We start from the raw sequence: 53,058 nt of genomic DNA, 5'->3' as shown, positions 1-53,058 counted from the left end.
GTTTCTTCAGCATAGCTCATTCCTCTTGCGACGATGATTGATCAACAATGGGGTTGGCGCATTACTTTTGGCTTAGTCGCTGTATTGGTATTCGTTTCTCTTATCGCTTTAGTACGTCTTTTACCTGAAGTGTCAGGTGGTGGACAGCTGAGAATGGAAGAAGAGATCAAGGCCTTTAAAAATAAAGCTTACTGGAAAGCCTGCGTAACAAGTTGTTTGATTTTAGGCGCAAGCTTTGCTGCATTTAGTTATTTCGTCCCTGTTTTGGTCGATATAACTGGATTTAGCATGCATGTCGTACCTTTCATTTTAATGGCATTTGGGTTTTCAAATATTGTAGGTAATACGATTACTGGTCGTTTAGCACATAATCATAGCCTTAAAATTATGCTCGTTGGTCTAACCGTATTAAGCATATCTTTATTTGCTTTTGCAATCTTCGCTGAATACAAAACTGTAGCGATCCTTGCAATCATTTTGATTGGATTATCTGGCGTGCCAATGAACCCAGCAATGATGGCAAGGATTGTCAGTGTTGCGCATCCGGGTCCTATGGTCAATGCAGTGCACACCTCAGTAATTAATATTGGTTTAGGTGGTGGTTCATATATAGGTGGTGTAGCAATTACAAATGGTTATGGTTTACGTTCAGGCTTATGGATTGGTGTAATATTAGCAGCATTGGCATTGGCTTCACTTCTACCTTACGTACGTAATCGTCAACAAGGTTGGGGTTAGAGAAATAAACTGCCTTAGGATTGTTGGAGATCTAACATTCTGAGAGGATAGGACAATAAAAAAGCAAAACTACGTCTTTTGATCTTTATCTAAAAGTATCACAGTCTCATATAAAAATCGACTTAATGCAGTAAGGCTCAATAATAACCATTATGTTGCATTCATAATCACTTTTCTGCAAAATAATATGAGTATATGAGTGAAGCTCAGTTCTTTCGATAATATAGTGCGGCAAACGTGCCAAGCAATTTAAACCAAGATCAATATTGCAGCTTTCATATGTACGTTTTAAAAGCTCCACATAGACACCTATCAAAACCTTCTTTTGCTGGTGATGTGCCAAAAAGCATACTGATTAAAATTTGAACAATTTTTGAAGCCTTGAAAGCTTTATAAAATCAGAGAACTTAGCTTAGATTTCCTATTGCCTTTTACCGCCAGCATACTTTTTAGAACACCGCCTTATTTTTTAATAAAATACCTGCTTTAAAATTGCTCTGGTTAAAGCTGCCCTATTTTATGCAAAAACCCTGTTAATGTTCGTAGGAATTTTTTTGAAAGCCGGCTTACCTTATATGCCTTACCTTGTATATAGCAAATCTCAAATAAAAAGAGTGCAGGCTTTAGGACGTGCTTATTTTGGTTTCAGCCAGGCAGCTTATGTGGATGGGTTGGGGCATTTATCAAAAGGTAGCGCTGAATTTGGGAGTCGGTGTTACTCGTCCAAATACGAACCACAACACGAATTTACATTTTTTATTGTATGATACCGCTCAGCGTAACAAATAAAACTTACCTTAAGTTTCGAGGCATATTATGAAAAAATTATTAGCTGTCGCCCCTTTTGCCGCCCTACTAGCCGCTTGTGCCACTAGCGCACCAACCACTACGACCCCGCCTACTAATACCCAGCAAGTGGTTCAATCCTTTACTTGTCAAGACAATGGTCAAATCACTGCTGCATATACGGCAGATGGCCAAATTGCTAACCTAAACGTTACCCTGCCAAAAGTTGGCCTAAATAACGCTAAAGTCAGCATGAAGCAAGCGGTATCAGGTTCTGGCGCGCGTTACGTCAACGATGTTAATCCGCAGACGACTTATGATTGGCACACCAAAGCCGATTTCGGTATTATGTCCATTAAATCTGACAACGGCCAGGAATACCAAGTGAATTGCCAACTATAATCACCTGAAATAATACTTGGTAGTTAATGAACAGTGACTTAAATAAGGTCTATATTTTTACTAAAATCTGTTTAAAAAAATAGCCAGTAGACAAACTACTGGCTATTTTTGTGCTTAAGCTGAATAAATTGTCTTAACAACTGAATCATAAAATCTATGTAAACCTACCAAAGGGTTTAAAAGAAAGATTTATCAAAGGTCTGTTTTAAGCTTTTAGGTTCACAGTGTTTGACGGCGTTTAATTTATGACGCGTCTCCGCTGCTATTTGATAGGCTTTTAAACGCGACTGTTGCAGATTGCCGATTGGACGGTTTTCTTCTAAACAACGAAACGGCGTAAACGATAAATTTTCCATAATCTCAAAATGACCATCATCAGGCACATCTTGGCAAGGAATCGTAAGCCTTGCTACCGTCACAAATGGCGCATCGGACGCTTTCCATTCTTTGGTTATCTCTTCAATTGGCTGCTTTTTTAGATTGCGGCACAGCTGAATCTGGACATCAAATTGATAATCGTGCTCACGTATCTCATCAATAATTAGCGGACGAAACGCCTCCTCGCGCGCCGTCAGATCTACTTCGCGGCGAGTGACTTTTTTCGCCGATGCTTTGGTTGGCGTTGCCCGTATTTTTGCCATGTAATCGCCATGACGCACCACGCCTTGCGAATGAAAATCATAAAGCAAGGTGTTTTTTGGCTCAATTTTCACAAATCCGCTAACCGCTTTAAACGTTTTTAAGGATTCTTTGGTCGGGAATTTTGAACCGTAATTGGTCAACCAGTTAAAGGCCAATTTTACTTTTCCAATCGCGCCTTTTTCAATGTATTTTGGCAATTCTAAAAACAGCTTAGAGATATAAGCATAATCTTCGATTCTATTACAGAAGAACACAGGGTAATTAACCAAGTTAAAATCAAAAGTAGTACTGTCTTCTTCACCCGGCGCCAATTTTTTGCCCGGTACATCAAAGACCTTTATCGCCAAACCTTGCGCTAAGCCCAGTTTGCGATCAGCAGCAACAAAAGGTGCACCGTTAGAAAAACGAATCACCGCATCATGTATACCAGCCTCAGCATACAGACCTTGGGCATACTCGGCAGGCAAATCATCTAAAATCTCAAATTTGGCTTTAAGTGCGCAGTAGCCTTTGGCATGGGCATCGCGCGTATGATAATTGACGTTACTGACTTTATCACTGTTAGCGATATAGTTTTTGATATCGTCAGTAATTGTACGGATATTACGCTCGTCTGCTGCGCTTAGCTGAATGTATTTTGCCTCATAAGGCACGTATTTAGGTTTGAATAATTTTTTTAACATCGTCTTCCTCGCTGGAAAAATTGTATCACGCAATAAATATCTTTTTGAACACTCTATGCACCCAAGCCATTGAAAGCCATGTTATTTTTATATTTTTTTATAGTGGTTAGGTATCCGCTGTTAAACATCAAGCGTTAAACATCAGTTTTGCTTTGAATTTATGGCTTTATGACTTTCTCGCTTTACTCAACCAAAAACCTGAGCAAAAACCTGGCCGTTTATCATTTATCATTTATCATTTATCATTTATCATATAAAGTTTTTTGTTTCATTATGCGTCATGCAATAAATATTCATTATTAATCACTTCATAAAAAGCTTATGCTGTAAGGTTAAAAATTGATTTACTAATGTGATGCTACTGCTGTCATTTTAATAAATGACGGTCTCGCCGCGTCTTAATCAGGGCTTTTTATTGAAAGGATTTATTAAATGACTACTGCTACTCGCCAAGAACATGACCTGCTCGGCTATCGTGACGTGCCCGCTGATGCTTACTACGGCATCCAAACCTTACGCGCTTTTGAAAACTTTACCGTCAGTGGCGTGCGCTTAAATCAATTTTCGACCTTTATTCGCGCTTTTGCGACCGTTAAAAAAGCGGCGGCGATTGCCAATAATAAAGTCGGCGTCCTAAATGAGACGGTTAAAGACGCTATTGCGGCGGCGTGCGATGACTTAATCGCGGATAAATATCACGACCAGTTTATCGTTGATATGTTCCAAGGCGGCGCAGGTACGTCAACCAATATGAACGCCAATGAGGTGATTGCTAACCGAGCGCTCGAAATCTTAGGTTATGAAAAAGGCGACTATCAGCACGTGCATCCAAACAACGATGTCAACCTGTCGCAATCAACCAATGATGCCTACCCTACGGCGATGAATGTGGCGTTAGATGATTACTGCGTTCATCTATTAGGTAAAATGGATATTTTGTATAACAGCCTTAAAAATAAAAGCGCCGAGCTTGCCGATCAATTAAAAATGGGTCGTACGCATTTGCAAGACGCCGTGCCTATGACCGCGGGTCAAGAGTTCAATGCCTTTGCAACCATGATCAAAAAAGAGATGGATCGTATCGAAACTACTCGTGCGCTGTTTCATGAAATCAATATGGGCGGCACAGCAATTGGTACGGGTTTGAATGCGCCAGCGGGTTATTCTGAAGAAGTTGCCAAAACCTTATCTGAGCTGACTGGCAGACCTTACTATATCGCTGAAGACTTGATTGAAGCCACACAAGACACCAGCGCTTATGTTGCACTATCTGGCAACTTGCGTCTTTTTGCTGCGCGTTTATCTAAGATTGCCCATGACTTACGTTTGCAATCTTCGGGCCCGCGCGCTGGTCTAGCGCAATATCGCTTGCCTGAAATGCAACCTGGCAGCTCAATCATGCCGGGTAAAGTAAACCCTGTGATCCCAGAAGTGGTGAACCAAGCCTGTTTCCATGTCATGGGTATCGATCATACGATCGCTATGGCGTCAGAAAACGGTCAGCTACAGCTCAACGTCTTTGAGCCGGTGATTGCTTTTAACTTATTTACCGGTATGAGCATGCTGGCTAACATCTGCGAGATGTTTGCTACCCGCTGTATCGATGGTCTGATGATGAATAACGAGGCGTGTAGCGTCGAGGTATTTAATAATATTGGACTGGTGACTGCGCTGAACCCACATCTTGGTTACGAAGCGTCTTCTTTTGTCGCAAGAAGAGCACAAGAGACTGGTGGTAGTGTTTATGACATCGTATTAGAAGAAAAACTGATGGATAAAGAGACGCTAGACGATATCTTGTCTCCTGCCAATATGGTGTATCCAAAGGTTAGAGCATTGCTATAGTTTATCTATAGTTAAACAAAAAGGCTGGATTAGCGATTGCTAATCCAGCCTTTTTTATTGTCTTTCATTGGATATGGAAATTATTGTAGGGTGCGCCTAGCGCACCGATAAAAGGACATTACATGGAAATGGTGCGCTGGACGCACCCTACTCACTTGCGATGCTAAAATTGCAATGCAATTTTTTAACGCATCTTATCCCATATCTTATTCAAACGCTTCGGTGATACCGCCATGCGGGTTTTCATCGGCTGCGCGAAGAGCTGAATGCGATACTCCTCAACCATCCAGCGGTATTCACTGATGGCTTTATCGTTGGCGCGATTTGCCAGCCGCTCCATATGCTCATCAAGAGCGTAGACACCATCGAGGTCGGCTTCAAGATTGTGCTCAAGGCGCTCAAGACGAATCTCTAGCGCTTCCAAATAGCGCGGATACTGCTGCCAGTGGCTATAATCCATGCGATACACAAAGTCGGCTAAATGCAAATCTTCTAACTGGTCTTCGATATCTTCGATAGATTCGCCAAATATCTCCCGATCAAGCATGAGTAAACTCTGACGAATACGCTGCCAACGCGTATAGACATTTTTAAGCGTTTTTATGACGTCTTGACCGGTTAATAGGAAGTTACCAGCGACGACTTCTAAGGTTTTCTCGAACTCCTCAGCAGTAAAGGGCAATTCTTCAGCCAGTGCCACAGCGCTATCATCAGCGCTTTCAGGCAAATCGGCACTATGATCAAATAACACATAGTGCTCTTCGAGCGCTGCATCCAATGCCGCATCGATAACGATGGTTTTTAGCTTCTCCATATCGCCAAGTGGCGCAAAGGCCAATTTAAATATCTTATCGATTTGACTGGTGAGCTGCTTTTTCTTGGCGCCAAGCTTAGCTTTTATCAAGGTCAAAACGCCGATACGGTGCGCCTGCAACGCCGCATTGACATCGGTATATTGATGAATCGATACCGCTTCGCCCGCTTCGTCAGCAACCAAGGCGGCAAACTGCTTCATCACCACGCCTGCGCTATGATGGTTTTTGCTAAAGGCAAAGTGCTCAGGGAATTCGGTATGCGTGCCTTGCTGCTCATTCACCGCTTGGCGGGTCTCACTAGCATGACGAATTTGCAGCGTTTGTAAGTCGCGACCTTTTTCGATAATGCGGTTTTTGTCATCGACGACACAGATTTGCGGCTGCAAATAACGATCAATGCTAGCAGGATTAAAGCTCTCAGGCGTCACCGACATAATGCCGCGGCGATTTAATGCTTGGCAAAGCTGCTTAAGTAGCCCTTGGCCTCCAGCGGGCTGCAATTCATCAAAAAGGCTATCGGCCGTATCAGGAATAGGGACGATTTGACGACGAATATCTTTCGGCAATGACTTGAGCAATTGTAATACCAGCTCATAACGCCAGCCGGGCACGCCCCACAATAGCTCAATTGCATCAAGCTGCGGTAGCGCCGCAAGTGGCACACGAATGGTCACGCCATCATCATCGCTTGACGGATCAAAGACATAACGTAGCGGCAACTTTAAATCACCCAGTTTCCACACTTCTGGGAAATCGCCTGTGGTTGGGGCTTGGCTGTTAAGAACATCTTCATCGGTAAAGAATAAATATTTAGCATCGGTTTTTTCCACCTCAGCGCGCCAATCCTCAAAGGCTTTGCGACTGGCAACATGCTCGGGAATTTTTTTATCATAAAACTGATACAGCGCTTCTTCATCAACCAATAAATCACGGCGGCGTAATTTGTCTTCAAGGCGTTCGATGTCAGCGATTTTGTCCATATTATGCTGTAAAAATGGCGCTTGCCGACCCAAGTTACCAGTCACCAAACCATCACGGATAAAGATTTCCCGCGATTCACTGAGATTAACCTGCTCATAATTGGTCAGCTGTTTACTAATAATAATCAGACCAAATAAACTAATCTGCGCGTAAGCTTTGACGCGTCCGGTTTTTTTCGACCAATGCGGCTCAAAGTAGTGATATTTTAATAAGTTACCCGCCGCTGAGATAATCCACTCTGGTTCGATTTTGGCAACGGTACGCATAAAGACTTGTGAGGTTTCGACCACTTCAAAAGCCATGACCCAAGGCGGTACTTGTTTAAACACCGTACTGGCTGGGAAAATTTTGGCTTTTTGCTGGCGCGCAGCTAAGTATTCACCGCGATTTTCGGTTTTATGCGCAATCGTCGATAACAGCCCTGTTAATAATGCGCGATGTAAATTGGCATATTTAACGGCTTTAAGTTCCTCATCTTCAATCGCAGTAGGGTCACTCGTCACATTCTCTAACGAAGCATTTTTACTAGTAGTTTTTGCATCTTTCACATCAGTCAGCTTTAGCTCAGTGACCATTTGTACCAACTGACGATGGGTTTGACTCCACTCGCGCACACGCGGAAAGCTCAGATAGTTTTTCTTGGTAAACTGCTTACGCTGATTGCCAGACAGTTTGTTGCCGTCTTCATCCTTTTCAAACAAGGCTTTCCACAGACTCAGATAAAATAAAAAGTCTGAGTCATCTTGGCGAAATTCTGCATGCTTTTGATCCGCTTGTTGGCGCTTATTGGCCGGACGCTCGCGTGGATCTTGCACGGCAAGCGCCGCGACGACGATAAGCATCTCACGAATACAATCAAAATCGCTACCAGCAACCAACATACGCGCAAGCCTCGGGTCGATTGGCATACGCGCCATTTTTTGCCCAATCGCTGTCAGACGCAGGTGATCAGACCCTTTTTGCCTTTTAGCATGACTCGCGGCGCCGCCTTTAGACGTAATCGCGCCTAGCTCATCGAGCAGTTTATGCCCATCAGTAACCAAGCGGCTATCAGGCGGCTCAATGAAGGCAAAATCCTCGACGCTGCCTAAGCGCAGGTTGGCCATTTGCAAAATCACCGACGCCAAATTAGTGCGTAAAATCTCAGGTTCGGTAAATTCTGGACGCCCGCCAAAGTCCTCCTCAGAATAAAGACGAATACAAACGCCAGGTGCGACACGGCCGCAGCGACCTTTACGCTGATTGGCCGCCGCTTGCGAGATGGCTTCAATCGGTAAACGCTGCACGCGAGAGCGATACGAATAGCGTGATATCCGCGCAAATCCTAAGTCAATCACATAGCGGATGCCAGGTACGGTCAGCGCCGTCTCAGCAACGTTGGTGGCGATAACGATACGCCGACCGCGACCTGAAGGCTGAAAGATGCGCTGCTGCTCTTCATAAGTCTGCCGTGCAAATAGTGGCAATACTTCGGTGTGCTTGGGCCCATGACGCTCAAGCACCTCTTGGAGCTCACGAATCTCGGCTTCTGTGGCAGCAAATATCAAGATATCTGCTTGATCGGCATGCCCTTTATTTTGTGCATCGCTAAAACATTCTTCGACGGCAGCAACCACCGCGCGAGGCAGATTCTCTTCAAAGTCATCATAGCTATCATCATCCGAGCTACTCACTGGCTCATCGGTCAACGGACGATAACGAACTTCCACAGGATAGCTACGTCCTTCGACATTAAAAATCGGCGCAGGGACGTTACGTTTTAGCTTCTTATCATAATGGCTAAAGTATTCGCTAAAACGCTGAGTATCCAGAGTGGCAGAGGTAATAATGACCTTTAAATCTGGACGTTTCGGCAGCAGCTTTTTTAGATAACCCATAATAAAGTCAATATTTAAGCTACGCTCATGGGCTTCATCAATGATGATGGTGTCATATTTACTCAAGAAACGATCGTGACCCAATTCAGCAAGCAAAATACCATCGGTCATCAATTTCACAATAGACTGCGCCGAGCCTTGCTCATTAAAGCGGATTTTAAAACTGACGCTATTACCGAGCGGCTCGCCCAACTCTTCCGCGATTCGGTTTGCCACACTACGAGCAGCCAGTCGCCTTGGCTGGGTATGTCCTATTTGTCCCGTAATACCGCGCCCTGCCAGCATGGCAAGCTTCGGTAATTGCGTCGTTTTACCAGAACCCGTCTCACCTGCCACGATAATCACTTGGTTATCAATAATCGCTTGTACCAAATCATCGGCGCGTTGACTTACTGGCAGATCAAGATTTAACTTGGCTGCTAAATCTTGAGGAATACTATCGATACGCGCTTGCACCGCTTGCTGTGAGCGGGTTTTTATTTTGTCGTACTGGGCGCGTTTTTTGGTTAGCCCATCTTCTGCTTTATTATCAGAACTTTTCTGATCGCTCTTCTTGTTAGCCACAGCAGCACGCGCCAGCTCACGCTCTAAACGGCTGAGATAATAGCTATCTTTTGCTAAAACTGGCAAATCGGCAGCAACCTTAGCGTGCGAAGATGCGTTATCAGTGTTTACTGTGACAGTAGAATCATCGTTCGGATTTATCACTTTGTTTGCTTTGTTGCTTTTGTTTTTGATTGACGTTTGTGAAGTAGGTATTTCTGAGTTGTTTTTAGGAGTATTGGGCATATTTACTTAGGCTATTTATTATTTAGAAGTGTTTAGATTATGGGGGTAATTTGGGCATGATTCAAGATAGTTATAGAAACGGGCTAAAGCGAAAAATTCATTAATTACTGGTATAAATGGGCTGCCTGCTAGTCGCAGCTCCCGTAAAAAAGGTATGGAGCTTTTGCAGTGGCAGCATAGGAAAAGGCAGGTGCAACGAAAGTAACAATCTTTCAAACGCGACCACCTCATCAGCTAACGCCTGCGCGACATCAGGCTGAATCTGTGGATTTTCATAAAGGTTATCAATTAACCACGTCAATTGCGGAAAATTGGTATTATTGTGAACCTGATAAAGCGTGGTCAATAGCTCATCAGATATCTGGCTGCGCGTTTTGCGAATGATGCCGTTTTTATAGTACATATTTAAAGCCATATTATGCTAATTTCCTTAAATTCTTGATACTCAGATAACCAACGTACTCTTTATCATCAGCCTGTACAAGCTCATGACGATCATTACTAATCGGCTCAATGAGTAGCCGAACATTTGAGATAAGGTCATTGACGTTGTATATATCATCGATATCTACTTCAAACTTATCATCAATATGCGAGGCGGCATTAAAAGGCGACTCTTTATCCTTATAAGTAAAGGCTTTATAAAATTCGCTCTGCTTTGCTTGCTTAATAGCGTCCGCTTGAGTAGCAGCAACGATAAGCAGTTTGTAATGAAACTCCTCAAAACTGCCACGTTGATAACCACCTAAATTGATAAAGAACAGTTTTAAATCGTTGGCACTCTCTGTTTGGTTACTTAATTCGACCAATTTAATCGCATAATTATCAACTTTGCTAATCGCTCGATACGAGTCAATGTGCCATTTATTTTTGACCTCAGGCCAGTGCTGATTGATATCGTCTATCAGCTCGCTGACTTGGTTGGCCACGCCAAAAAACATATCGTGCTGCTCAATTAAACGACCTTTTGGGCGACCACCAAGTTGCACCATAAACAGTGTTAGCATTTTACCCAGTCCTTATCTGATCCATTCTATAAAGCTCATCCTTAAGCTTTAGTTATACAGTCATTGCAAATAAAAAGGAAATAAAAAACCCGATATTTAATAAACATCGGGTTTTTCTGGACTAACAAGTTATGGCTTAGGCTATATTAAGAAAAAATACGCCCACAGCCCGACCACAAGGGTGGCGATAATATTAAGAATGACACCCGTACGAACCATCTCGTTCTGCTTAATCAGCCCCGTACCAAAGACAATCGCATTTGGCGGCGTCGCAACTGGTAGCATAAAGGCACAGGATGCACCAATACCGATAATCAACACCAGCACTTCATGCGGCAATCCCATTTGCTCAGCAATAGCAGCAAACACGGGAACCAATAGAGCAGCAGAAGCCGTATTAGAAGCAAACTCTGTCAAGAAAATAATAAATGCCGATACCGCAATCATCACCACGATAAGCGGTGCAGCAGACAGCGCATTGGCCACCGTCTCACCCAGTACCAAAGACGCGCCCGAAACTTTCAAAATCGTTGATAAGGCAATACCGCCACCAAACAGCATGAGCACGCCCCAGTCGGTGTTATCAGATACCTGCTTCCATGAAACCAAGCCCAAACTGACCACAGCAGCAGCGGCGGATAAGGCAATAACGGCATCGGTATCTGTGATATCCAATACTGCACCGATTTTCTTAGAGAATATCCAGCTAAGTGCGGTGATGATGAAGACAATAATCGTCACTATGCGCGGTTTATTCCACGCGATAGGATCGTCATCAATGAGCGTAATTTTACGATTTAGATTTGGCTTTAGGTACACATACATGGCACCCAATAATAAAGGCAGTAGCACCAGCATCATCGGTATGCCAAACTTCATCCAATCTACAAAAGCAATATCAAGCGCCTTTGCCGCGATGGCGTTTGGCGGTGAACCAACGATGGTGCCAAGGCCACCAAGACTTGCCGAATAAGCAATACCCAGTAGTACAAACACAAAAGTGCCACGGTCTTTTTCACGGTTAACTTGGGTTAAAATACCGAGCGCCAATGGCAACATCATCGCCGCGGTCGCCGTATTCGATATCCACATCGACAAAAATGCCGTTACGCCAAATATCAAAAACACTGCCGTACTTAGCTTGCCGCCTGACATCGATAAAATCTTTAGGGCAATTTTTTTGTCCAATTGCTGCACATGCAATGCCGCCGCCAACGCAAAACCACCAAAGAATAAATAAATGGTCGGATTGGCAAAGCTTTGTAAGCCAATCTCTGCATCAAATTCTGGAATGCCAATTAGCGCCCCAACGACGACGACCAAAAGCGCGGTAATCGTCACGTGTAACGCCTCTGTTAGCCACAGCGCACCGATAAAAAACAGCATCGCAAGGCCTTTGTTGGCATTGATATCGAATGGCAAGACGTTATAGATAATCATACTGATAATCGCTGCAATAGCGACAACGACCAACCCTTTGCCCGTACCCTTTGGAAAGGTATCGGTAAATAAATACTCATTGCCATCGTCAGGAAGATGGCTGTCTAGTTTTTTCTCTGACATAAAATGTCCCTATTTCCTCAAAGACAGTGTAAAAGATACTAAAGCAAAGACGTATGTTTATGTTAGCGATTGGCAACTATTTAACCGACAACCGCAAAAATACGTCTTCATCATAGCGGATATATAAAAAAACGAATGCAAAAAAAACTGTTCTTAAAATTGGTGTGAAATAACGTCATTAGAATTTAATAAATGTTCTTTAGGCCATGCATTTTAGATATAGCCCATACCAATTAAAACGCAAACAATGGACGGAAACGATAGACAAAAACAACGCTGGTCGAAGATTAACGCATCAATATTATTAAGCCGTAACCCTCGTGATATGCGGTTACACATCGTCACCAAATAAGTCCATATTATACCTGTACAACCCTATGACGCTATCCCATACTAAATAAGTTAATATAAAACCAAATATCAATAAACTTGCTCTATTTTTAACAATTGTACTTTTAAGAATTTCTATCGAAAATTGCTAAAAACAAACAGGAGTATCTTATGCCAAATACCAATAAAACCGACTCAACCACCAAAATGGCGCCAAAAGACATCAATCAAGATGGCTTGGACAAGGAAGATCAGCAGCGTACTGATGATTCGGCGTTGGACATGATGCAAGGCCTGCACGAACATGAAGATCATGAAGAAGACGATAGATAATCTGGCTTTATCATTGTCACTAAAATCATTAAGCTTGTTTAAACAATATCATTAAGCTTACTTAAACGATAAAATTAAAACAAAAAGCGCGCATCAAAGAGATGGGCGCTTTTTTTGTCTAGGCTGTCTTTTCTCTGGTAGGCGATCTGACATATAGTTATAAAAAAAGGCTGCACTTAAAACAATGCTAATGGGCACAAATAACGCGCCATAACCAACTTTGGCATATAAAAACGCGCCGACTGTACTACCCCCGCAAAAGCAATACCAAATAATCGCTTGAAAACCCAATGTCGGCTTACTGATACGACGACCAGCCAGCCAATTACCGATGGCAGCGCCCATGTCAGAGGTCAGGCCAGTCAGATGCGTGGTGCGAATAACCGCGCCGCTATAGGTAGCAACCATCGCATTTTGCAAACCGCACGCCATTGCCGCCGCCAATTGTCCTAAATAATCATGCTGCTGATATAACCAGTAGCTAATCAATAACAACGCCGCTTCAATATAAAGCGCACTGCCATAACGCCGGCCCAGTTTTAATGAGCGTTGCCCAATGACAAAACCGCTTAATATTGCCCCTGCCAAAAACGATAGCAACAACGCGCCAATATATAAAATACTGCGGCCGTCCAAGTGAGCAATCGCGGCTGAAAACAAGCTGACGTTGCCCGTCACGTGCGAGACAGACAAATTGGTAAAGCCCATCAATGCCGCCGTATTGACGCAGCCAGCACTAAATGCCAGCACAGCGCCGCCCCACAATATCCATTTTGGTAATCTGGTTATCATATTCGCCGCCCAATGGCCTAGCACCAAAAAAGCCCCTATTATAACTAAAAAAGACAGCCAATTGGCTGCCTTCCGACCTGCTTAAAGCACATTATCTAGCATTGGCAGTATAATGAGTAGCTGTTATTTTGTCTCATCAAGCATCATTAACTGCTCGCTGATGGCGACGGTATTAAAACCTGCATCCACAAACATAATCTCGCCAGTAATACCAGATGCCCACGGTGACAGCAAGAAAAGCGCGGCATTACCGACTTCGGTTTGGGTAATATTACGCTGTAGCGGGGCGATTTTTTCACTGATGTCGAGCATTTTACGGAACGATTTAATGCCACTTGCCGCAAGGGTACGAATAGGACCAGCAGAAATGGCATTGACACGAATACCTTCGCCGCCCATCGAGGTAGCAAGGTAGCGCACACTGGCCTCAAGGCTGGCTTTTGCCATACCCATGACATTGTAATTTGGCAATACCGAGATGCTCCCTTCATAAGTCAAGGTCAGCATAGAACCGTGACGCATGGCTAACAGCTCGCGCGCTGCTTTTGCCAATGCGACAAAGCTGTAGCTTGAGATATCATGGGCAATCTGGCTGCCTTCACGGGTCGTGGCCTTAACAAAATCGCCGTCTAGCTGATCCATCGGCGCAAAACCAATCGCATGGACAACGCCATCAATGCCATCGCCCCAGTGCGCGGTCACTTGCTCAAAGCACGCAGCAATTGACTCATCGGACGCCACGTCACACTCAAGCACTAGGTCAGCTTCAAAAGCTTCTGCGGCCATATCGACACGTTTTTTAATTTTATCATTGGGATACGTCAAAATTAACGACGCGCCTTCGCGGTGCAGCGCTTCAGCGATTGCCCAAGCGATAGAGAGTTTGCTGGCGATGCCGGTGACGACAAAGCGTTGTCCTTGTAGTAGCATAATATTTCCTTGTTGAACGATTAAACTATTGAAACTCATTAAAATGAGCCAATATAAGAGAGCGCAAGTAAAGATATAAAGTGGCTTTATTATACACGAATCAATTTAAGTAAACAGTCGTAAACTATAACTCTCTTTGCCAATCGCTCACCTTTACTGTTTATATTTGTGCGCGTAACCCTTCAGATAACCAGCATTTGAGTGACGGTTTTTGCAGATAGCTGATAGGGATTGTCCATAACGGTATGAAGTTGAGTGCTTTTCAAGTATAATCACAACCCTTCCCAGCTTGCACAATCTTTATAAAGTCCTTTACAACGCTTATTTGTAAACGAGGATTTAGCGTTAAGCTACACCCACATTTTGGATGGCTGCCAAACTTATGAGCAATACCCCAACAATTACATCAGATTATCAAGAAAGTATCGAATCTTATCGTCAGCTAATCATCTCAACTGGCGAAGATTTACAGCGTCCCGGCTTAGAAGAAACCCCGATGCGCGCAGCAAAAGCGTTTGCGCACTTGACTGAAGGTTATCATCAAAGCTTGGAGGAAGTCGTCAACGACGCGGTATTCCCATCGACCAATCGTGAATTGGTGTTGGTGCAAAACATTGAATTTTATTCATTATGTGAGCATCATATGTTGCCGTTTCATGGCATCGCGCACATTGGTTATTTGCCAAATGGACAAGTATTAGGGCTGTCAAAATTCGCCCGTATCGTCGATATGTTTGCCCGTCGTTTGCAAATTCAAGAGAATTTAAGCGAACAAGTGGCACAAGCCATTATGGATGTGACAGGTTGCCGCGGTGTGGCGGTAGTCATGGATGCAGCGCATATGTGTATGATGATGCGCGGTGTCAGCAAGCAGCATTCGACCACGCGCAGCACAGCGATGCTCGGCGAATATGTACACGACAATCAAGCGCGTAATGAATTTTTAGATGCCGTGCCAAAACGCCGCCCTGCATTTTAAGTGGGTTGTTTAAAATCATAAAAAAAGCATATTACTGATAAGGTAATATGCTTTTTTGTTTTTAGAGGTTATTCACTGGCTTTTAAGGTTAAGCAACTTTATCATTTTCAGCATCACGACTGGCATGCTCATCACTGGCTTGCTTAATCTTTGTTAAGATAGCCTTAATCTCAGAGGCTGACAAATAGGTCGGCACCGCATAGGTATCACTGACTTCTTTTGCTGCTGCTTTGGCAATATCATCAAAATCACTGCTTTGCATGTCTTTAATCGTCGGATCGATATTTAAAGTGGCAATCAGGTCGCATACTTGCGCGATGAGATGGTCTGCAATGTCGCTATCGCTATTGCCAGCTTGGCCATCCTTTACCATACCCGTTCTACGAGCCAGCGCCGCTAAGCGTTTTTTGCTGCCTTTACGGTTGACGTCAAGAACATAAGGCAGCACGATGGCATTGGCGCGGCCATGAGGAATACTGTAGTGCGCGCCCAATTGGTGAGCGATGGCATGAACGTAGCCCAAACCCGCCTTATTAAAGGCGATACCGCCGTAATGAGCGGCAATGCCCATCTCTTCACGGGCTTTAAGATTGCCGCCATCTTTATAAACCAGCGGTAGGTTTTGCATGACAGATTTAACCGCAGAGGCAGCATAATAATCTGTCTCAACGCTAGCATTGGCGCTCATCCACGCTTCTAGAGCATGGGTTAACACATCGATACCCGTGTCCGCTGTGATATGCGCTGGCATACCTTTCATAATGACAGGGTCGATAGCAGCGGCTAATGGCACCATTCTTGGGTCGATAGATAGGGCTTTTTGATGGGTCTTGTCATCTGACACCACCGCGCCCAAGGTCGCTTCTGAGCCCGTGCCAGCCGTGGTAGGAATACAATAAAGTGGCACCGAAGGCTTTCTGGCTTTTAAGATACCCATAAGCTGTTTTGGCTTGCAGTTATTGCCTTGTGACATCGCAATCATCTTAGCAGCATCAATGACCGAGCCGCCGCCTATCGCAATAATCGAATCGCATTTAGCGTCAACAGATTTACGCAGCCCTTCTTCGACGACTTTAAACGTAGGATCTGGGGTAATGCCATCATAGACTTTGTAGCTAATATTCTTTTTATCGAGATAATCAGTGACTTTGGCAGGGACACCAAGCTTGTTTAACACCGCATCGGTAACAATAAACACGTTGGTATTGCCTTCATTGATGAGCATGTCGCACAAATCTTCACACGAGCTCTCGCCGACAAATAACATCGGCCGTCTGATAGGCACAACGTAAGCGAAGGCTTTTAACACTTTGGCGCGTGTCTTGGCAACGGCCAAATAACCGGCCTGCTGTAATGGGTTATTGCTTACTAATTTAGAAATAATATTTTTTTTCATGGGCATAAAAATCCTTTTTAATGGTGCTAATACTAGCAGTAACGACAACTTTAAACAGCGAAGCATAGCCGCTGTTAAAGTAAAAACTGACCTACAACGTCAGTATCTGCCTAGAGCAAACTACTGTCTAAAGTTATTGTACCACCGCCATTTTTAAGATGTCGCGATTATTATGAACTGCTATGTACTGCCTATCAGCGCGCTTCTTTGACCAGCCACTGCTTATTATCTTGCCCAAAATACCAAATCATCACCACAGGCGCCAAGATACTTAGCCAGATACCATAGGTAATTGGCAGTCCTTGTACGACCGCCATATAGCTTAGCCCGACGATGGTCAAGGCGACGAGTACGGCGATAATATTATGTCTTGATTTATGGCACGTTAACTCGCGCAGTATCGTAAGCGTCAGTAAAAAAACGCTTAACATACCCATCAACATGCCCATTGCATAAGGTTGGGAGATAATTTGATAGCCAGGAGCGCTGGTGTCGGCGGCGACAGCTTCTGTGACCAAATTTAGCATACTGCCTAGCCCGGCGATTGAGGCAAAGATAAAAAAGTGACCATAGCCAAATAAAAATAAACCATGGCGGCGGCGCTCTTTATTTAAAATGGTAGCGAAAGGGACGATAAAATACAGCCACCATAAAGAAAAAACCAAAGCAACCAAGCTTGAACCCAAAAACATAATAGAGCTGGCGGCTGAGGCAGAATTGACCAAAAAGTACTGAATGCTATTACTGACGCCAACCACGCCCTCACCCAAGACAATGATGGTCAAAAGCCCGTAACGCTCGGCAATGTGTCCGGGGTGCCAATTATTAAACTGCTCTGAGCGCGCCCACATCGGCATAATAAGCTCAGCTAGGATAAATAAAAACAAAGCTGGCCTTTGTAGAGAGGCAGGTAAAAACAGCCAACTTATCCAAAAGACCTGCAAGCTTAACAAACCAAATATACTGCGACCAGCAACCTTTTGGTGACCCGGTACTTGGCGATAGACGCGCCACCACTGACTACAACTCGCCAGCCGCATAATGGCATAGCCAGTAACGCCAATCCATGTCAGGCCTTGCTCATAAAACTGATGAATGTTGGCTGCTATCATGAGCGAACCAAACATCTGAAACATCACCGATAAGCGATAAAACCAGTCATCAGGATCGTAGCCTGACGCAAACCAAGTAAAGCTGGTCCATGCATTCCAAAGAATAAAAAATGCAATGATAAAGGTCAAAAAACCTGAAAGGTCATGCTCACTCAAACGATTATAAAAACCATTGGCAGCGGCGGCGACAGCAATGACATACACCAAGTCAAATAGTAGCTCGAGCGTGGTTGAGGGACGATTTGGCTCGCTGGTATCTCGGGCTTGGATAGGTTTTATGCTGAGCCTGCCAATCATGTAAGGTGTTCCAATTTTCTAAAATTAAGCTGGTTAAGGTGGGTAGTTAAGATAGTTGTGTAGCTTTTAATACTTAGGCTAAATTACACTTGCTTGTAATAACTGCCTGGCATATGGATGCTGTGGATTATTAAACACAGCTTCGCTACGCCCAGACTCAATACACATGCCATCTTTTATCACCATCATATGCTGACATAAGGCGCGGACTACTTTTAAGTCATGGCTGATAAACACATAGCTGATTTGCAGTTTTTGCTGAATTTCCCGTAGCAAATTAACCACGGTAACCTGCGTGGTGCTATCTAGCGCAGACGTTGGCTCATCTAATATCAACAGACTTGGCTGCATAATCAGGGCGCGCGCAAGCGCGACCCGCTGACGTTGACCACCTGATAATTCATGCGGATAACGCTGCGCAAACTCTAATGGCAAATGCACGGTCGCCAAACTCTCCATCACCGCTTGCTGGCGTGCTGGTTTATTGACGCCTTGTACCAACAAGCCTTCTTCCACAATTTGCATGACTGTCATGCGCGGATTGATACTGGCAAAGGGATCTTGAAACACCATCTGAATTTGCGCGCGCAAGGTACGTAGCTCCCGTTTGGACAATGCCGTAATGTCTTGCCCATTGACTATTATCTGACCATTGACACGTGCTTGATTGCTAAGTAATTGACTTAAGGCAAGGGCAATCGTCGTTTTTCCAGAGCCTGATTCACCAACGATACCTAATGCCTGCCCTTTTTGCAGGCTCATATCCAAGTCTTTTACCGCATTAAACCAACATTTGGTGGCACCAAACAGGCTTTTTTCTATCGGGAACTGCACTTGTAGGTTATTTACTTGCAATACAACTGGTTGCTGATTGTGCTCGTCATTGAAGCTTAGCGCTTGGCCGAAATCTTGCCGGATAAGCGTACGCGTATAGTCTGCTTTAGGCTGATTAAATACAGCTGCGGTTTGCCCTTGCTCAATCGTTTGCCCTTGGCGCATGACGATGACGTCGTCACTGTAGCGTCTGACTAAATTTAAATCATGACTGATTAATATCATCGCCATATGGTGCTGACGCTTGAGAGTATCTAATAGATCTAAAATTTCGTGCTGGAGGGTGACATCAAGCGCGGTGGTTGGTTCATCAGCAATTAAGATATCAGGCTGCTGCGCGAGTGCCATGGCAATCATTACCCGCTGGCGTTGACCGCCTGATAACTCATGTGGATAGCGATTTAATTTATCAGCAGGGTCAGTAATATTGACATCGTCTAACAAGGCGATACTCTTTTCGCGCCATTGCTTTTTAGGTACAGCGCTTAAATGCAGGGATTCAGCAATTTGTTTGCCAACCGTATGCAGAGGATTAAGCGCGGTCATCGGCTCTTGAAACACCATGCCGATGCGCTGACCGCGAATGAGGCGCAATGCAGCATTACGCTTTTTATTATTGATTATCGGTAGGTTATCCATACCCGCCGAGCTTGCTAGTTTTACTTCACCTGCAACGGTCAAACTGTCTGGTAACAAACCCAATAGCGCAAGACTGGCAATCGACTTGCCAGAGCCTGACTCACCAACAATAGCCAGTGTTTGGCCTTGCCGCAGCTCATAAGATAGCTCATCGACTAAAGTGACGCCCGCGTTAGTAACGATGCTCAGCTTATCCACTATTAGCATAGGCTCATTTTGGCTATTGCTATCATTATGATTTAAATAGGTGTTTTGCTCAGGAGCAGTTGTCATATTATCAGTTGTCATCTTAGAAGCGCCTCGGATCAAAGGCATCACGTAGCGCTTCGCCAACAAAGATAAGCAATGACAAAATAAAAGTTAAGCTAAAAAATCCCGATAGCGCAAGCCATGGGGCATCAAGGTTATTTTTTCCTTGTACCATCAGCTCACCCAGCGACGGCGACCCAGGCGGCAGGCCATAACCCAAGAAATCTAGGGCCGTCAAAGCAATAATATTAGCCGTTAAAATAAATGGTAGCTGCGATAAGCTTGATGCCAATGCATTGGGCAAAATATGCCTGAGCATGATTTGACTGTCTGACACGCCAAGATTACGCGCCGCACGGACATAATCAAAGTTACGCGCGCGCAAAAACTCTGCCCGCACCAAACCGACCAAACCCATCCAGCCAAATAACAGCATCATGGCAAACAGCATAAAGATACTAGGGCTAAACAAACTGACCAAAATAATAATCATAAACAGCTGCGGCATCCCGCCCCACACTTCCATAAAGCGCTGCCCCGCCAAATCTACCCAGCCACCATAATAACCTTGTATCGCGCCGACGATAATGCCAATCAGTGCGCCCGCGAGCGTTAAGGCAATACCGAACAATAATGATACCCGCAGCCCATAAAGTATCCGTGCTAGCACATCGCGGCCTAAATCGTCGGTACCAAGCCAATTTTGACTATTGGGCGCCGCAGGATACGGAATCCCTAGCTCAACGTTTGGCGTCTGGTCAGCAAATGGTATGGGCGGCATAATATAAAAGCCCTGCTCATTAATCAGCGCTTGCACCGCAGGGTCTTTGTAATTGGCTTCGGTCTCAAACACCCCGCCAAATGTCGTTTCGGGATAGGCTTTTAGGACGGGGAAATAATAATCGCCTTGATACTGCACCAGTAGCGGCTTGTCATTGGCAATCACATTGGCTGCCATACAAATGACAAATATCAGCGTAAAAATAACTAGCGATATCACACCAAGACGATTTCGGCGAAAACGCTTTAGGCGTGCCTGCCAAATAGGATTTAGGCGACGTTTTTTTTCTCGGGCAATAGAAGATGCGCTTGGGGGCGCTGAAGATAATGGATGACTTGACATTAGCGCCCCTCAAAATCAATACGCGGATCAATCAAGTGATAGCTTAAATCACTAATAAGCTGTAATAACAGTCCGACCAAAGTAAAGATAAATAGCGTACCAAATATCACTGGATAATCACGCTGCTGGATGGCTTCGAAACCTAACAACCCCAAACCATCAAGTTTAAAGATAATCTCAATAAGAAAGTTGCCAGCAAAGAAAATTCCCACGATAGCGGCTGGGATACCGGCGATAATAATGAGCATGGCATTACGAAAGACATGACCGTATAACACTTGCCGCTCGCTCAAGCCTTTTACGCGCGCGGTAAGCACGTATTGCTTACCAAGCTCCTCTAAAAAGCTAAACTTGGTCAAATAAGTCAAGCCTGCAAAACCGCCAACGGTACTAGCTAAGAGCGGCAATGCCAAATGCCAAAAGTAATCTTTCACTTTACCAAGGGTGCTTAATTGATCAAAATTTTCAGAGGTCAATCCTTGTAGCGGAAAGATATTCCAGTAGCTGCCACCGGCAAAGAACACCAAGAGTATGACAGCAAATACAAAAACTGGTATCGCATGGCCGATAGCCAGCAGCATGGCAGTGGCTTTATCAATCCCTGAACCATGATGCATGGCCTTATAGACGCCAAGCGGAATGGCGATCAGATAAATCAGCAGCGTACTCCAAAGCCCAAGCGAGATGGATACGGGCAACTTTTCGATAATTAAATCCGTGACCGATTGACCTTTAAAAAACGACTCACCAAAATCAAGCCTGGCATAATTTTTTAGCATGAGCCAAAAGCGCTCAGGTGCCGATTTATCAAAGCCGTATTGCGCATTAATCGCCGCTACCATTTCCTCTGATAAGCCGCGCGTGCCTTGATAAGTACTATTATTACCACCTGCACTGCCCGCGCCGATGTTGCCGCCGAGTGCATTATTTTTTGCGCCCTGCTCGATAAGCGCCAACTGCTGCTCAACAGGGCCACCCGGCGCCGCTTGTACAATCACAAAGTTCGCCAGTAATATCAAAAATAGCGTCGGTAATATCAGCAGCAACCTTTTTAAGATATAACGACCCATAATGGCGGCTTCCTACAACAAAGAAATATGGCAACTTAACATTTAGAAATTATTTTTCAGCTCACGTAGCGCAGCAAATATCGTTAACGATTTTTCATCATCGATAGCCATTTTAGACTTTACGCCTGCGATTACACTCGGCTCTTGCGTGCGTAAAAACACATTGACCGCGCGCTCATGTTCTAAAGTAACCGGTAATGTGGGGATACCTTGAGCGGTTTTTTCTTCCGCTTGCACAAGGGCGTGCTGCATTGCTTCATTGGCAGGCTCAATAGATAAACCAAAGCGTAGGTTGCTAGCGGTATATTCGTGCGCAGGATACAGCAGCGCTTCAGCAGGCAAGCCATTTAAACGCTTAAAGCTGTCATGCAATTGCTCAATCGTACCGGTAAAGACGCGCCCGCAGCCTGCGCTAAATAAGGTGTCACCGCAAAAGCAATGCTTTTGCCCATCGATGTCTAAGACATACGCCACATGACTTGCCGTGTGGCCTGAGACATCCCACACTTGCGCAGCGCAGCCCCACGCACTGACCGTATTACCGTCTTTTATGGTCTGATCTTCTTCGACATTGTGTTCCGTATGCGCAACCAAATGGGTCATTGGATAAGATTCTTGCAGCTCTGCGACGCCCCCAATATGATCATGGTGGTGATGCGTGGTCCAAATCGAGGTTAGCTCTAAGCCGTTTTCTTCTAAATAAGCAATAACTGGCTCGGCTTGACCCGGATCAATGACAATCGCCTGTTTATTATTTTCATTAATTAATGTCCAAATATAATTGTCATTAAATGCTTTAATCGGGTGAATACGAATACTCATATTAAATCCTTACCAGTAGTTATCTTTATGGCTAATGCTTTGCATTGAATCTTAAAATTTTTGATTTTTTGAATCTTAGGCTTTTATAAAACTTTGAAAATGCGCCCTATTTTATTGACTGTTTTAAAAGGTGATTTTGAGCTATTGCTTTAAATACTGATTAACCAGGGCTTCTGCTTCTTTATCCACCCACCAATAATCAATCCCAATAGCGTTGGTCGGCAGTTTTTCAGTATGACGATATTGATTCCAGTAGGCAACATTGGTGCTAGATTTTCCGTATAAAGGGACTAAATAATGTCCTGCCCGTAGCAGGCGATCAAGTACGTGGGTATATAATATAATCTCATCGCGACTCTTGGCGTCGCCCAGCTTTTTAATAACACCGTCAATCGCAGGATTTTTAATACCGGCTGTATTATGATTACCTGCTTCATCAGCGGCAGCACTGCCCCAAAAGCCCACTTGCTCCGCACCAGGCGATAGACTTTGGGCGAAGACATCGACCACCATATCATAGTCAAAACGGCGCACACGTTCGTAATATTGCGGCCCATCGACTTGGCGTAAGCTCGCATCAAAGCCCAAACGCTTTAGATTACGAATATAAGGCAACAATACACGGCCCATGGTCTCGCCCGTCATCAAAATCTCAATCTGGGCGGGCTTGCCGTTAGGCTGATACAACTTCATATCATCATAATAAAAACCAGCATCCAGCAGTAACTGCCGTGCCTTTAATAACGCTTTCCGATTAAAGCCATTACCATCGCTGACTGGCAATTGCCATTCATCTAATACCGCTTGCCGCTGAAGTGGTTCAAGCTTGGATAATAAAGGCTTGAGCACCTGCATCTCAGCAGCAGATGGCGTACCAGTGGCAGCAAGCTCTGAGCCATGAAAGAAGCTTTGTAAGCGCTCATACTGCCCATGAAACAAGGTTTTATTCATCCATTCAAAATCATAGGCTGCCGTCAATGCTTGGCGGACGCGAATATCTTGAAAAATGGGCCGACGCATATTCATCACCAAACCCTGCATCGGTACGGGGTTTTCACTGCTGATGGTTTCTTTTTTTATCAAACCAGCTTTGACGGCGGGAAAATTATAACCGGTTGCCCAGTTAGAGGCTTTGTTCTCGGGGCGAAAGCGATATTGCCCAGATTTAAAACCCTCAAAAGCAATCTCGTCACTTTGATAATAAACAAACTTAATCCTATCAAAGTTATAACGACCGCGATTGACCATCAAATCCCGACCCCAGTAATTGGGATCGCGCACATAGCTGACCGCGCGCCCTGCATCGACGCGGCCAAGTTTATAAGGACCACTGCCCATAAGCGGCGTCAAGGTTATTTTCTCAAAATCCTTATCGATGGACGACTTAGCAAAAATAGGAAACTGCCCGACCGTTAATAAAATCTCCTTATTGTCATCAGACTTAAAGACAAACTTTACGCGCTGTTTGTCGATAATCTCGATGTCTTTAATATCGCCCAAATAACTGCGGATATACATCGGTCCTTTATTTAATATCGCGTCATAAGTGGCTTTGACATCATGACTGGTGACGGACGAGCCGTCCCAAAAGCGCGCAGCAGGATTAACATGGTAAATAATCCAACTGGTATCATCAGGGTCATACGTGACTTTATCAGCCAGCTGCGGATACATGGTAAAGGCCTCATTGAGTGAGCCCGTCATCAAGGTATCATAAAGATAATCGGTGCCAACCATCGCTACGCCTGTGGTCATCCATTTATTGGCCGCATTAAAAGTGCCGCGCGCATCCAGTGAAAGCGTGCCACCTTTGGGCGCTTTTGGATTGGCATAGGGCATGTATGGCACGTCAATATACTCAGTGGTACTATTATGCCCAAGCGCAGTCGTGGTGATTGGCGCGGCGATACTAGCAGGTATCAGGCTGATAGCAGTGGCAAGCAAGACGGCCCTTAGTATGGTATTTTTTAGCATCATGACTGTATAACAACCCTCATAACGACCCTCTACTCTAAACCAACTTGGATAAAAATGCGCGACTGGCTGCAAAGACTGGCTGCAAAATAGACGATTCACAAAATTTTATCATAACAAACTTAGATTTTTTAACCTAATGCTTTGCAGGGTTAAGGTGGCTACATAACGCATATGCCCCTTAAAAAAATGCTAATAGGCATAAAAAAAGACGCAGCTTATAAAGCTGCGTCTTTTGTTTTAAAACTTGTACTAGGGCGTGTTCTAACTTAAGCGTACTTTTTTTCAAAGGCAATCATAAAGTCAACCAACTGCTGTACCCATTCTAGCGGCACCGCATTATAAATGCTGGCGCGCATACCGCCGACATCGCGGTGACCTTTTAGATTCATGAGGCCTGCCGCTTCCGACTCTTCTAAAAACACTTTATCAAGACTGCTGTCTGCCAAGGTAAACGGCACATTCATGATAGAGCGATATTTGGGGTCAACTGGATTGTTATAAAAGCTGCTGTCATCAATCGTTTTATAGAGTAAAGCCGCTTTTTGCTGATTGATTTTAGCGATAGCAGCAACGCCGCCCTGCTCTTCTAACCACTCAAATACCAGTCCTGCTAAGTACCAAGAATACGTTGCTGGCGTGTTTGACATGGATTCTTTTTCCGCTTGATGTTCATAGTTCATCAGTAGTGGGCACCACTCACTTGCCTGCCCTAATAAATCTTCACGGATAATGACAATGATTAGTCCTGCTGGCCCGATGTTTTTTTGCGCACCGGCATAAATCATGCCAAATTTAGAGACGTCAATTGGCTGTGACAAAATGCAAGAGGACATATCGGCGATAATTGGCGCATCGACTTGTGGCGGCTCAAATATTTGCAAACCATGAATGGTCTCATTAGCGCAGTAATGGAAATACGCCGCATCTTTACTTAGGTTCCAGTCGCTTTCATCTGGCACGTCGGTAAAGTTACTGTCTTTACCCGATGCCACCACATTGACCTCGCCCAAACCCAGTTTGGCATAGCGCTGGGCTTCTTTAACCGCTTTACCAGACCAAGTACCTGTTGTTAAATAATCTGCGCGGCCACCATTTAACAGATTTAATGGAATCGCTGAAAACTGTAAGCTAGCACCACCTTGTAAAAACAGCACTTTATAGTTATCTGGAATGCTCATTAGCGAGCGCAACTTGGCTTCTGCTTTTTCGGTAATCGCGACGTACTCTTTACTACGGTGGCTCACCTCCATGACCGACATACCGCGGCCCTGCCAATCAAGCAACTCTTCTTGAGCGCGTGCTAAGACGGCGGTCGGTATGGTGGCAGGTCCCGCTGAAAAATTGGGTACACGGTTAGGCGCGGCTTTAGTGGTCATAATCAATATCCTAAATATGATGAAATCATCGTGGTTATTAAGGGTTAAAGGTTAAAGATGAGTGTTATCGTTATTTTTTATTCCCTGTCGTAGTAGTCGTAATAATAGTAAGTGGCAAGCCTTTAATTTTACTTTGATAACTGCTGCCAAAGCTGGCGTTTAAGGCTACTATCTTTAAGCATCTCATCAAGTGTCGGCACCGTGATAAAGTTCGGATGCTCAAGGCCGTCTGGCAACGCCGTTAAAGCCGCCACTTTTATCTCTTCGCTACGACCAAGCTTAAAGATATAACCTGCAAGGCTGGCATTGGCAAGCTCAGCCGTATCCATACCTTCACAGATAGGAAATGAGGTCGTCTCACAGCTGATAGATAGCGCTTGAGTGATATTCTGCCACAGTTTTTGGCTGTCATTATTGAGCGCTTGGATATCAACCAAAATCACCCAATCGCCATAGCGGCCACCTTGTAAATCGAATGGTGCTGCTTTTTTAATGCTTTTCTCTTCAAAGCTCGCAGCGTTACTTATGTTATCAATCGCAGTTTGCTGGACGACAGTATTTACAAGGGAGGTAACGGCGGGCTTAGAGGTGGCAGGGGCAGTCGAGTCAAAGCTATAGGTAACGGGGCTTTGTTGGTCAGGCTGATCTAAATCTGTCTCACTCGTATCATCGTAATAATGATTACTAGATTCATCATCTACCATACCTGACATGGCTTTACTGTCTGAAGATTCAATATTCGAAGATTCGATGCTTGGCTGTTCAACATTTGTAGAGATAAATTGTGTATCAATGTCAGTGTCATTATTAGCAGGCGCAGAAATATCTGTGATACTCAATGTCTCAGAGCTTGGCTGCACCCACTGATTGATACCCATCATCGCTAAAATCCGGCGCTGCTGCATACGATGCTGCATTACAATTAGCGGGTCTTGGATATCACTCATGCTTATTTACTATCCTACTTATCTAATATGGATTTACAGGCTTTTATTATCAATTAATCTGCTCAAAACAGCTGCCGAATATCTAACCAATGATTGGCAAGCTCGGTCAAGCAATCATACTCATCTTGGCTGACTATCGTATCGTGTAACATCACTGTATGCAACGTGCTCAGCCATTGCCGGTAATCATTGTAAACATAAAGCTGATTGGTAATCGCATTATAATCTATTTGAGCGTCGCCCTGTTGCCTCTGTCGATAATTATCATCACCTTTGACTTTAGAACCAGATGATTGACTGGCAGGCGCTATAAAAATGGGTACGGCTGCTATTAATGCTAATAATTGGACACTATTTAAACTTTGCGCGGTCAATGATAGCCATTGCAAATTTGCCTCACTAACGGCTGCTAAATCAATATCAAGCAAACGTGCATGACGGCGTAAATCTACAATATAATGAGCAACGCTAGCGCTATTATAGTTGAGCGCTGATATTATCTTCCCTTTGGCATCCTTTGATAAGCGATAAGCCAATAAAGTAAGAATGGTTTTTGCGGCAATATCAAGACCATCAAATACCTGTCCTGAAGGGTCAAGCTGAGCATAAATATCATCCGTGCCAGCGTGCAATACTTGCTGCCATTGATAGTATAAAGGGTATTGGCGATGAAGATGTGACCGCACCTGTTTATCGTTTAATACGGCAGATATTATGGGTAGTAATTGCTGTAGCTGTAGCGCTTGCCATAATGATAAAATCGATGGAAACCGAGAGTCGATTGTTCCTGAGTACGTTGATACTGGCTTATTTTTATCAATAGCATTATCTTCACTGACTATGTTATCAGCGAAATGTTGACTTAAATCAGCCGTAAGGGAGTTTTCAAACAGTTCGATGATACCCTTTTGATAGCGCATCAGCATAGTACGATACTTTTTTTGCTGCACATAATGCTGATGATCTTGATTACGATGACTGGCTTCATACTTTAAGCGCAACTCATCGATAGCGTTTTCTGATAAATCATGCTGGCGTAGTTGCTTTAGCGCCCATGCAATCAAAGCGCTGTCTAAGCGCCGATCAAGATTTGCCACTGCCGCTAATAATTTATGATCGAGTGTATGCGGTAAAATTTGCATGTTGCCGCTTGTATCATTTTTAGAATTAGAATCAGTTTCATCAGCAGAGGTTCCATCGTTAGCAAGCCCAAGCCAGATATCAGTTAAATCATAAGTCGCTGTTGTTGACAGCACACAACCCTGATGACAAAGTAGCATGGCTTCAATCAAAGCCTGCGCCCCTAGCGGGTGATAACTGTGATTGAGCACATACTGCGGTAGCGATACCTTTTGTATATCTTCGATACCAATCAAGGTATCTGATGGCAAATCACTATCAGGTTTAGCTCGCCACGGCTTAAGCAGCTGATGAGTACCAATATCTTGTGCTTGCACCTGCAAACGCCCATTAATAACAACATCTTCCTCTACAACAAATTCAAGCCCACTATCGCTCTGCAATTCATTATTTATCTCACTAGTAGAAAAGGTTGTGATTTCTTTTTCGATAGCATCTTCGTCAATAACATCATTGAATTTATTATTAATATTTTTATCAGCGAATTTATTTTTACTTAGGCTATTTGTTACTATCACGCCCCAATCACCCAAGCGGCGCTGTTCATAAATTTCTTTTATCTTTTGCTGATTGAGACGTTTTTCTTTAGCCACTTGCACGGCGAAATCATGATAAGCGTTGGCATTGATGGCACTCATACGCACAGTCAAGCTTGGATGCGTGGCAAGCCAAGAGACGTCACCCAAATCTGCCCCACTACTGGCAAAAAAGAAATGACTTAATCCATTGATATCGGCGATACCAGTTAGGCGCGAACCAAGCGCATCTTGATGAATGGCCTTTAAGGTTTCCATAATAGCCGGCGAACGTGTCAGCTGCACACTGGTCGCATCGGCAAGTAACTCGCGCTCACGATTAAAGCTGTGTTTAATCAGTTGCGCACTGGCCATACTAGAAAAACTCAATCCATGGATTAATAATGTCCAGATATTACGCGGCGCTTGACTATCAAACTTATTATTATGTTGTAGCCATCTTGACTGACTCTTAGCTGAAGATTGCTGGCTTTGCGACTGGTTTTGCCAGTAGGCGACCCATTCGCTATGAGTGGTAAAGTTGGCTGTCTGCGCTTCAGTGCTACGCGCATGGCTATCGATTGCTTTTTGCGGTAAAGGGTTGCTTTGATTGACCGCACTATTAATAAAAGAGCCATCAGAATAGTTTTGCTGACTGTTTTTATGACTGCTTTTATAACCAGCACCAAAATTATTAATAGAATCACTCCAGTCATAGAGTAATTGCAATCCTGCTAGCACCACCATTAGCTGTAAATTAAACGTCGCATCGCCATGTAAGATATGACCATACTCATGCCCTATTAGCCCGTATAGCGCCTCATCAGATAGCTTATCGAGTGCGCCTTGGGTGACGACGAGCACCATATCTTGGCTATGGCGACCCGCTACAAAACCATTAATGCCTTGTTCTTCAGGCAGCACATATAAAATTGGCATTCGCAAACCTGAAGCAATGGCTAGCTGCTGGGCAATCTCATAATAACGCCGATAAACAGGCGGGAAATCCCGCTCATCACGCACGGCAATTTGGCGGGCACTAAAGCGAACTTTTGATACAGGCTGATGCTGATGGGCAACTCCTTGGCTATGCTCCCAAGCGTCTTGGCTTTGGTCGATAAACAAGCGCACCGCGCCCACACGTTGAGCAATTGCCCGACCACCTGCTTTTAAGCGCCTATACTCTAAAAAACTACCAACGACAAAGCTACCGATTGTCCAGACAGCAACCAGTATTAATACCCAATGATAAATGCCACCGGTAAATAGCGTGAGCAGTAGCGCCATAACACTAAGTGCCACCGCAATATGGGCAAAAACAATTAGAAAAAATAACCCATAAAGCAACAAGCTGCGCTGAGTACGGCTACGTTGTGCACCAAAAAAATCCATCTATGTATTTTACCTAACTATAACTAACTGCATTTAATATGATACAAATATCAGCCCATATCGACGACAGGTGCTTGAGCAATGAGTTTTCTATCTTCAAATACCAATGGGCTAAGTGGACGAAAGCCAAAGGTTGTGCTGACAAGATTATTGGGAAACACTTCGCGATCATTGTTATAAAACATCACGCTGTCGTTATAATGCTGACGGGCAAAGCCTATGCGGTTTTCGGTGTTGGTGAGCTCATCCATCAGCTCTTTAATCATACTATCCGCTTTTAACTCAGGATAAGCTTCTACGACCGCTGAAAATTGCCCCAAGGCTTTTGACAACATATCCTCTGCTTTGGCAAACAACGCCATATGTTCAAGGGAGTCTGGCTGATGCTTAGTAGAATCTTGTAAGCTTTGGGCATGATTACGCGCATTAATCACACGGGTCAGCGTTTCTTCTTCATGGCTCAGATAACGCTTGGCGGTTTCGACCAAATTTGGAATCAGGTCATGACGGCGCTTTAGCTGCACATCGATTTGTGCAAAGCCATTTTTTGCTTGGTTGCGGGCACGTACCAGCTTATTAAATACTGACACCCCAAACACCACAATCAATACCACCACTGCAATGAATAGCCAAACGAACATTTTCATTATCAGACTCCAAAAGGTTTTTTGTTCACAATATTGTTATTAAAGGTTACTACATTGTATTTTAACCCATACATTTTGTTTGAAGGCGAAAATCAGACGAAATGCAGGCGAAAAAAAAGCCCTTTATAATGAAGGACTTATTATTAGGATTGACTCATTTAAAACGACATAGCAGGACTATCGGCAAATTTTAAGCAAAAAAAAGCGACTCCATCAGCACATCCTCGGCACACATTGAATCTACTACCGTTGCTACCTTCCGGTCCTGGCGGGATTCATAGAACAATGTTGCGAGGCTACCAATGGAGCCACCAGCTGCAAATTATACAAGAATTTTTTATTATTACAACCCCAATCATCAAACTGTTTGCTTTATAGGTTAAATACTCACAAAACATGCTCTGATAAAGGGGCTTATAAGCCAATCTAAGCCGTCACTTTAATGACAAAATTCTCACAGCAATTTGTTGATTTTTTGCTATTTTATCAGAGCATGTTGACTAAAAATGACTACAAACCACGCTGCTATAAACATGTGCTTTATAACGTTATAACCCGCAAAGATTACGACCATTACTACTACATTTATTAGGAGATCACCATGAAAAAAGTTTTAATAAACAAAGCCGCACTTGCTGCAGGTACTGCTGCCTTATTGACTGCGATGATGGGCAGCGCTCATGCAGAACCAACAGGCTACGATCAGTTGACTTTTCAGACAGAAGTCAAAGAAGAAGTGCAAAACGATGAAGTTCGCGCCAGTATGTACAAAAAAGCGCAAGCGAGCAGTGCAAAAGCACTGGCCACTACGCTAAATACCTCTATCAATAACGCCATGAAAATCGCCAAACGCTACCCTAACGTGACGGTCAGTACCGGTCAGCAGCGCACCTACCCACGTTATGATAAAAATGACAAAATCATTGGCTGGACAGGGCAAGCCAGTATCGATTTAAAGAGCACAGACTTTGCCGCGACCAGCCAGCTGATTGCCGATTTGCAAGAAACCTTGGTGATGGAAAATCTAAGTTTTGGCGTATCTGATGCCAAAAAAGAGGCGCTTGAGCAAAAGCTTATGACCGATGCTTCTCGTGCCTTTCAGCAGCAAGCAAAAAACTTAACTCGTGCATGGGATGCACGTGGTTACCGCGTCGTCAATGTCAATCTAAATACGGGCAGCAACTACCCCCTTCCTATGTATAGCGCCATGAGTATGAAAGCGGAAGCTGCCGATGCATCAGTGCCGAGACAAAACTTTGAGTCAGGCAACAGCACCATTTCAGTGACAGCTAATGGCACGATTGAACTGACAAAATAAATGAATAGATAATGAGTTAAACAATAGTATTGTTGCTAACTTCTATCAATAAGGGCAAGCACTGCTTTCAGTGCTTGCCCTCATTTTATAGCTATCTTTTTATTATTAACACTTAATAAAGTGACTCAAAGTTACTGTTTTACTGGTTCTTCTAGCGTCATAGGTTTGTCAACTATGGGTCTATCAACTATGGGCTTGGTAAAGGATTGCATACTCGGCTGTTTGCCATCTTGACGCAGTTTTAACAATACTTTTTGATGCCAAGGTAGGCGCTGATACGCCAAAAGCTGCTCTGCTAACTTTTTATTTTTTTGCAAGGTTTGCGTATTTTGGATGACATAAACGGTACGCTCTACCTGTCTTAAAGCCTGCCCTTTTTTACTTTTTATCACGGCTTTGATGTTATGCGCACCCGGCAGTATATCAACGGTTGCAATCGAAGCGCTTAAACCCTGCGCCACCTCATTACCATCCAAATAAATGCTGACAGTATCGCCTACTTGCAGTGCAGGTTTTACTTGCAGCTTTACATCGATACTTTGTACCGGACGACGATACGCCCGCTCTTCGCTAGGCTCAGTTATCGTCAGCTGATAATTAATAGGTGCTTTATTAGCGGTTGAATCACTGTTGGCAGTAGCGCTAGGATTACTAGTCGCAGCTGACGGCGCTTGGGTGCTATTGACAGCCTGATCATTCGCGTTACTTGCTTGATTAGAACGGTTTGCACCAACACTATCGTTTCCAGTCGTGACACTGGTTTGGCTAATTTGCTTGCCTGCTTGCTGCTCATAATTCTGCGGACGGTCGGTAAAGGTAACTTGACCAGTCTTTTCATCGACGACTTTATAAATCGCAGCAGCATTTGCCATTGGTGCATAAAGACTGACGGCGCTAATCAGCAGCCCTGCTAATAAGCTTAGCGGCAATTCTTTATTTAAAAAAACAGTACTTTTTAATGATGAAATCATGGTCAGTTAGCCTAATAACGATTTATTATTAATACATAGATAAAACCATTATGCGATATTTTTACCATTAAATCAGCAATGACTTCACAGTAAATTTACCAATAAAACGTATACTTTGATTGACCACAAAAAAACCAGTTAAGATTTCCTTAACTGGTTTTTTTGCGTGCAAAAATTTAAGTTCTTAGCACTATAGTATGTTCAGTATAAAAGCGATACAGCGAAACTGGGATAAATTTTTTGCAGCCTCTGTCTGCGCAGGCACAGCAAGCAATAAAAATTTATAACAGTTTCGCGTCAAAATATTAGGTACCAGGATTATTTAGAGTTAACTGTAATTAGCAACTATAGTACATATCAAACTCAACAGGATGTACTGTAACGTTAAGGCGCTGTACTTCCTCTTGCTTCAGCGCAATGTAAGCTTCTAACATCTCTTTAGTAAACACATCACCTTTTAATAAAAACTCATGGTCATCTTTTAACGCTTGTAGCGCCACTTCTAAGTTTTCAGCAACCGTTGGAATGAGTGCTTCTTCTTCTGGCGGTAAGTCATATAAGTTTTTATCCGCGGCTTCACCTGGATGCATCTTGTTTTGAATACCGTCAAGACCTGCCATAAGTAATGCCGCAAACGCTAAGTATGGGTTAGCCGCTGGGTCAGGGAAACGTGCTTCAACACGCACCGCTTTTGGGCTACTCACATGCGGGATACGGATAGACGCTGAACGGTTAGACGCTGAATATGCCAATTTGATAGGCGCTTCATAATGCGGCACTAGGCGCTTATAGCTGTTGGTTGATGGATTGGTAATCGCATTTAATGCACGGGCATGTTTGATAATACCGCCGATAAAGTACAGCGCGGTTTCTGACAAGCCAGCATATTCATCACCTGAGAAGGTGTTGACGCCGTCTTTTGAGATAGAAATATGTACGTGCATACCCGAGCCATTATCACCAACGATAGGTTTTGGCATAAAGGTTGCAGTTTTACCAAACTGATGCGCGACGTTATGGACGGCATATTTTAGCTTTTGTACTTCATCCGCTTTACGAACCAAAGTATTAAAAGCCACGCCAATCTCTAATTGGTTTGGTGTCACTTCATGATGATGGACTTCGATGCAGCCTTCGCCAATCATATCTTCGATACGATCACACATCACCGCACGCATGTCTTGTGAGCTATCAACCGGCGGTACTGGCACGTAGCCGCCTTTAACGCGCGGGCGATGGCCCATGTTACCCCATGCATAGTCTTTATTGGTTGACCATGCCGCTTCTTCAGCAACGATTTCATGGCTGACGCCAGACATCTCAACAGACCACTTTACTTCATCAAAAACAAAGAACTCAGGCTCAGGACCAAAAAAAGCGGTGTCGCCGATGCCAGTAGATTTCAAGTATTCTTCAGCGCGGCGAGCGATAGAGCGTGGGTCACGATCGTAGCCTTGCAGCGTTGATGGCTCGATAATATCACAAGTCACAACCACGGTAACCGCATCAAAGAAAGGATCGATAAATGCCGTTTCTGGATCAGGACGCAAGATCATATCTGAGGCTTCGATACCTTTCCAACCCGCAATGGATGAGCCGTCAAACATTTTGCCATCTTCCATGACTTCCTCGTCGACGCTGTGCGCTGGGAACGTCATGTGTTGCTCTTTACCGCGGGTATCGGTAAAACGGAAATCGACCCATTTGGCGTTGGATGATTCGATAAGATCAAGTAGTTTATTCGACATGGATAGTTTCCCTTATGGTTAGCGTGGTACTGACAGTAGAACGTAGGATGAAAATTTTAGATAGAAATCTTTTTAAACGGCTGCTTTTTTTAAAGCTGAGCTGTTTTTTTAGCGTTAAGCTTTAAGTATTTTTATGAGCCAAATAAATGCAGGTGCTATTTTAGCAACATCTGGCTCATAATGCTGAACTCTTCAAATGCTTCTTGGTAAATAAACTTACATTGCTTTGACAGCGAACTACTTACACCGATGAGAGGTGCAACGGCTATGCCAACTCATCGGCCATCAATCATAGCGTTAAAATAATAAAAGCCTAAAAATAATTGTTATTTATAATAATTACAAATACTTATAAAGCGCATATTTTTATATTAAAAATAATTTGTATAGCAGTTGCCATGCCAAGCCAACCATCATGAACGGTTGGCATTGCAAATAATGCCTTATAAAGGTGCAACATTTTAAAAGTTCATCTTAGCAAACGCACCTTTATAGTGCACTATTACCATCGGCGTGCAGCAGCGCGACATTTGATAGATAGCAAAATAGTGTTAAGATAACGGCGGTTAACTTGCTAGCAAGTTAGAGAAGCGAAGATACTAAGTTGAACAAATAATGATTTTGATGATCGATAATTACGACAGCTTTACCTACAATATTGTACAGTACTTCGGCGAATTGCAGCAGGACATCAGCGTTTGGCACAACGATGACATCAGCATTGATGAGATTAAAGCCCTTGCGCCCGCTATGATTGTGATTGGCCCCGGTCCTTGCGACCCTGACCGCGCTGGTATCTCGCTAGAAGTCATTAAGACTTTTAAAGGTGTCATTCCGATACTAGGTATTTGCTTGGGTCATCAGGCGATTGGGCAAGCATTTGGCGGTAAAGTCGTCAAAGCAAATGAGGTCATGCACGGGCGTTTATCGGCTATTTATCATAATGGACAAGGAGCGTTTGTCAACTTGCCCAGCCCAGTAAGCTTTACCCGCTATCACTCGCTGGTGATTGATAAAGCAAGCTTACCAGACTGCCTTGAAATCAGTGCTTGGACGCAAAATGCTGATGGCAATATCGAAGAGATTATGGGCATCCGCCATCGCGAGTTTGCGATTGAAGGCGTTCAGTTCCATCCCGAGTCTATTTTAAGTGAAGCGGGTTATCAGCTGCTAAATAACTTTTTGCAAATGCATCAATTAGCAGTTGTGCCCTCGGATGAGCTGCCACAAGTAGGATAGCGGTTTTAATCAATGCGCTTTATTTAACCTAATCAATTTAAACGACAACTATAAAAGATAATAATAAGTGAGAATATTATGACCACTGCCGCTATGCAGGACGAAAAATCAGCGATGAAGCAATTTAACCAAACCCAGCAAACCGTTGAAGACATAAATCAGCTCTCAGATGAGAGTGTTCACAAGCTCCTGACCACCGCGTTAGGCAGAATTTTTCAGCATATCGATTTGACCTTTGATGAGATGTATCAAGTGATGCTGATTATTATGCAAGGCAGATGCAGCGATGCCATGATGGGCGCGATTTTGACCGGTCTGCGTATGAAAGGCGAATCCATCGATGAAATCACCGCCTCAGCAAGTGCCATGCGTGACTTAGCCGCCAATATCAATCCAAGACAGTGCCATTATATGGTTGATATCGTCGGTACGGGTGGCGACGGGGCCAATTTATTTAACGTATCGACAGCTTCGGCGTTGGTCGCAGCAGCAGCGGGCGCGCAGGTTGCTAAGCATGGTAACCGCGGCGTTTCGACCAACTCGGGTAGCTCAGACTTACTTGAGCAAGCAGGTATTAGCCTTTCTTTAACCCCAAAGCAAACGCAGCAGTGTATCGAAAACCAAGGGATTGGCTTCTTATTTGCGCCCAACCATCATAGCGCGATGCGTTATGCCAATCCGGTACGCCGTGAGCTAAAAGCACGGACGATTTTTAATATTTTAGGACCACTGACCAACCCAGCTGGCACACCAAACTTAGTGATTGGCGTCTTTACCGCGCAGCTCTGTGAGCCTTTAGCAAAAGTAATGAAAAATCTGGGCGCGCGCCATGTGATGGTTGTCGGTGCCAAAGATGGTTTGGATGAAATCAGTCTGGCAACTTCAACCACAGTGGCTGAATTGAAAGATGGTGAAATCTCTGTCTATGAGATGATGCCAGAAGATGCCGGCGTCGAGTCACAAACCCTTATCGGGCTTGATGTGGATTCGCCAGCGCAAAGCCTGGCGCTTATTCGCGCGGCTTTATCAGGTGCAGAGACTAATGACCGCGCTGTTCTAAAGGCTCGTGATATGATTGCGTTAAACGCCGGTGCGGCAATATATACCGCCGGACTTGCCAGCAATTATCCAAATGGTGTGAGCCGCGCACAACAGGTTATTCAAAATGGTGACGCCTTAGTTAAGCTTGAAACATTGGCCAAATATACGCAGCAATTAGCGGCTGAAGCTGCAAAGGTTTAATGTTCATTTTTAATAGAAAAGTAATAAAAAAGCACTGCATTCCTAACCTTATTAATCGCTGCTGTTTATACAGCCTATAGTTTATTTGTCTAATTGTTTACCTAATTATTTGTCCAACTGTTTGCTTAAATAATGGAATATAGCCATGACCGCCCATACAAAACCAGATACCGCTATTCCTTCAGTTTTGCAGCGTATCGTCGCTACCAAATATGAGGAAGTTGCCGCTGCTCGTGCGGCATTGCCGCTTGAGGAACTAAAAGCGCAAGTTGCTGCAAATGTTCAGCCGCGTCGCGGTTTTGCCACTGCTTTGCGAGCCGCGGATATCGGTATTATTGCGGAAATTAAAAAAGCCTCGCCGTCTAAAGGCATTATCAATCATAACTTTGCACCAGCGTTATTTGCTAAGCAGTATGAGCAAGCGGGCGCAAGCTGCCTGTCGGTGTTGACCGATCGAGATTATTTTCAAGGTGATGACAGCTATTTAATCCAAGCCCGCGAGTCTTGTAGTTTGCCCATATTGCGCAAAGATTTTATGGTCGATGTCTATCAGATTTATCAGTCTTATTTGATGGGCGCTGATTGCATCTTGTTGATTATGGCCTGCCTTGATGACGTGCAAGTGCAAGAACTGCATGCGCTGAGCATCGAGCTTGGTATGGATGTATTAATTGAAGTGCATACAGCAGGCGAGCTTGAGCGCGCGCTCGAGTTACCACGCTCAGAGCACAACATTTATGGCATTAATAATCGCGATTTAAATACCTTTGATGTAGACTTACAAACGACACTTGATTTAAAAAACACCTTACTGCGCGAATTGGCGATGGATGATGCGTTTGCTGCCAATCCCAATGACAGCCTAGAGCGGCCGCTGATTGTGACCGAAAGCGGCATTCATAGCAGCGATGACATTCGCTTGATGCTAGGTCATGATATTCAGCTGTTTTTAATCGGTGAGCAGTTTATGAAAACCGAGCATCCGGGGCAAGCGTTACAATCCTTACTTGCGGGCGTCGCAGTAGACGAGTAAAGTAATTAAAACGGTTTAAGCAACGGTTTAAATAAAGCCAGCACTCATTCACCAACCAACGATACATTAACTATTATGTCAAACTCCCTGTTTTCAAAAGAAATGCAAGACCAACTAAAAGAGCTTAAAGGGCAATTGAGTAAAGGTCGCGATACCAATTCACCAGAAGGTGAAAATGAAAAGCCCACCGAACCTGTTTTACTGTTGACCCAAAAACAAGTCAAAAAAACGGTTAAGCAATTAGATAGCCAACATATCGACGACGATAAAGTGCTTTTTATGCAAGCCATGCATGGCGTCAGCAAGCTAGAAGATAAAAACGTCCGCTCGCCTGTCAATACCGCAAAAACTGGCAAGCTCGATGCCGCCACGCTTTCAAAACGCGCAGCCGCTCAGGGCAGCGAAGCAGGCGATTTAGGTGCAGGTTTATCAGACATGCAAGCGCTCTTAAATCCTGTCGCGGGTGAAGCTTATTTGTCTTATAAGCAGCCTACCCTACAAAACAAGATTTTTACCCAATTAAAACAGGGCAAACTGCGCTGGTATGACGCGGTAGATATTCACGGCTGCACCATCGAAGAAGCGCGCGATGCAATGACCCAATTGCTCAGCCAAGCCAAGCAAAACAATGAAACTGTGGTCAAAATCGTCCATGGTAAAGGCTCTGAGGCCATTTTAAAAACCTGCGTCAATGGTTGGCTACGTCAACTGCCAGAAGTGCTAGCATTTTGCTCGGCTCCGCCAAAAGATGGCGGTAATGGCGCGGTATTGGTACTGCTTAAAAAGACCAAAACCGATAAAGAATAAGCTTATAGATTAAAAAAGGGACTGCCACCATGCAGTCCTTTTTTATAGCAATAAATCGCTATTTTTTTTGAAGCCGCTCTTTGATGTAGTCGATTAAAAGTAAAACTGTTATAAGTTCAGAGGCGATACAGGCATAAATTTTTCTTGCTTGCTGTGTTCCCAGAGGCTGCGCAAAATTCATTCCTGTATCGCTGTAAGACTTTTAATTTGAATCTACTATACATACTCTCATTATTTTAATGCAAATTTTTTGCTAAGCGATGCAATTATGAGCATACAAACCATCGAAAACAGACAAGAATTAAAAGCACATATTAACAATTTGATTGTTATCGAGCCAAAGTTCGCCGAGGTATATAAACAAGTCGGCGTGCCCGATTTACGGCATAGCGCGGGCGGATTTGCACAGATAATGAGAGCCATGGTTGGACAGCAGCTGTCTGTAGCAGCAGCGGCAAGCATTTGGCAACGCTTGCTTGATGCAGGCTTGACGGCGCCGCAAGCAATTAGTGCCGCGTCCGATGAGGATTTACGCGCGCAAGGGCTCTCTAAGCAAAAAATTCGTTATACGCGCTCTTTGGTCGAGCACAATATAGATTTTGCTGCCTTAGAAACCCTACCCGACGAGGAAGTTATCAAAACTCTAACCGCCGTGATTGGCATTGGGCGCTGGACGGCTGAGATGTATTTGCTGTTTTCGTTAAAGCGCGCCGATGTGCTGGCGGTCGATGATTTAGCCATCAAAGTAGCAACGATGGAGTTGCTAGCACTAGCGGAACGCCCAACGCCAAAACAATTAAAAAACCTGACCCAAGATTGGTCACCGCACCGTAGCGCTGCCAGCTTATTGTTATGGCAATATTATGGTTTTTTGCGTCAAAAAACCGCTATCCCTTTATAAGTCATAGCTTTATAAATAAAACGTTCAATAAATCTTGAGCAAAATTACCACACAAAACATTAAGGCTGATTCCAAATTGAAAAACCAAATTTCTTTTTGGCGTGTTTAAACTTACCTTTTTTTAACAGACGATGTTTATGCTTTTGTAGTTTTTGCTTTTTAGTGGTTTCTTTACGAGCCTTTTTCTCACTCGTCGCACTGTCAGCATTTTTATTTAAATCAAGCGCTTTTTGCTCATCGTCGGTATCGTTATTGTCAGTACCATTATTGGCATCTGTGTCTGCTTCACCCGCATCGCTTGCGTCCGCTGCTTCGTTTATCGAATTATCGGTCACGGTTTCTAGCTGAGGTTGCGGCTCAAGCTCAGCCTGATTGACAATCAGCTGCTGCGTTGGCAGCGCGTGCTCGACATCGTATTTTTTCACCAGGGTCAACACGTCGACCAACAAGTCATCTTGCTTACGATAAAACTCTATCGAATCGACCGCATTAATATAAGCGCGCAGTTGAATGACGTAGCAGTCTTGGCGCAGCTCTGAAATATTGGCCTGATTCCACTCCTGATTGGTCAGCTCGTGCTCGTCCAAAAATTGATCCAATTTTTTGACCATCTTAAAGACCACATCAATATCCGCATTGCGTTTGATATATAAGTTATGCAAAAAGTGAAACATATCCCGCGAAGTATAGTTTTCAATTTGCATCGATGAGAAGTCGCTATTAGGAACCGTCACAATCGTCCGGTTCAGCGTACGCACTCGTGATGAACGAATACCAATATCAATCACCGTACCTGCTTGGTTGCCGAAGCTACAGTAGTCGCCGATGCGTACTGGCGAATCTGCCACCACCACCACACTGCCGACCAAGTTCTCAATCGTCTTTTGCGCACCAAGTGCCAAGGCTAAACCACCGACCCCTAGTGCCGCAATACCTGTGGTCAAGTCAAAACCCAAATTACCAAAAATGACGATGACCGCAAATATCAATAACAGCGCTTTAACCACCTTACGCATGAGGCCCAAGATAGAAACGCGTTCTGTATAGTTTTTCTTATAACTTAAATTGACCGCGCGGGTAAATATCGAATCAATAACGCGTAGTAATAGCCACGTCGTCGCCACCCAAGAGGCAATATCGGTAAAGCGTTTAATCGGTTCACGCAGTGTCACTGATATACCAGCATAAACCATGACCTCGGCCAATATCAGCGCCGTGATAACGACGGTCAGTGGCAATATCACATTATTAGGTAAAGGTAACGTCTCACCTCGTAGGCGAGGATAAATCAGTTTTAATAAATAATAGAGCAGCCAAACCACGATGTAAGTGAAGATAAAACTACTGACTATAATGGCTAATGCCGCCAATATATCGGAAATCTGATAACCAAATAGCTTTTTACCATCTAATGAGTCAATGGTGTAGCGCGAAACCAGCGTCGGCTGATAATTCTCTATCACTTCTGGTATCGAGCTTAGGGTATCGTTTGAAAACTGCCAATACTGCTCGCCTTGCTTAGAGGCCACTCTTTCGAGCACCAGCGGCACACTCTTATCACCGACATTAATCACGCCGACGTTTTCTTGGCTTGGCGGTAGCTGATCGCTTAAATTGCCCTCAGGCGTATTGTTAATTTGCAAATCAGGCTGAAAACGCCCGCCCGCATCGAGTGCTTGCTTAAATTGGCGTACAACGGTGGTTGGATTATCAGACTTGGATAAATTTAGATAATTACTGGCCAGCAGATAGTCGTTATCGCCCAACGCTTTAATAAAGCCTTGTACAGTATGGCGCGGCGTATCACGTCCGAAAGAATCGGGCACCGAGGTATTGACCACCTCTTCAGTTTGACCACCCACGCCTAATATGTTGGCTTCGGCAGCAAGCGCCTTATGTGAAAAAACCACGCTTAATACACTCAATAGCATCGCAAATAAAAACACCGTTACCATGAGCGGCATTTTTATTTTTAAAGATATAAATGATGCAGATGGCGCAGTACGAGCACTCAGATGACGCTGAATAGACAAAACAAACCTCTTAGCTTTAGGAAGAGCAGCACAGTAAATAAATGAAAACCGCCACTATAATAGCAATTATTAATCACAGCAATGCGTTTGATTGCATGTTTTTATTACTGGTTAAAATAGTGCTTGCCTTTAATGCAGATGATACTTATTTAAAAGCCTAAAAAACACTATCAATGGCTAGACAACCCAAATAAATACCCGTCATCATGAGCATCACTCAGCGTATGCTGAATAAATATTAGGACAAAGTGGTTTATAAGTACGTAGCTTTTATAGATAATAAGCGCATGTAAAACTCATATTACTTTTTGTAATTTTTTACTTTTAGGCTCTCGCTTCTGTAACTTTTTACTTTGTTCAACTTGTCATTCAACTTTGGAATTCAATATGGCTTTATCACGTTCATCTTCGACCACCTATCTGCGGTTGTGTATCTTAAGTGCGTTAGGCGGATTTGCTATGAGTGCCACAGCTGCGACTGGTGATAGTAGCGTTATCAATCACAGCGAGCTGCCACAAGTTGAGCTTGATAAAATTGTCGTCACCGCCACTCGGACGCCAACTAAGACCAGTAATGTCATCGCTCAGACTCGCGTGATTGATAAAGAAGAGCTACAACGTTATCAAGGACAAACGGCTTTAGATGTTATTAAAAACCAACCAGGCTTCAATTACAAACAAAATGGTGGACTAGGAACGGTAGGTAGCTTTTATACCCGTGGTTATGATAGCAAGCAAATATTGGTGCTTATTGATGGTATTCGCTATAGTTCAGTATCTACTGGAGAACCTGCTCTAAGCCTATTACCTGCAGATCAGATCGATCGTATTGAAATCCTCTACGGAGCCTCTGGTTCTAGCATTTATGGTGCCGACGCCATGGGCGGTGTCATTCAAATATTCACTAAAGATTCTAACATTGAACAAAGTCAACTATCAGTCACAGTGGGTGCAGGATCGCACGATCAGTTTTTATATGGTGCTACTGCTCAATTTATTAATGACCAAGGTACCAGCTTAAGTATCTCTGCCAGTCATAATGAAACGGATGGTATTAACGCTACACTTCCTACTCACCCTTGGGGTATTCATAATTTAGATGAAGATGGCTTCAAAAGTAATAACTACAGCCTACACCTTAGCCAAAAAATCAACCCAGATTTAAAAGTGGGCGTTAGCGGATTATACAGTGAGTCAACGACTGATTTTGACAGTGGCAAAACTACGGGGAAAGATTTTACAAAGGCAGAGCAAAAAAACGGTGCGGCTCAAGCATTCATCGATTGGAATTACTCGCCTACGTCATCATTAAAACTATCATATGGTCACTCTATCGATGAATCTCAAACGACGGCTACTACTTATACCAGCTTCTATGATACGACACAAAAACAAGTTAGCTTAGTAGGCAGTCATTCAATATCTACTGATAAATTGCTATATGGTATAGAGCATCTAAAACAAGAAATAGATACAAGTGCATACCCCGAAGCTGACAATCGAGAAGTGACCAGTGGCTTTTTAGGCTATATGCTATCTAGAGATAAGATCGATGCACAAGCTAACGTACGCTATGATGACTACTCTGAGTATGATAGTGAAACCACTTATAACTTAGGTACTGCTTATCGCTTAACACCAGATCTACGTGTTGGTGTTAACTACGCCAAAGGCTATCGCGTTCCAACTTTTAATGATTTATTCGACTGGGGTGGTGATCCAAACTTAAAGCCTGAGACAAGTGATAACTATGAAGCTTTTGTTGAGTATGACACCTTACTCCAATCTACACACTTAACTGGGTATCGTAATGAAGTAGAAGATATGATCGCAAGTGATGCAAGCTATCAACGTAAAAACTATGCTGAGGCCAAAATTGAAGGTGTAATCTTAACCAGTGACTGGTTTTTTGATAACTATTTGTTTGGTTTAAGCTATGATTATCAAGAAGCTAAAGATGATAGTGGTAAAGATAACGACGGTAATTATTTGCCTACTCGCCCTAAACATAAAGGTACAGTCTATGTTGGCTACCAACTTTCTGACTTAGACATCCGTGCAGAGTACCAGTATGTTGACGATTACTATAGTAATATTGAAAATACGTCTAAAATTGATAACTACAATATTATAAATATCAGCGGCAACTATCAGCTATCATCGAATTTATCGATGTCGGCTCGCTTAAATAACGTGTTTAATGAAAAATACCTCACTGAGCCGGGTTATAACACTGACGGCACTAATTTCCTAACCTCTCTGACTTATACTTGGAAATAAACCTGTCTAGCAGTATATAATTCCTGTGATTATCAAAAAAAATCAAGGCTATCGCTATCTATCGATGGCCTTTTTTTATGATGCAAGCACTTACGATTTTCCGGAGCCAATAGGTGACAAATTAATCCTCATCAATTACAATAACGACCTCCGAGAGGTGTTGCGCCATAATAAGTACTTATTGCATTTAAGCTTTATCGCTTTGCAGATCATTTGTTATGTTAGGCTCGGTTAACTGTTTATGACCATTTTTGGTTATGAACAGTGCAAATAACGGCACCTGCGTTTTTATTCTTTTTATCTATTAACTGATAGGAGCATATTATGGACGCAGTGTCTAACACCCCATCTGCCCATACGATCGACCCCTCTTTCACTGACTATAAAGTCGCCGATATCAGCCTTGCTGATTACGGTCGCCGTGAAATCACTTTAGCTGAAGCCGAAATGCCTGCCCTGATGGGTTTGCGTCGTCGCTACGAAGCCGACCAACCGCTTAAAGGCGCAAAAATCGCTGGCTGTATCCACATGACTATTCAGACGGCTGTCCTTATCGAGACGTTAGTTGCGCTCGGTGCGGAAGTACGCTGGACCTCATGTAACATCTTCTCAACTCAAGACCATGCTGCTGCTGCGATTGCTGCTGCTGGTATTTCTGTTTATGCTTGGAAAGGCGAAACCGAAGAAGAGTACGAGTGGTGCTTGCGTCAACAAATCCACGTTGGCGGCGAAGCGTCCGGTCAACTTTGGGATGCAAACTTAATCTTGGACGACGGCGGTGATTTAACCGCTTTGATTCATAATGATTATGCCCAAATGCTTGATAACATCCATGGTATCTCTGAAGAAACTACTACAGGCGTCCATCGTCTGGTTGAGATGCTTAATAAAGGCACGCTAAAAGTACCGGCTATCAACGTTAATGACGCGGTTACTAAATCTAAAAATGACAACAAATATGGCTGCCGTCATAGCCTAAATGACGCCATCAAACGTGCAACCGACATGTTCCTTGCAGGTCGCCGCGCCTTAGTTATCGGTTATGGCGATGTCGGCAAAGGCTCAACGCAAAGCTTACGTCAAGAAGGCATGATTGTCCGTGTCTCAGAAGTTGATCCTATTTGTGCCATGCAGGCATGTATGGACGGCTATGAAGTATTGTCACCTTACATCAACGGCGATAACACCGGCGGCGCGGAGAGCATCAACACTCGCCTGCTAGAAGACACTGATTTGATCGTCACTACTACCGGCAACTACCATGTTTGTGATAGACATATGCTAGCGGCGTTAAAACCTGGTGCAGTCGTTTGTAACATCGGTCACTTCGACACTGAAATCGACACCCAATTTATGCGTGACAACTGGCGCTGGGTTGAAATTAAGCCGCAAGTCCATCAAGTATTCCGCTCAGATGACGAAAACGATTATTTGATTTTGCTTGCTGAAGGTCGCTTGGTGAACTTAGGTAACGCCACAGGTCACCCATCACGCGTGATGGACGGCTCATTTGCTAACCAAGTATTGGCACAAATGTACTTGTTTGAGGAAAAATTTGCTGAGCTGCCAGTTGATGAGCGCTTTGACAATTTGTACGTCAAAGTCTTACCGAAAAAACTTGACGAAGAAGTTGCCGCGGCGATGGTTGCAGGTTTTAACGGTACTTTAACGAAGTTGACTGAAAAGCAAGCTGAGTATCTAGGCGTGCCTGTCGAAGGTCCGTTTAAGCCTGACGCTTATAAATACTAAGGAGCCAGCCTGTGAGTAAGCCTGCTTTCTCCTTTGAGTTTTTTCCGGCAAAAACCGAGCAAGGTGGTGAGAAGCTACTAAACACTTATGACGAGCTAAATAAGCTGTCACCTGCGTACTTTTCAGTGACCTATGGCGCTGGCGGTTCAACCCGTAGCCGTACGCTTGATATCGTGCAAGCTTTGTGTGCGCGTGGTGACACGGACATTGCGCCGCATATGTCTTGTATTGGCGATGATAAAAGTCAAATCGCTGAATTACTTGATCTTTACAAAGGTTTGGGCATCAAACGTTTGGTCGCTTTGCGTGGTGATTTGCCATCAGGGCAAGTAGGCATGGGCGAGCTACCATTTGCCTTGGACTTAGTGAAGTTTATCCGTGAGCATTCAGGCGATCACTTCCGTATCGAGGTCGCCGCCTACCCTGAGATGCATCCGCAAGCGCGGAGCTTTGAGTTTGACGTTGATAACTTGGTGAACAAATACCAAGCCGGCGCCAACGCCTCGATTACGCAGTTTTTTTATAACGCTGATAGCTACTTGTTTTTGCGTGATATCTTAGAAAAACGCGGCATTGATACCGTGGCGCAGCCATTGGTCGCGGGTATTATGCCGATCACCAACTCTAGTAATCTTGTGCGCTTTGCCGATAGCTGCGGCGCCGATATTCCGCGTTATGTGCGTAAGCGCTTGGCTGATTTTGGTGATGACCGCAGCGCTATTCGCGAGTTTGGCTTTGATGTGGTTTATCGTTTGTGCGAACGCTTGATCTCTGAGGGCGTACCTGCCATGCATTTTTATAGCATGAATAAGGTTGAGCCAAACAAGCGCTTGGTTGAAGCACTCGGGCTTACTGCTTAAAACTTTATCGAATGTATTGTTTAACGACTGGCGTTCTTAGGGGCGCCAGTCTTTTTGGTATGGGAATTGCATTTATGCGAATGCCACTCGTGCCAATCGTTTTACCCACTCAACTGATATTCTGCTAAGATATTGAAAAAATATCATGACCCTTATTATAGGAATTAAGTAACTTTGCGCCGTTTCTTTTATGCCACTAGTAATGACAGCAGTGATAAAAATGTCCCCACCTACCCCAAGCTTAGTAGCTTAGCTATTGGTGCCAGTGTCGAGTTAACCGAAAGTATTGTCCATCATTGGTGCCGTGTACTGCGCGCTAATATTGGCGATGAGGGAATCTTATTTGACGGTTTTGGCGGTGAATATCACGTACGTTTGCAAAGCATTAGTAAAAAACACGCCGCGGTGACGTTATTGGCGCACCTAGAGACTAACCGCAATGCCACTATTTTAACGAAAATTGGCCTAGTGATGAGTCGCGGTGAGCGCCTGGATTATGCCATTCAAAAATCCACCGAGCTTGGCGTGAGCGCTATTCAGCTGCTAACCAGTCATCATGGCGAGGTTAATCTCAAACCTGCGCAAGTAGAGAAAAAGCTGGCCCACTGGCAGCAAGTGGCTATTGCTGCTTGTGAGCAATGCGGCCTCAATCGCCCGCCCCTTATTATCGCGCCATTATCGATTGATGACTGGCTATCAAATATAGCAGCTAACGAAAACGAAAATAAAAATGAGATGATGGTCAGCCCAATCGTAGCTGAGCTGAGCCAAGATATTTACTATCAAGCACTACAGCAGCCAGCCGACCTGCGTCTACAATTGAGCGTGCCAGCAGCTGGACAACCTTTGATGCCCGAGACTCTGCCCGTCGTGTTAAAACAGCAATCCCCTTATGTGGAATTATTAATCGGACCTGAAGGCGGGCTCAGCGCTGACGAATGCGCCCGCGCCGCAGACGCTGGTTTTGCGCCGTGGCAAATTGGCTCAAGGGTACTACGCACTGAAACAGCGCCCGTGGTTGCGTTAGCGACTTTGCAAGCTTTAAGCCTTTAATCAGCAACGCCCTGCTATCAAAGCTCGCTACTGCTATAAAAGCTTCATTTATTATTCAATTTGATGTTATGAGTCCCATTATGACCGCTTTTACTCCTATACCCATATCAGATAAGCAGCAATTGCTGGTCAAATTATGTGAGCAGTTTGAAGACGCCATATTTATATTAGACACCCAATTGCGCTATTTATCCGTCAATGCCAGCTATGAGCTGATGCTTGGTTATACAGAAGACTTTTTGCTTGGGCGCCCGCTTGGTATTTACGCTGCCGAATTTTTGTCAGACGATGAACAAACCGTGCTCAAGAACCTTATTAACAGTTTAGACAGCACCGGATTTTGTGAAATTGATTTTTCCATGGCAAACCGCTACGGACAAATACTTGACTGCCATATCACTTACCGCCGCATTTATTTAGAAGAAACCGCTTATTACATCGGTATCATTCGCGATATGGCGACGCTTGCTCAAAACAGAAAAGAAGTTGTGCACCTGCTAAATTACGATCAGCTTACTGGACTGCCAAACCGCAAAGTGTTTTTAAGTCAGACCAGTGAATTGTTGTTGGACAGCTATCAAGAAGTGGTGGTGGTACGTTTAAACATTGACCGCTATCGCAATCTCGCCAGTCTATTGGGACCTGATAGCATCAACACCTTGGTAGAAAACTTTGTACGCCGCACCAAAGAGCTAGAGCTTGAACATTTGCGCTGTTTTTCTCATTTTGGCGGTGATGATTTTGCCTTATTGTTTGAATGCAGTGATGCCCATATGGTACGCAATCAGTTAGACAGCTTGATGCAAATGTGCGAGCGTCCTTTTTTCTTAAATGACAGCACGGACAAAGAAACGCAGGTCTATTGCCATATCTCTGTCGGGGTCAGCTATTTCCCTGAAAATGATCATGAGTTTATTGGGCTTTTGACCAAAGCGGAAAAAGCCTTGAATTATGTGAAACAACAAGGCGGCGATGATGTCTGCTGGTATCATAAATCCATCAATGAAGTTAACACGCACAATATACAGCTAGAGTCTGAGCTTAGAGCGGCCACCAATGACGGTCAGTTTGTGCCGTACTATCAGCCCAAATTCGCCTTAGATACGGGTATCATTACAGGTTTTGAGGCGTTGGTGCGCTGGCAACATCCTACCCGCGGTTTATTAAAACCCATGGATTTTATGGATGCGGTCATTTCTCATAAACTGTCGTTTGAGCTATTTTCGCAAATGGCCATTCAAATCGCCAAGCAGCTATCGGCATGGCAACGTTTGGGTTTTCATCAACATATCTGTATCAATGCCGATGCCGCTGAATTTAGTCAGCCGGACTTTTTTGAATTGGTCAGGCATTTGCTGATAAATCATGATATTGCCGCCCATCAATTGCACATTGAAGTGACGGAATCTTCCTTGATACAGCGCCACACCAATGTCAAAAAACAGCTTGATTTACTCAAGGCGCTTGGCATCTGTCTGGCGCTTGATGACTTTGGTACCGGTTACGCCTCGTTGAGCTATTTACAAGAATACCCGTTCGACTTTATTAAAATTGATAAAAGCTTTATCTCCAAAATAACGGGCGACCGGACACAGCGCGCGATTGTTAAGGCGATTTTGGATTTGGCAGAGGCGCTTGATATGCAGGTTATCGCCGAAGGCATCGAAAACGAGCAACAACGTGATTTGCTACTTAGCATGGGCTGTCAGTACGGGCAAGGTTATTGGTTTGGTAAGCCGATGACAGCGGATGAAGCAACCAAAATGCTAACGCAGCAACATTTGTCTAAAACTAACTCTCCTTAGACTTATCTCTCAAGAGTAAATTGCCTGAATTTTTCTACCATTATTATTAAATAATGCTTCAATTTTTAGCGTATAAGCTCGATGATATATTGGATGCAATACAGGTTGATGACTTATCAGTATTGTCACCAAACTTGTATATTTGCCAGTGAACGCCTATCTTTTACCAAGAATTTACGAATACAGTCATAATTCTTTTTTACTCTTCTCAATTTATTTCATATGATCGGTGTTGTTGTCCGTTATTCATACAGACAACCCCCCTACTAGTAACAGGCGAGCGACTCAGATTTCAGTAATGAAAATCACTGATGGTTGCCGCCTTACTGCCGGTCGCATCCTAAAAAAGGACAGGAAGTTATGCAATATAAAGCGCCTCTACGTGATATCCAATTCGTGATGCATGAGTTACTTGACAGCGAAAGCCACTACAAAACCTTGCCTGCGTTCCAAGAAGCAGACCGCGAGTTGATGGACAGTTTGTTTGAGATGGCGGCAAGCTTTGCTGAAAATGAGCTGTCACCATTAAACCAAAGCGGCGACGCAGAAGGCTGTCATTTTGACAACGGTACTGTCACCACGCCAAAAGGTTTTAAAGAAGCCTATAAACAATACTGCGAGCTTGGCTTCCCGGCTTTGTCTGCTGAAGAGGAATTTGGCGGTCAAAACATGCCGTTCTCACTATCAACGGTCATCAATGAAATGGTTGGTACGGCCAACTGGTCATTTTCTATGTACCCAGGTCTATCACACGGCGCGATTCAAACCATCGAGCACCATGGTACTGATGAGCAAAAACAAACCTACCTAGAAAAAATGGTCACCGGCGAATGGTCAGGCACCATGTGTTTGACCGAAGCGCATGCCGGTTCTGATTTGGGTATTATTCGTACCAAAGCTGAGCCAAACGATGACGGCACTTATAGCATCACTGGGCAAAAAATCTTTATCTCAGCGGGTGAGCACGACCTAACCGACAATATCATTCATATCGTCCTAGCCCGTCTACCAGGCGCGCCTGCTGGCACCAAAGGCATTTCACTATTTATCGTACCTAAAGTGTTGGTAAATGAAGACAATAGCCTTGGCGAAAACAACAACGTCGTTTGTGGTTCTATCGAACACAAAATGGGTATTAAAGCCTCAGCAACTTGCGTCATGAACTTTGACGGTGCAACTGGCTACCTGATTGGCCCAGAAAACCGTGGCTTACAATGCATGTTTACCTTTATGAACGTTGCCCGTATCGGAACAGCGGTTCAAGGTTTAACCGCAGCAGAGTATGCGTTCCAAGGCTCACTAACCTATGCTAAAGACCGCCTCGCTATGCGCTCGCTATCAGGTGCTAAAGCGCCAGATAAATTCGCTGACCCAATCATCGTGCATCCAGCCGTTCGTAACATGCTATTGACCGAAAAAGCCTTTGCTGAAGGTGGTCGCGCGCTGGTTTATTATCTCTCACATTTTGCTGACACCGTAGCAAAAGGCGAAGGCGATGACCTAAAATTTGCTGACCAAATGCTGTCACTGTTGACACCGATTGCAAAAGCTTTCCTAACTGAAACTGGTCTAGAAGCAGCCAACCATGGCGTACAGGTTTATGGTGGTCATGGCTTTATCAGCGAGTGGGGCATGGAGCAAAACGTCCGCGATACACGTATTTCTTGCTTGTACGAAGGTACCACTGAAATCCAAGCGTTAGACTTACTCGGCCGTAAAGTATTGGGTTCACAAGGTAAATTGCTTGCCAACTTCATCAAAATCATCCAAACATTCTGCAACGAGAACAAAGACAATGACGAGATGGGTCAGTTTATCCGCCCACTTGCCAAGCATTTAAAAGAATGGAGCGATTTGACTGCCCGTATCGGCATGCAAGCCACTGAAAACCCAGATGCGGTAGGCGGTGCGGCGGTTGATTACTTATACTTCAGCGGTTACGTCACGCTAGCTTACTTATGGGCGCGTATGGCATTGGTCGCGCAAACAGAAATCGCTAACGGCACTGGTGAAAAAGCTTTCTATGATGCCAAAGTTAAAACCGCACAATTCTACTTTGCAAAATTATTGCCACGTACTACCACGCACGTACAGCGCATCAGCACGGGCGTTGAGCCGTACATGACTATGGACGTTGATCAATTTGCGTTTTAATTGAAAAAATCTTTCAATTCAATATTGTAGTATAGTTTCTAATATTCAGCTCTTATCGGCAACATACTTGGGTGTGTTGCCGATTTTGTTAGGATATGCCCTAATAACTATTTTTGGTGTACGCACAATTCACGAAGAAAAACACCCGTCGTTACGCTAATTTGCTAAACTTTAGCTATCTATGCTTAAGCGGCACCCACAAGAACAACTGAACGCTTGGCCCTACTCACTTTTATTTATTTGAACCAAAGGAATGTTTATGGCTGTTTATAATGCCCCTCTTAACGACATGCGCTTTATTTTAAATGACGTATTTAATGCGCCTGAATTTTGGCAAAATAACGAAAACCTCGCTCATGTCGATATGGAAACGGTCGATATGATTTTGGAAGAAATGGCAAAATTGTCAAAAAACGTCTTATTACCCATTAACCGCAGCGGTGATGAAGAAGGCGCAACCTTTGAAGGTGATGGCGTCGTTACAACCCCAGCGGGTTTTAAAGACGCATATAAGCAGTATGCCGAGTCTGGCTGGGTTGGCTTAAGCGGTAATTCTGAATACGGCGGTCAAGGTTTCCCAAAAATGGTGACCATGCTAACCGAAGAGATGGTTTTTACTGCCAACCAAGCATTTGCCCTCTACCCTAACCTAACCGTTGGCGCGACACTTTGCCTAAATGCGGCGGCGAGTGAGGAGCAAAAGCAAACTTACTTAGAAAAAATGTATAACGGTGAATGGTCGGGCACCATGTGCTTGACCGAACCACATGCGGGTACAGACTTAGGTATTATCAAAACCAAAGCGGTACCAAACGATGATGGTAGCTATAACATCTC

39 protein-coding genes and 1 other RNA gene (1 of these 40 cut by a window edge) are annotated in these 53,058 nt (G+C 44.0%); 18 read left to right on the top strand and 22 right to left on the bottom strand.

The features are described from left to right. The first annotated feature begins 33 nt into the window (after positions 1-33). Positions 34-738 carry an MFS transporter gene (locus B4240_RS11535; RefSeq protein WP_296239353.1) on the top strand — a complete coding sequence of 235 codons (705 nt, stop codon included), beginning with the start codon at positions 34-36 and terminating at the stop codon, positions 736-738. 816 nt (positions 739-1,554) lie between these two features. Then, positions 1,555-1,926 (top strand): MliC family protein, encoded by a 372-nt coding sequence (locus B4240_RS11530; protein ID WP_296239350.1) that lies wholly within the window; start codon positions 1,555-1,557, stop codon positions 1,924-1,926. 176 nt (positions 1,927-2,102) lie between these two features. Here B4240_RS11530 and B4240_RS11525 read toward each other — a convergent pair whose 3' ends face one another. Beyond that, positions 2,103-3,251, bottom strand: coding sequence for a catalase family protein (locus tag B4240_RS11525; protein ID WP_296239349.1), 1,149 nt, complete (start codon positions 3,249-3,251; stop codon positions 2,103-2,105). 432 nt (positions 3,252-3,683) lie between these two features. Here B4240_RS11525 and B4240_RS11520 point away from each other — a divergent pair, with 432 nt between their 5' ends. Continuing rightward, positions 3,684-5,096 carry an aspartate ammonia-lyase gene (locus B4240_RS11520; protein WP_296239347.1) on the top strand — a complete coding sequence of 471 codons (1,413 nt, stop codon included), beginning with the start codon at positions 3,684-3,686 and terminating at the stop codon, positions 5,094-5,096. Between the two features lie 184 nt (positions 5,097-5,280). Here the strand turns inward: B4240_RS11520 and hrpA are convergent, their stop codons facing one another. From hrpA to B4240_RS11500, 4 genes are all read right to left on the bottom strand, one after another. Further along, the gene (gene hrpA / locus B4240_RS11515) at positions 5,281-9,558 is read right to left on the bottom strand and encodes an ATP-dependent RNA helicase HrpA (RefSeq protein ID WP_296239345.1); all 4,278 of its coding nucleotides are present in this window, start codon (positions 9,556-9,558) and stop codon (positions 5,281-5,283) included. Positions 9,559-9,658: 100 nt separating this feature from the next. After that, entirely contained in the window at positions 9,659-9,973 is a 315-nt protein-coding gene (locus B4240_RS11510; protein WP_296239343.1) for a hypothetical protein, read from the bottom strand. 1 nt (position 9,974) lies between these two features. Beyond that, positions 9,975-10,565 carry a DUF1543 domain-containing protein gene (locus B4240_RS11505; protein ID WP_296239341.1) on the bottom strand — a complete coding sequence of 197 codons (591 nt, stop codon included), beginning with the start codon at positions 10,563-10,565 and terminating at the stop codon, positions 9,975-9,977. A 141-nt stretch (positions 10,566-10,706) separates the two neighbouring features. Next, the gene (locus B4240_RS11500; protein ID WP_296239339.1) at positions 10,707-12,128 is read right to left on the bottom strand and encodes an SLC13 family permease; all 1,422 of its coding nucleotides are present in this window, start codon (positions 12,126-12,128) and stop codon (positions 10,707-10,709) included. A 501-nt stretch (positions 12,129-12,629) separates the two neighbouring features. Here B4240_RS11500 and B4240_RS11495 point away from each other — a divergent pair. Beyond that, positions 12,630-12,791, top strand: coding sequence for a hypothetical protein (locus tag B4240_RS11495; protein WP_296239337.1), 162 nt, complete (start codon positions 12,630-12,632; stop codon positions 12,789-12,791). Positions 12,792-12,884: 93 nt separating this feature from the next. Here the strand turns inward: B4240_RS11495 and B4240_RS11490 are convergent, their stop codons facing one another. Further along, the gene (locus B4240_RS11490; RefSeq protein ID WP_296239335.1) at positions 12,885-13,583 is read right to left on the bottom strand and encodes a YoaK family protein; all 699 of its coding nucleotides are present in this window, start codon (positions 13,581-13,583) and stop codon (positions 12,885-12,887) included. Positions 13,584-13,706: 123 nt separating this feature from the next. Further along, complete coding sequence (locus tag B4240_RS11485) at positions 13,707-14,513, bottom strand: enoyl-ACP reductase FabI (protein ID WP_296239333.1); 807 nt, start codon at positions 14,511-14,513, stop codon at positions 13,707-13,709. Between the two features lie 382 nt (positions 14,514-14,895). On the opposite strand from B4240_RS11485, the gene folE reads away from it, so the two are divergent. Beyond that, positions 14,896-15,492 carry a GTP cyclohydrolase I FolE gene (folE, locus tag B4240_RS11480; RefSeq protein ID WP_296239331.1) on the top strand — a complete coding sequence of 199 codons (597 nt, stop codon included), beginning with the start codon at positions 14,896-14,898 and terminating at the stop codon, positions 15,490-15,492. Positions 15,493-15,580: 88 nt separating this feature from the next. Here the strand turns inward: folE and B4240_RS11475 are convergent, their stop codons facing one another. From B4240_RS11475 to ffs, 12 genes are all read right to left on the bottom strand, one after another. Beyond that, entirely contained in the window at positions 15,581-16,894 is a 1,314-nt protein-coding gene (locus tag B4240_RS11475) for an iron-containing alcohol dehydrogenase (protein WP_349679093.1), read from the bottom strand. Between the two features lie 188 nt (positions 16,895-17,082). Further along, on the bottom strand, positions 17,083-18,297 hold the full coding sequence (locus tag B4240_RS11470; RefSeq protein ID WP_296239327.1) for a low temperature requirement protein A: 1,215 nt from the start codon (positions 18,295-18,297) through the stop codon (positions 17,083-17,085). A 78-nt stretch (positions 18,298-18,375) separates the two neighbouring features. Next, a complete protein-coding gene (locus B4240_RS11465; RefSeq protein ID WP_296239325.1) occupies positions 18,376-20,058 on the bottom strand; it encodes an ABC transporter ATP-binding protein in 1,683 nt (560 codons plus the stop codon). 1 nt (position 20,059) lies between these two features. Continuing rightward, positions 20,060-21,142 (bottom strand): ABC transporter permease, encoded by a 1,083-nt coding sequence (locus B4240_RS11460; protein ID WP_296239323.1) that lies wholly within the window; start codon positions 21,140-21,142, stop codon positions 20,060-20,062. Further along, a complete protein-coding gene (locus B4240_RS11455; RefSeq protein ID WP_296239320.1) occupies positions 21,142-22,212 on the bottom strand; it encodes a microcin C ABC transporter permease YejB in 1,071 nt (356 codons plus the stop codon). The genes B4240_RS11460 and B4240_RS11455 overlap by 1 nt, the downstream gene beginning before the upstream one ends. 42 nt (positions 22,213-22,254) lie before the next feature. Next, positions 22,255-23,034 carry a hydroxyacylglutathione hydrolase gene (gloB, locus tag B4240_RS11450; RefSeq protein WP_296239318.1) on the bottom strand — a complete coding sequence of 260 codons (780 nt, stop codon included), beginning with the start codon at positions 23,032-23,034 and terminating at the stop codon, positions 22,255-22,257. Between the two features lie 141 nt (positions 23,035-23,175). After that, positions 23,176-25,008, bottom strand: a complete 1,833-nt coding sequence (locus tag B4240_RS11445; RefSeq protein WP_296239366.1) for an extracellular solute-binding protein — start codon at positions 25,006-25,008, stop codon at positions 23,176-23,178. A gap of 269 nt (positions 25,009-25,277) precedes the next feature. Further along, on the bottom strand, positions 25,278-26,387 hold the full coding sequence (gene serC / locus B4240_RS11440; RefSeq protein ID WP_296239317.1) for a 3-phosphoserine/phosphohydroxythreonine transaminase: 1,110 nt from the start codon (positions 26,385-26,387) through the stop codon (positions 25,278-25,280). A 128-nt stretch (positions 26,388-26,515) separates the two neighbouring features. After that, positions 26,516-27,334, bottom strand: coding sequence for a hypothetical protein (locus B4240_RS11435; protein ID WP_296239316.1), 819 nt, complete (start codon positions 27,332-27,334; stop codon positions 26,516-26,518). 62 nt (positions 27,335-27,396) lie between these two features. After that, positions 27,397-30,381: a M48 family metalloprotease gene (locus B4240_RS11430; RefSeq protein ID WP_296239314.1), complete on the bottom strand. Its 2,985-nt coding sequence runs from the start codon at positions 30,379-30,381 to the stop codon at positions 27,397-27,399. A 50-nt stretch (positions 30,382-30,431) separates the two neighbouring features. Then, positions 30,432-31,028, bottom strand: coding sequence for a LemA family protein (locus B4240_RS11425; protein WP_296239312.1), 597 nt, complete (start codon positions 31,026-31,028; stop codon positions 30,432-30,434). Positions 31,029-31,236: 208 nt separating this feature from the next. Beyond that, positions 31,237-31,333, bottom strand: an RNA gene (ffs, locus tag B4240_RS11420) — signal recognition particle sRNA small type. A gap of 296 nt (positions 31,334-31,629) precedes the next feature. Between ffs and B4240_RS11415 the strand changes: the two genes are divergently transcribed. Next, complete coding sequence (locus tag B4240_RS11415; protein ID WP_296239310.1) at positions 31,630-32,346, top strand: SIMPL domain-containing protein; 717 nt, start codon at positions 31,630-31,632, stop codon at positions 32,344-32,346. A gap of 131 nt (positions 32,347-32,477) precedes the next feature. Here B4240_RS11415 and B4240_RS11410 read toward each other — a convergent pair whose 3' ends face one another. Both B4240_RS11410 and glnA read right to left on the bottom strand, forming a co-directional pair. Next, complete coding sequence (locus B4240_RS11410) at positions 32,478-33,317, bottom strand: DUF4124 domain-containing protein (RefSeq protein ID WP_296239308.1); 840 nt, start codon at positions 33,315-33,317, stop codon at positions 32,478-32,480. A 338-nt stretch (positions 33,318-33,655) separates the two neighbouring features. Then, positions 33,656-35,065: a type I glutamate--ammonia ligase gene (gene glnA / locus B4240_RS11405; protein WP_296239307.1), complete on the bottom strand. Its 1,410-nt coding sequence runs from the start codon at positions 35,063-35,065 to the stop codon at positions 33,656-33,658. Positions 35,066-35,680: 615 nt separating this feature from the next. Between glnA and B4240_RS11400 the strand changes: the two genes are divergently transcribed. From B4240_RS11400 to B4240_RS11380, 5 genes are all read left to right on the top strand, one after another. Then, on the top strand, positions 35,681-36,304 hold the full coding sequence (locus B4240_RS11400; RefSeq protein ID WP_296239306.1) for an anthranilate synthase component II: 624 nt from the start codon (positions 35,681-35,683) through the stop codon (positions 36,302-36,304). A gap of 114 nt (positions 36,305-36,418) precedes the next feature. After that, positions 36,419-37,546 (top strand): anthranilate phosphoribosyltransferase, encoded by a 1,128-nt coding sequence (trpD, locus tag B4240_RS11395; protein WP_296239365.1) that lies wholly within the window; start codon positions 36,419-36,421, stop codon positions 37,544-37,546. Between the two features lie 145 nt (positions 37,547-37,691). Next, entirely contained in the window at positions 37,692-38,579 is an 888-nt protein-coding gene (gene trpC, locus B4240_RS11390; RefSeq protein WP_296239305.1) for an indole-3-glycerol phosphate synthase TrpC, read from the top strand. Between the two features lie 75 nt (positions 38,580-38,654). Continuing rightward, positions 38,655-39,386: a Smr/MutS family protein gene (locus B4240_RS11385; protein WP_296239303.1), complete on the top strand. Its 732-nt coding sequence runs from the start codon at positions 38,655-38,657 to the stop codon at positions 39,384-39,386. 268 nt (positions 39,387-39,654) lie between these two features. After that, entirely contained in the window at positions 39,655-40,287 is a 633-nt protein-coding gene (locus B4240_RS11380) for a DNA-3-methyladenine glycosylase family protein (RefSeq protein ID WP_296239302.1), read from the top strand. Positions 40,288-40,346: 59 nt separating this feature from the next. On the opposite strand, the gene B4240_RS11375 is transcribed toward B4240_RS11380, so the two are convergent. Further along, the gene (locus B4240_RS11375; protein WP_296239301.1) at positions 40,347-42,320 is read right to left on the bottom strand and encodes a mechanosensitive ion channel family protein; all 1,974 of its coding nucleotides are present in this window, start codon (positions 42,318-42,320) and stop codon (positions 40,347-40,349) included. Positions 42,321-42,707: 387 nt separating this feature from the next. Here B4240_RS11375 and B4240_RS11370 point away from each other — a divergent pair, with 387 nt between their 5' ends. The 7 genes from B4240_RS11370 to B4240_RS11340 form a co-directional block, all read left to right on the top strand. Then, positions 42,708-44,600 carry a TonB-dependent receptor plug domain-containing protein gene (locus B4240_RS11370; RefSeq protein ID WP_296239298.1) on the top strand — a complete coding sequence of 631 codons (1,893 nt, stop codon included), beginning with the start codon at positions 42,708-42,710 and terminating at the stop codon, positions 44,598-44,600. 324 nt (positions 44,601-44,924) lie between these two features. Continuing rightward, entirely contained in the window at positions 44,925-46,349 is a 1,425-nt protein-coding gene (gene ahcY, locus B4240_RS11365; RefSeq protein ID WP_296239297.1) for an adenosylhomocysteinase, read from the top strand. A gap of 11 nt (positions 46,350-46,360) precedes the next feature. Further along, a complete protein-coding gene (locus B4240_RS11360) occupies positions 46,361-47,209 on the top strand; it encodes a methylenetetrahydrofolate reductase (RefSeq protein WP_296239294.1) in 849 nt (282 codons plus the stop codon). 174 nt (positions 47,210-47,383) lie between these two features. Then, positions 47,384-48,262: a 16S rRNA (uracil(1498)-N(3))-methyltransferase gene (locus B4240_RS11355; protein WP_296239292.1), complete on the top strand. Its 879-nt coding sequence runs from the start codon at positions 47,384-47,386 to the stop codon at positions 48,260-48,262. An 80-nt stretch (positions 48,263-48,342) separates the two neighbouring features. Further along, a complete protein-coding gene (locus B4240_RS11350) occupies positions 48,343-50,067 on the top strand; it encodes a putative bifunctional diguanylate cyclase/phosphodiesterase (protein WP_296239290.1) in 1,725 nt (574 codons plus the stop codon). Positions 50,068-50,427: 360 nt separating this feature from the next. Next, a complete protein-coding gene (locus B4240_RS11345; protein ID WP_296239288.1) occupies positions 50,428-52,221 on the top strand; it encodes an acyl-CoA dehydrogenase C-terminal domain-containing protein in 1,794 nt (597 codons plus the stop codon). Positions 52,222-52,480: 259 nt separating this feature from the next. After that, positions 52,481-53,058 carry the beginning of an acyl-CoA dehydrogenase C-terminal domain-containing protein gene (locus tag B4240_RS11340; protein ID WP_296239286.1) on the top strand. 1,207 nt of this gene lie beyond the right edge of the window, so 578 of the gene's 1,785 nt are visible here — the first part of the coding sequence; it begins with the start codon at positions 52,481-52,483; the stop codon falls past the right edge of the window.

The sequence above is a fragment of the Psychrobacter sp. UBA5136 genome (genome assembly GCF_002414005.1).
Taxonomy (GTDB): Bacteria; Pseudomonadota; Gammaproteobacteria; order Pseudomonadales; family Moraxellaceae; genus Psychrobacter.
This window is presented reverse-complemented; position numbering and strand designations above follow the sequence as displayed.

Excerpts from the sequence above, each read along its gene's own strand:
- B4240_RS11535 (WP_296239353.1), top strand. The coding sequence starts at position 34 with ATGATTGATCAACAATGGGGTTGGCGCATTACTTTTGGCTTAGTCGCT.
- B4240_RS11530 (WP_296239350.1), top strand. The coding sequence starts at position 1,555 with ATGAAAAAATTATTAGCTGTCGCCCCTTTTGCCGCCCTACTAGCCGCT.
- B4240_RS11525 (WP_296239349.1), bottom strand. The coding sequence starts at position 3,251 with ATGTTAAAAAAATTATTCAAACCTAAATACGTGCCTTATGAGGCAAAA.
- B4240_RS11520 (WP_296239347.1), top strand. The coding sequence starts at position 3,684 with ATGACTACTGCTACTCGCCAAGAACATGACCTGCTCGGCTATCGTGAC.
- hrpA (WP_296239345.1), bottom strand. The coding sequence starts at position 9,558 with ATGCCCAATACTCCTAAAAACAACTCAGAAATACCTACTTCACAAACG.
- B4240_RS11510 (WP_296239343.1), bottom strand. The coding sequence starts at position 9,973 with ATGGCTTTAAATATGTACTATAAAAACGGCATCATTCGCAAAACGCGC.
- B4240_RS11505 (WP_296239341.1), bottom strand. The coding sequence starts at position 10,565 with ATGCTAACACTGTTTATGGTGCAACTTGGTGGTCGCCCAAAAGGTCGT.
- B4240_RS11500 (WP_296239339.1), bottom strand. The coding sequence starts at position 12,128 with ATGTCAGAGAAAAAACTAGACAGCCATCTTCCTGACGATGGCAATGAG.
- B4240_RS11495 (WP_296239337.1), top strand. The coding sequence starts at position 12,630 with ATGCCAAATACCAATAAAACCGACTCAACCACCAAAATGGCGCCAAAA.
- B4240_RS11490 (WP_296239335.1), bottom strand. The coding sequence starts at position 13,583 with ATGATAACCAGATTACCAAAATGGATATTGTGGGGCGGCGCTGTGCTG.
- B4240_RS11485 (WP_296239333.1), bottom strand. The coding sequence starts at position 14,513 with ATGCTACTACAAGGACAACGCTTTGTCGTCACCGGCATCGCCAGCAAA.
- folE (WP_296239331.1), top strand. The coding sequence starts at position 14,896 with ATGAGCAATACCCCAACAATTACATCAGATTATCAAGAAAGTATCGAA.
- B4240_RS11475 (WP_349679093.1), bottom strand. The coding sequence starts at position 16,894 with ATGCCCATGAAAAAAAATATTATTTCTAAATTAGTAAGCAATAACCCA.
- B4240_RS11470 (WP_296239327.1), bottom strand. The coding sequence starts at position 18,297 with ATGATTGGCAGGCTCAGCATAAAACCTATCCAAGCCCGAGATACCAGC.
- B4240_RS11465 (WP_296239325.1), bottom strand. The coding sequence starts at position 20,058 with ATGACAACTGATAATATGACAACTGCTCCTGAGCAAAACACCTATTTA.
- B4240_RS11460 (WP_296239323.1), bottom strand. The coding sequence starts at position 21,142 with ATGTCAAGTCATCCATTATCTTCAGCGCCCCCAAGCGCATCTTCTATT.
- B4240_RS11455 (WP_296239320.1), bottom strand. The coding sequence starts at position 22,212 with ATGGGTCGTTATATCTTAAAAAGGTTGCTGCTGATATTACCGACGCTA.
- gloB (WP_296239318.1), bottom strand. The coding sequence starts at position 23,034 with ATGAGTATTCGTATTCACCCGATTAAAGCATTTAATGACAATTATATT.
- B4240_RS11445 (WP_296239366.1), bottom strand. The coding sequence starts at position 25,008 with ATGCTAAAAAATACCATACTAAGGGCCGTCTTGCTTGCCACTGCTATC.
- serC (WP_296239317.1), bottom strand. The coding sequence starts at position 26,387 with ATGACCACTAAAGCCGCGCCTAACCGTGTACCCAATTTTTCAGCGGGA.
- B4240_RS11435 (WP_296239316.1), bottom strand. The coding sequence starts at position 27,334 with ATGAGTGATATCCAAGACCCGCTAATTGTAATGCAGCATCGTATGCAG.
- B4240_RS11430 (WP_296239314.1), bottom strand. The coding sequence starts at position 30,381 with ATGGATTTTTTTGGTGCACAACGTAGCCGTACTCAGCGCAGCTTGTTG.
- B4240_RS11425 (WP_296239312.1), bottom strand. The coding sequence starts at position 31,028 with ATGAAAATGTTCGTTTGGCTATTCATTGCAGTGGTGGTATTGATTGTG.
- B4240_RS11415 (WP_296239310.1), top strand. The coding sequence starts at position 31,630 with ATGAAAAAAGTTTTAATAAACAAAGCCGCACTTGCTGCAGGTACTGCT.
- B4240_RS11410 (WP_296239308.1), bottom strand. The coding sequence starts at position 33,317 with ATGATTTCATCATTAAAAAGTACTGTTTTTTTAAATAAAGAATTGCCG.
- glnA (WP_296239307.1), bottom strand. The coding sequence starts at position 35,065 with ATGTCGAATAAACTACTTGATCTTATCGAATCATCCAACGCCAAATGG.
- B4240_RS11400 (WP_296239306.1), top strand. The coding sequence starts at position 35,681 with ATGATTTTGATGATCGATAATTACGACAGCTTTACCTACAATATTGTA.
- trpD (WP_296239365.1), top strand. The coding sequence starts at position 36,419 with ATGAAGCAATTTAACCAAACCCAGCAAACCGTTGAAGACATAAATCAG.
- trpC (WP_296239305.1), top strand. The coding sequence starts at position 37,692 with ATGACCGCCCATACAAAACCAGATACCGCTATTCCTTCAGTTTTGCAG.
- B4240_RS11385 (WP_296239303.1), top strand. The coding sequence starts at position 38,655 with ATGTCAAACTCCCTGTTTTCAAAAGAAATGCAAGACCAACTAAAAGAG.
- B4240_RS11380 (WP_296239302.1), top strand. The coding sequence starts at position 39,655 with ATGAGCATACAAACCATCGAAAACAGACAAGAATTAAAAGCACATATT.
- B4240_RS11370 (WP_296239298.1), top strand. The coding sequence starts at position 42,708 with ATGGCTTTATCACGTTCATCTTCGACCACCTATCTGCGGTTGTGTATC.
- ahcY (WP_296239297.1), top strand. The coding sequence starts at position 44,925 with ATGGACGCAGTGTCTAACACCCCATCTGCCCATACGATCGACCCCTCT.
- B4240_RS11350 (WP_296239290.1), top strand. The coding sequence starts at position 48,343 with ATGACCGCTTTTACTCCTATACCCATATCAGATAAGCAGCAATTGCTG.
- B4240_RS11345 (WP_296239288.1), top strand. The coding sequence starts at position 50,428 with ATGCAATATAAAGCGCCTCTACGTGATATCCAATTCGTGATGCATGAG.